The 57,671-nt window shown below is 37.3% G+C and carries 35 protein-coding genes and 1 pseudogene (2 of these 36 running past the window's edge); 35 read left to right on the top strand and 1 reads right to left on the bottom strand.

Going from position 1 to position 57,671, the window contains the following annotated elements; translation table 11 throughout:
* From BK581_RS15345 to BK581_RS15460, 24 genes are all read left to right on the top strand, one after another.
* On the top strand, positions 1-3,360 hold the 3' portion of the coding sequence (locus BK581_RS15345; RefSeq protein ID WP_078578983.1) for a peptidoglycan-binding protein. 42 nt of this gene lie to the left of the window's left edge; 3,360 of the gene's 3,402 nt are visible here — the last part of the coding sequence; its start codon lies beyond the left edge, outside the window; it ends in the stop codon at positions 3,358-3,360.
* 974 nt (positions 3,361-4,334) lie between these two features.
* On the top strand, positions 4,335-7,286 hold the full coding sequence (locus BK581_RS15350) for a peptidoglycan-binding protein (RefSeq protein ID WP_078578984.1): 2,952 nt from the start codon (positions 4,335-4,337) through the stop codon (positions 7,284-7,286).
* 644 nt (positions 7,287-7,930) lie between these two features.
* The gene (locus tag BK581_RS15355) at positions 7,931-9,058 is read left to right on the top strand and encodes a glycosyltransferase (protein WP_078578985.1); all 1,128 of its coding nucleotides are present in this window, start codon (positions 7,931-7,933) and stop codon (positions 9,056-9,058) included.
* 5 nt (positions 9,059-9,063) lie between these two features.
* On the top strand, positions 9,064-10,194 hold the full coding sequence (locus BK581_RS15360; RefSeq protein ID WP_245829081.1) for a glycosyltransferase: 1,131 nt from the start codon (positions 9,064-9,066) through the stop codon (positions 10,192-10,194).
* 22 nt (positions 10,195-10,216) lie between these two features.
* Positions 10,217-10,987 carry a glycosyltransferase family 2 protein gene (locus BK581_RS15365; protein ID WP_078578986.1) on the top strand — a complete coding sequence of 257 codons (771 nt, stop codon included), beginning with the start codon at positions 10,217-10,219 and terminating at the stop codon, positions 10,985-10,987.
* 42 nt (positions 10,988-11,029) lie between these two features.
* Positions 11,030-11,806, top strand: a complete 777-nt coding sequence (locus tag BK581_RS15370) for an ABC transporter permease (protein ID WP_078578987.1) — start codon at positions 11,030-11,032, stop codon at positions 11,804-11,806.
* Positions 11,807-11,821: 15 nt separating this feature from the next.
* Complete coding sequence (locus BK581_RS15375) at positions 11,822-13,324, top strand: ABC transporter ATP-binding protein (protein WP_078578988.1); 1,503 nt, start codon at positions 11,822-11,824, stop codon at positions 13,322-13,324.
* Positions 13,325-13,496: 172 nt separating this feature from the next.
* Positions 13,497-15,854, top strand: coding sequence for a glycosyltransferase (locus BK581_RS15380; RefSeq protein WP_245829084.1), 2,358 nt, complete (start codon positions 13,497-13,499; stop codon positions 15,852-15,854).
* Positions 15,855-15,858: 4 nt separating this feature from the next.
* Complete coding sequence (locus BK581_RS15385; RefSeq protein ID WP_169837742.1) at positions 15,859-18,516, top strand: glycosyltransferase; 2,658 nt, start codon at positions 15,859-15,861, stop codon at positions 18,514-18,516.
* Positions 18,506-19,942, top strand: a complete 1,437-nt coding sequence (locus tag BK581_RS15390) for an ATP-grasp fold amidoligase family protein (RefSeq protein WP_169837743.1) — start codon at positions 18,506-18,508, stop codon at positions 19,940-19,942. Before BK581_RS15385 ends, BK581_RS15390 begins: the two co-directional genes overlap by 11 nt.
* Positions 19,942-21,567 (top strand): acylphosphatase, encoded by a 1,626-nt coding sequence (locus BK581_RS15395; RefSeq protein ID WP_078578992.1) that lies wholly within the window; start codon positions 19,942-19,944, stop codon positions 21,565-21,567. The genes BK581_RS15390 and BK581_RS15395 overlap by 1 nt, the downstream gene beginning before the upstream one ends.
* A 20-nt stretch (positions 21,568-21,587) precedes the next feature.
* On the top strand, positions 21,588-23,222 hold the full coding sequence (locus tag BK581_RS15400; protein ID WP_078578993.1) for an acylphosphatase: 1,635 nt from the start codon (positions 21,588-21,590) through the stop codon (positions 23,220-23,222).
* A gap of 50 nt (positions 23,223-23,272) precedes the next feature.
* Complete coding sequence (locus BK581_RS15405) at positions 23,273-24,712, top strand: acylphosphatase (protein ID WP_078578994.1); 1,440 nt, start codon at positions 23,273-23,275, stop codon at positions 24,710-24,712.
* Positions 24,713-24,780: 68 nt separating this feature from the next.
* Positions 24,781-26,346 (top strand): acylphosphatase, encoded by a 1,566-nt coding sequence (locus BK581_RS15410; RefSeq protein WP_078578995.1) that lies wholly within the window; start codon positions 24,781-24,783, stop codon positions 26,344-26,346.
* A 40-nt stretch (positions 26,347-26,386) separates the two neighbouring features.
* Positions 26,387-27,202 carry a glutamate racemase gene (gene racE / locus BK581_RS15415; protein ID WP_078578996.1) on the top strand — a complete coding sequence of 272 codons (816 nt, stop codon included), beginning with the start codon at positions 26,387-26,389 and terminating at the stop codon, positions 27,200-27,202.
* Between the two features lie 692 nt (positions 27,203-27,894).
* On the top strand, positions 27,895-31,155 hold the full coding sequence (locus tag BK581_RS15420; protein WP_078578997.1) for a peptidoglycan-binding protein: 3,261 nt from the start codon (positions 27,895-27,897) through the stop codon (positions 31,153-31,155).
* 668 nt (positions 31,156-31,823) lie between these two features.
* Positions 31,824-33,239, top strand: a complete 1,416-nt coding sequence (locus tag BK581_RS15425) for a sugar transferase (RefSeq protein ID WP_078578998.1) — start codon at positions 31,824-31,826, stop codon at positions 33,237-33,239.
* A gap of 40 nt (positions 33,240-33,279) precedes the next feature.
* Positions 33,280-34,224: an SDR family NAD(P)-dependent oxidoreductase gene (locus BK581_RS15430; protein WP_078578999.1), complete on the top strand. Its 945-nt coding sequence runs from the start codon at positions 33,280-33,282 to the stop codon at positions 34,222-34,224.
* Positions 34,225-35,107: 883 nt separating this feature from the next.
* Positions 35,108-36,442 (top strand): ABC transporter substrate-binding protein, encoded by a 1,335-nt coding sequence (locus BK581_RS15435; RefSeq protein WP_078579000.1) that lies wholly within the window; start codon positions 35,108-35,110, stop codon positions 36,440-36,442.
* Positions 36,443-36,510: 68 nt separating this feature from the next.
* Positions 36,511-37,458: a carbohydrate ABC transporter permease gene (locus tag BK581_RS15440; protein ID WP_078579001.1), complete on the top strand. Its 948-nt coding sequence runs from the start codon at positions 36,511-36,513 to the stop codon at positions 37,456-37,458.
* Positions 37,458-38,303, top strand: a complete 846-nt coding sequence (locus tag BK581_RS15445) for a carbohydrate ABC transporter permease (RefSeq protein ID WP_078579002.1) — start codon at positions 37,458-37,460, stop codon at positions 38,301-38,303. Before BK581_RS15440 ends, BK581_RS15445 begins: the two co-directional genes overlap by 1 nt.
* Before the next feature lie 45 nt (positions 38,304-38,348).
* On the top strand, positions 38,349-38,984 hold the full coding sequence (locus BK581_RS15450; RefSeq protein WP_078579003.1) for a YesL family protein: 636 nt from the start codon (positions 38,349-38,351) through the stop codon (positions 38,982-38,984).
* A 165-nt stretch (positions 38,985-39,149) separates the two neighbouring features.
* Positions 39,150-40,271 (top strand): GntR family transcriptional regulator, encoded by a 1,122-nt coding sequence (locus BK581_RS15455; protein ID WP_078579004.1) that lies wholly within the window; start codon positions 39,150-39,152, stop codon positions 40,269-40,271.
* 581 nt (positions 40,272-40,852) lie between these two features.
* A complete protein-coding gene (locus tag BK581_RS15460; protein ID WP_078579005.1) occupies positions 40,853-41,917 on the top strand; it encodes an arabinan endo-1,5-alpha-L-arabinosidase in 1,065 nt (354 codons plus the stop codon).
* Between the two features lie 85 nt (positions 41,918-42,002).
* Here the strand turns inward: BK581_RS15460 and BK581_RS15465 are convergent, their stop codons facing one another.
* The gene (locus BK581_RS15465; protein ID WP_078579006.1) at positions 42,003-43,007 is read right to left on the bottom strand and encodes an LCP family glycopolymer transferase; all 1,005 of its coding nucleotides are present in this window, start codon (positions 43,005-43,007) and stop codon (positions 42,003-42,005) included.
* A 439-nt stretch (positions 43,008-43,446) separates the two neighbouring features.
* Here BK581_RS15465 and BK581_RS15470 point away from each other — a divergent pair, with 439 nt between their 5' ends.
* From BK581_RS15470 to esaA, 11 genes and pseudogenes are all read left to right on the top strand, one after another.
* Positions 43,447-44,760, top strand: coding sequence for an N-acetylmuramoyl-L-alanine amidase (locus BK581_RS15470; protein ID WP_078579007.1), 1,314 nt, complete (start codon positions 43,447-43,449; stop codon positions 44,758-44,760).
* A 390-nt stretch (positions 44,761-45,150) separates the two neighbouring features.
* On the top strand, positions 45,151-45,849 hold the full coding sequence (locus tag BK581_RS15475) for a hypothetical protein (RefSeq protein ID WP_169837747.1): 699 nt from the start codon (positions 45,151-45,153) through the stop codon (positions 45,847-45,849).
* The gene (locus BK581_RS15480; protein ID WP_078579009.1) at positions 45,850-46,386 is read left to right on the top strand and encodes a DUF6792 domain-containing protein; all 537 of its coding nucleotides are present in this window, start codon (positions 45,850-45,852) and stop codon (positions 46,384-46,386) included.
* A gap of 50 nt (positions 46,387-46,436) precedes the next feature.
* A pseudogene (locus BK581_RS20600) lies at positions 46,437-46,496 on the top strand (hypothetical protein); the annotation flags it as partial.
* Between the two features lie 180 nt (positions 46,497-46,676).
* Positions 46,677-47,735, top strand: a complete 1,059-nt coding sequence (locus BK581_RS15485; RefSeq protein WP_078579010.1) for a hypothetical protein — start codon at positions 46,677-46,679, stop codon at positions 47,733-47,735.
* Positions 47,719-48,066 carry a hypothetical protein gene (locus BK581_RS15490; protein ID WP_078579011.1) on the top strand — a complete coding sequence of 116 codons (348 nt, stop codon included), beginning with the start codon at positions 47,719-47,721 and terminating at the stop codon, positions 48,064-48,066. The genes BK581_RS15485 and BK581_RS15490 overlap by 17 nt, the downstream gene beginning before the upstream one ends.
* Positions 48,067-48,612: 546 nt before the next feature.
* The gene (locus BK581_RS15495) at positions 48,613-48,906 is read left to right on the top strand and encodes a WXG100 family type VII secretion target (protein WP_078579012.1); all 294 of its coding nucleotides are present in this window, start codon (positions 48,613-48,615) and stop codon (positions 48,904-48,906) included.
* A 95-nt stretch (positions 48,907-49,001) separates the two neighbouring features.
* Positions 49,002-49,241 (top strand): ESX secretion system protein YukD, encoded by a 240-nt coding sequence (locus tag BK581_RS15500; protein ID WP_078579013.1) that lies wholly within the window; start codon positions 49,002-49,004, stop codon positions 49,239-49,241.
* A 38-nt stretch (positions 49,242-49,279) separates the two neighbouring features.
* Positions 49,280-50,530, top strand: coding sequence for a type VII secretion protein EssB (essB, locus tag BK581_RS15505; RefSeq protein ID WP_078579014.1), 1,251 nt, complete (start codon positions 49,280-49,282; stop codon positions 50,528-50,530).
* Positions 50,531-50,622: 92 nt separating this feature from the next.
* On the top strand, positions 50,623-55,056 hold the full coding sequence (gene essC / locus BK581_RS15510; protein ID WP_078579015.1) for a type VII secretion protein EssC: 4,434 nt from the start codon (positions 50,623-50,625) through the stop codon (positions 55,054-55,056).
* Positions 55,053-57,671 carry the 5' portion of a type VII secretion protein EsaA gene (gene esaA, locus BK581_RS15515; protein WP_078579016.1) on the top strand. 237 nt of this gene lie beyond the right edge of the window, so 2,619 of the gene's 2,856 nt are visible here — the first part of the coding sequence; the start codon lies at positions 55,053-55,055; its stop codon lies off the right edge, out of view. The genes essC and esaA overlap by 4 nt, the downstream gene beginning before the upstream one ends.

Genomic DNA, 57,671 nt, shown 5'->3' on the forward strand with positions numbered 1-57,671 from the left:
ATTATTTTGAATTATTTGATTTATTTGATCCCATTAAATATATCTGATGTCAAAGCTGACTCGCCTCTAGAAAATGAATCTAGTAATGAGGAAATTGATATAAAAGAAGAGATGGTAGAGGTTGTAGAGGATAGTAACGCTAGTGAAAGTAACGAAGATAAAGTTATTGTAATATTTAATAATAGTATTAATGAAGGCTTGCTTATTGAGTCAGGTGGAGAAATTTTAGATGTGTATGATAATATCCCTGCTGTAGCCGCCTCAGTCCCAAAAGAGAAGATAGAAAACTTAGAAAAAAATCCAAATGTTTTGACAGTAGAAGAAAATGATCTGTATGACATGCAACAGACGATCGATTGGGGAGTTGAGCGCGTGGAAGCTCCGCAAGCTTGGGATAATGGTGTTACAGGTAATGGAATAAAAGTAGCTGTTATCGACAGTGGTGTAAACAGATCTCATCCTGATCTAAATATTGTAGGGTGTTACAGTGCAACAAATGCCCCTACATGTGAAGATGACGATGGCCATGGCACTCATGTAGCAGGAATTATTGGAGCGCAAAATAATGATATAGGGGTAGTTGGTGTGGCACCTGATGCGGAAATTTATGCAGCTAGAGTCAGTAACCTTGATAATAAAATTTGGACGGCGGATGTTATATCTGCAATAGACTGGGCTATCTCTCAAGAAGTAGATATTATAAATTTAAGCTTAGGTTCACGTCAGTATTCATCGGCTATGGAACAATCTATTAATAAAGCCTATGATGAAGAGATACTGGTTGTGGCTGCGGCTGGAAACGATGACCGTGATCCTGTGAGATATCCTGCAGCTTTACCAAATGTCATTGCCGTATCAGCAACAGATAGACATGATAATTTAGCTAATTATTCAAATATAGGTGATGAAATAGAAGTGACTGCGCCTGGTTCTTCAATTTATTCCACATATTTAAATCATTCATACGCTACTTTAAGTGGGACCAGTATGGCTTCTCCTCATGTGGCAGGTGTTTTGGCGTTGCTAAAAGAAGCCTATCCTGATATGTCTAGAGACGAGCTACGGACTGCTTTAACTGAGCAAACTGTGGATTTGGGTGGGAGTGGAAAAGATGCTCATTTTGGGTATGGATTAGTACAAGCACCCTCTATAGCAACGGTGGTGCCAGATATTCCGTCGAACCTAGGAATTAAGCATGTGACTAGCGAATCAATTAAACCTGCATGGGATGAACAAGACAATACCTCTCATTTTAAAATTAGCATTGACGGTATTGGTGAATATGATACCAATAATTCCGAGTATGAAATTGAAGGATTATCAGCAAACACCACTTATGAAATTAAAGTGAGGGCAGTCAATTCCAAAGGTTTAAGTGAGCCTACGAGTATATCTGCTTTAACACTTATTGGTAAAATTGATCTTTATAGTGAAAATATTAGTTATGATGAAGTGTCGCTCAGTTGGGAAGAAAATGATAATGCAACATCCTACGAATTATATCGTAATGATCAGCTTATCTACGAAGGTGGAGAAACATTATTTAAAGACAAGAATTTATTACCAGAAACAACTTATAACTACTATATTTATGCTAAAAATGGCGATAACTCTAGTGAGCGTTCAGACGAAGTAGTAGTGAAGACATTAGCTAAACCCTTAACAGAGGAAGAACAATTTATATACAATTTTCAAGAGGGATTAATAACCCTAGGATTTTTAGAAAAACAAGCAGATGGTGTTATGGATAATGAGACTGAAAGTGCCATTAGAGAATTTCAAACATATTATGGCGTGCAGGAAACAGGGGAGATAGATGAAACGACTTTAACAAAGCTCAAAAATATACTGCATACTTTTTTCATAAACGGAGGATATCACGAGAGTGTTGTTGAGCTTAAAAAGAATTTATCGAAATTAGGTTTTCATGTATCGGATAGCCCGAATACAGCGTACGGTCCAACGACAGAAAGAAGGGTCAAAGAATTTCAATCATACTATGGACTAGTAGCGAATGGAATAGGCGATGAGGTGACGTTGGCAAAGATAACAGAGCTTTTATCAAGTTCTTTCCAAAACGGAGGTAGTCATGAGGGTGTTATCACTCTTAAGGAGAACTTGTCTAAGTTAGGATTCCACGTGTCGAATAATCCTAACACCGCTTATGGTCCAACGACAGAACGTAGAGTAAGAGAGTTTCAAGCGTTCTATAACTTACGTGAAAATGGCATCGCAGATGAGGTGACGTTGGCAAAGATTGAGGCGTTAATGAATACACCGATGTCGCGAGGGGATTACCGACAAGATGTGGTAGATTTGAAGATTAAGCTAGCAGAGATAGGGTTTGTGGTTTCATCCAATCCCACTCCTCAATTCGGTCCATCGACAGAGCAAGTGGTAAAAGATTTTCAAAGTTACTATGGACTAGAAAGTCATGTGACAGTGGATAGCGCTACGTTATCGAAAATAGAAGAGGTATTAGGAAGTCCATTTAGGAATGGTCGGAACCATGAAGATACGATTACCTTAAAGGAGAATCTATCGAGAGTAGGTTTCCATGTATCAGATAACCCGAATACAGCGTATGGTCCAACGACAGAAAGAAAAGTCAAAGAATTTCAATCGTATTATGGGTTAGTGGCGAATGGAATAGGCGATGAGGTGACGTTGGCAAAGCTAGAAGAGCTTTTATCGAGTTCTTTCCAAAATGGAGAGAGTCATGAGGATGTTATCACTCTTAAGGAGAACTTATCTAAGTTAGGATTTCATGTATCAGACAATCCTAACACGGTATATGGTCCTCTAACAGAACGGCGAGTAAGAGAGTTTCAAGCATTCTACAACTTACGAGAAAATGGTATCGCAGATGAGGTGACATTGGCAAAGATTGAGGCGTTAATGAATACACCGATGTCGCGAGGGGATTACCGGCAAGATGTGGTAGATTTAAAGGTTAAGCTAGCAAAGATAGGGTTTGTGGTTTCACCCGATCCGACTCCCCGATTTGGTCCATCAACAGAACAGGCGGTAAAAGATTTTCAAAGTTACTATGGATTAAGTAGGAGTGGTATTGTAAATGATGCCACTCTAAATAAAATTGAAAAGATACTAAACTCACCATTTAGAAACGGACGGAACCATGAAGATACGATTACCTTAAAGGAAAATCTATCGAAACTAGGTTTCCATATATCTAACAATCCTAACACCGCTTATGGTCCAATGACAGAACGAAGAGTCAAAGAATTTCAATCATACTATGGGTTAGTGACGAATGGAATAGGTGATCAGGTGACATTGGTGAAGGTAACGGAACTTCTGTCGAAACTTTTTCAAAGTGGAGAAGAACAAGAGAATTAACCATAAAGTCTTCTCTATAATTAGCGAATAAGAATGGCTTAATTATCCATTTTTATTGCGGAACTGACGGCGGCGAGTAGTAATAGCTAGGGTTTCATTTGAACGAAATGTTGTTTAGAACTCAAATTATTATACACGGTTTAAAACATAAGCCCCATCAAATAACGAATATAAATACTAAGCATCTCCTGGTGCGTTGCAAATCAAATAAAGGAGGTGCTTTTCTTAATGCCACAACACCAAAAAAAGGAGCATACCCGTTACACTTCACTCAAATCTAGACAATCGACTTTCTCCAACACTTATCCCACAAAGCATTTGTACAATCAAAACGGCAAACGCTGAAATGGTTTTTCAACGGTATAGGTGAGTACACTCTCCAAGGCATCGAGTGAACTTAAACATCTATGAGGCGATTATACAGGCGTGAAGATTATCTACATCATTTAAACGGCCAAAAGTAACGATATCGATTACAACATTAAATAAAGATACTTTTGACGGATTTACCGAATAGGGATATCCATCGCCTGATATTTTAAATTAGTAAATGCCTTGGTCAAATGATTTAAGAAGCATCCAGTAAATAAATAAAGCCGTATAATCAAAAAAATGAAAAGTACGGCTATTTCCCACGCGTTTCGTAAGGAGCGCTCATTTTTTACAGTTCGGGTTTACTTTAAAATTTCTTTTATTTAGTGTTTGATATGGATTCAAAGAAGTGAAGGGTCTCGTTTTTGCTAGATTCGTAAATGACTTTATGTACCCAAACGAATTATTAGAAATAAGGCATAACCAGTTAGGTTATCTTGAATTTAATACATTTAAACACTACAAATATTAGAAAACACCTATTACTATAATTAAATTTCACCCCTTCTGGGCACTACAAAAATCCTATTGAAATTAAAGAGATAAAGCCCGATACTAGATAAAGTAGTGAAAATTTAAAACCAAAGGGAGGTGAAACTAAAGTGAAAGTCAGACATTTAATTTTTTTATTAGTCTTACTATTTTCTCTCGTCCACTTTAGTTCACAATATACGCTTGCTGAGGAAGAAAATGATGAGCAAGTAAGCCAAGAAAAAATAGAAGGTGAAGGAGAGAGTTCAGAAAAAGAAAATGATGACAATTTGTCATCAGAAGAAAGCGAGCATAGTCCTTCAGAAGAGAATAATAATGAAAATCCAGAAGTTGACTCTAATGAAAGTCTTATAGAAAATGAAGAAATAATCGAAGTAGAAGCAGAAGAGCCCATAGAAGTAAGCAGTATGGTTTCTGATGGGAATCTTTTCAAAAGAGGTGACAGTGACCCGAGAATCATTCAATTAAAAATCGATTTAGCTAAGCTAGGGTTCCCTGTTTCTAATAACCCCAATGAAAACTTTGGGCCATCTACGGAAGAGGCAGTAAAAGATTTTCAAAGTTACTTCGCTATCGAGGTACATGGAATGGCTGATGAAACCACGTTAAATAAGATAGATGAGATTCTATCAACACCTCTACAAAACGGAGGAAATCATGCGGATGCCATCACCTTGAAGGAGAACTTGTCTAAGTTAGGATTTCACGTGTCGAATAATCCTAACACGGCTTATGGTCCAACGACAGAACGTAGAGTAAGAGAGTTTCAAGCGTTCTATAACTTACGAGAAAATGGTATTGCAGATGAAGTGACGTTGGCAAAGATTGAAGAGTTAATCAACACCCCGATGTCGCGAGGGGATTACCGTCAAGATGTAGTGGATTTAAAGGTTAAACTAGCAGAGGTAGGTTTTGCAGTTTCAGCTAATCCCAACCCTCAATTTGGCCCATCGACAGAACGGATAGTAAAAGATTTTCAAAGTTACTATGGTCTAGAAAGTCATGGAAGGGCAGATAACGCTACGTTAGCCAAAATAGAAGAGGTGTTAGGGAGCCCCTTTAGAAGTGGTCGAAACCATGAAGATACGATAACCTTAAAGGAGAATCTATCGAGACTAGGTTTTCATGTATCCGATAATCCAAACACTGCTTATGGACCTTCTACGGAGGCGCGAGTCAAAGAATTTCAATCGTATTATGGGTTAGTGGCGAATGGAATAGGCGATGAGGTGACGTTGGCAAAGCTAGAAGAGCTTTTATCGAGTTCTTTCCAAAATGGAGAGAGTCATGAGGATGTTATCACTCTTAAGGAGAACTTATCTAAGTTAGGATTTCATGTATCAGACAATCCTAACACGGTATATGGTCCTATGACAGAACGGCGAGTCAGAGAGTTCCAAGCTTACTATGGGTTAGTGGTAAATGGGATGGCAGATGAAGCCACGTTAAACAAGATCGATGAGATTCTATCAACACCTCTACAAAACGGAGGAAATCATGCGGATGCCATCACCTTGAAGGAGCACTTGTCTAAGTTAGGATTCCACGTGTCGAATAATCCAAACACGGCTTATGGTCCAACGACAGAACGTAGAGTAAGAGAGTTTCAAGCGTTCTATAACTTACGAGAAAATGGTATCGCAGATGAAGTGACGTTGGCAAAGATTGAAGAGTTAATCAACACCCCGATGTCGCGAGGGGATTATCGGCAAGATGTGGTAGATTTAAAGATTAAGCTAGCAGAGATAGGATTTGCGATTTCACCCGATCCGACTCCCCAATTTGGTCCATCAACAGAACAGGCGGTAAAAGATTTTCAAAGTTACTATGGGTTAAGTAGTAGTGGTATTGTAAATGATGCCACTCTAAATAAAATTGAAGAGATACTAAACTCACCATTTAGAAACGGACGGAACCATGAAGATACGATTACCTTAAAAGAGAATTTGTCTAAGTTAGGTTTTCATGTATCTAACAATCCTAACACGGCTTATGGCCCATCGACAGAACGAAGAGTTAAGGAATTCCAAGAATATTATGGACTCCTAAAAAATGGGATAGTAGACGAACCTACTATGGACAAAATAAATAATTTACTTAACTGGCCGTTACGAAATGGTCAAAGTAGTCCTGAAGTAATGAAATTAAAAATGGATTTAGCTTTATTGGGATACCACATATCGAATAACCCTAATGAAAATTACGGGCCTGCTACCGAAAAAGCAGTGAGGGATTTCCAATCCGATAACAACTTGAGGGTAAATGGTATTTTTGATGATCCAACTAAAGATAAGCTTAACACATTAATTAGCGAATTAAGTTTAGCAAATTACGGTAAAGTTACGGCTTCTGCTTTAAATGTACGTAGTCAAGCAAGTACGAATGGCTCTATACTTACTCAAATAAGCCGGAATACAATTGTAGAGATCCTAGGAAGTGAAAGTAACGGATGGTACCGTGTTAAAGTAAATGGAATAACCGGTTATGTTTCTGGAACTTATATCGAATTAGTGACTCAACCATTATCAGGTCGAATAATCGTACTTGACGCAGGACACGGTGGTAGCGATCCAGGTGCAATTGCTGGTGGAATGCAAGAAAAAGAGCTAGTGCTAGATGTCTCACTTAGAGCACAAAAGCTACTTGAAGAAGCTGGTGCTACCGTTATTATGACTCGAACTACCGATGTTTATCCAACTTTAGCTCAGCGTGCTTCAATTGCAAACTCATCTAATGCAGATGTATTTCTTAGTGTTCATGCTAACGCTTTTAATGGCTCGGCAAACGGTACGGAAACATATTGGTACAATTCCTATCAATCTAATAACAGTCAACGCTTGGCAAATACTATTCAATCTGCAACACTCTCCAAATTAGGACTGAGAGATAGAGGAGTTAAATTAGGTAATTTTCATGTAATAAGGGAAACTCGAATTCCAAGTGCATTGTTAGAGTTAGGGTTTATGGACCACTCGGGTGATGCGGCAGTTCTTAGACAAAGCTCTTCACGAGATCGTGCTGCAGAAGCTATTCGTGATGGTATGATTAACTATTTCAATTAAATGTTAACTTTTTCTCAGGGGAAGAACACAACTGAGGATTATCACCAAAAAGGTTCCGGACATCGATTTTCAATGTTCGGAACCTTTTTGGCTAAATATAAAATCATTCTATCATAAGTTTACTAGGCGATAAAGGTAAGCACGAAGAAGTGTTCGATTCATGAGAATAGGAGGATCGTTTTTGGTTTGAGCTGCATACAAAAGTTCGAAAACAAAGTTGTTCACATGTAGGGGAACGCAACGTGTTCTTGGTTATCGAGGGCACTCGATACAAGGAGTCTCTATTGTGAAATAAACGGGTTGATCTGTACTTGAAAAAGAGTCGTTATCGTTGTAAGAGAAAGAATTGGAAAACCTACACCACAACGTTTGGCAGAAATCCACGATAAATACATATATCATACTTTAAAAGACTGTTTGCTAATATTCGTTGTCTGAATAGTTATTTACCGTTTCAAGTGATTTTAGAAATATGTTGGAGATAAAAAAGATTCTTGTCGTGAAGTAAGTGCCTAACTTGCACATGATGAAGATTTTTTTCAAATTAGTAAAATATTAATTAGCTTTGATAGTAAGTTTACATTCCTGCTTTTCACTATGATATAATATCCTATTGAGTGTATATGCGGAAGGAAGTTGGTTTGATGGAAAAAAAGAAAATTCTCTTCTTTATATATGAAATGGGAGCGGGCGGTGCAGCTAGAACTTTATTAAATATAATTAATAATTTAAATAGGGAGAGGTTTAAGCCTGTATTAGTCACGCTAAACTACAATGGAAGTTATGAAAGTGAATTAAACGATGATGTTACTTTTATTAAGTTAGATACTAAAAGATTGAGTAGGTCAATATTTAAACTAGCTTCTATCATTAGAAAAGAAAATATAGATTTAGTTTTCAGTACGATACCACGAGTTAATACGATCGCCACCCTTGCTACAGTTTGTTCTTTCACTAAGTGTAAAAACGTGGTACGAGAAGCTGACAATCTCGGTGGGACGTTTAAAGAGAATACCCAGTTACTGCTTTTTGGATTAGTCTATCGTATGTCTAGTCAAGTTGTCTCTTTGTCAGAAGGTGTTAAAGAGAATTTAGTGTCGAAATATAAATTATCTCGGAAGAGAATAAAAGTTATATATAACCCAGTGGACATAGAGAAAATATCTGTACTTAAATCAGAAGAATTAGATGGGTCCCACGACACCATTTTTCGACAAGGTGGGAAAACCATCCTAACGGCTGGACGATTGGTAGCTCAAAAGGATCAAGCTACTTTGATAGAGGCTTTTCGTATGCTTCAGAAAGAGGTCCAATCTTCTTTAATTATATTGGGTGAAGGCCCTTTAAAACATGAACTTGAACAGCAGATAAATTCTGCTGGACTGAGTGGGAAAGTCCATTTTCTTGGTTTTCAGAAAAACCCGTATAAATTCATATCACGCGCAGATTTATTTGTGCTTAGTTCACAGCATGAAGGTTTTAGCCATGTTATAGCCGAATCCATTGCTTCTGGAACGATGGTTGTGTCGACTGATTGTAAATCAGGACCTTCTGAAGTTCTGGAAGGCGGAAAATATGGTTTTTTGTGTGAGGTAGGAAATTCTCAGGAGATGAGTGGTAAGATGATAGAGGCCCTTACCCTACCGGAAGATGAAAAAGATATGTTGAGAAATGCAGGGATTAAAAGGGCAAGAGCATTTGATGCCAAAGTAATTGTTAAAGAGTATGAAGAAGTTTTTGACGAAGTGCTTTGTAAGAAAAAAAGAAGGTGACATAATTGACTAGCAACATTAACAACAAAGTTGTGCATATTTCAACAGTTCATCATCCCATGGACCCTCGGATTATGCTTAAAGAGTGTCAGTCGTTAGCTGCATCTGGCTATGATGTCACATTAATAGCGAAAAAAACAGAGAACCTTCCTACAAAACTAAATGGTGTTAATATTACCTTTATTAAAAAGTATAATAACAGGTTTATAGGGATGATTTTATCGCCTCTTGAAGCATATGTTAAAGCCAAAAAAATGAAAGCAGCTTACTATCATTTCCACGACCCTGAATTTTTACCGATGGCTAGAATGTTGAAAAAATCTACAAATACAGTCATTTATGATATTCATGAAGATTATGAAACGGGAATTGTCTCACGTAGTTACTTAACAAAGTCAATTAGAGTTTTTCTTAGTAAAGTGTATAAACAAGTGGAAAAGTTCACTATCGGCCCATTAGTTATTGTCTTAGCAGAAAAATATTATAAAGAAAAATATCCTAAAGGGACTTGTATTTTAAATTACCCTACTATTGGCGATAAAGATATTAAAAAGAGAGAGGGAAAGGACTTTTATAGGAATCATCGCTTGCTTTATACAGGAAATGTAACAGAAGACCGTGGTGCATTTGCTCATGCGTTACTTCCTGTTATTGATCATGACATATCAATTCATTTAATAGGTAAATGCTCCCGTCCTCTATACAATGCAATGAAAGATTTAGCGGGAGACTCCGCGGAAAGGCTGGAAGTGACAGGGGTAGGGAAGTTTGTAACTAAAGATGTCATTGATAAAGCATACGAGGAAAAGTGGTTAGCCGGTGTTGCGATATTTCCAGACTCAGATCATTATCGGAGGAAGGAATTAACGAAATTCTTTGAATATATGTTAGCAGGTTTGCCGATTATATGTTCGAATTTCCCTAAATGGAAAGACTTTATTGAAAAGTATGATTGTGGCTTGACGGTTGACCCAACAAATACAAAAGATATTCAATCAGCAATCACCTACCTTAAAAATAACCCAGATGAAGCTAAGAGGCTGGGTGAGAATGGACGACATGCAATTGAGAACGAATTAAACTGGGAAGTTGAGGCAACAAAACTCGAATCCTTATATAAAACGCAACAACCATAACTAACTTACTGGAGAGGAATTTATGGAACATAATCAAACGGATCAACCGCTTGTTTCAGTGATTACCCCGACGTATAACTCAGAAAAGTTTGTACATAAAACGATAGAATCGGTTATAAAACAAACTTATGGAAATTGGGAAATGATCATTGTGGATGATGCTTCAACTGATCATACTAAAGACATAATTAAGAAATACCTCTCTAGCGATACACGTATTACTTTGATAAGTCTCGAAGAAAATAAAGGGGCTGCATTTGCGAGAAACAAGGCTATAGATAATAGTTGCGGACGGTTTATCGCTTTTTTAGATAGCGATGACCAATGGCTGCCTGAGAAATTAGAGTGGCAAATAAAGAAAATGTTAGAGACTAATGTGGCTTTTTCGTATACTGGTTACGTAGTTGTTAATGAAAATGAGGAAATTATAGGCGAAGAGAACATTAAATCATCAATGTTATCTTACAAAGAGCTATTAAAGCATAATGACATAGGGTGTTTGACAGTGGTTCTTGATAAGAGGCAAATTGGTGACATTCAAATGCCAGATATAAGAGCGAGACAAGACTATGCTTTGTGGCTTGAGCTTACAAAAAGAGGGTTTCAGGCTCATGGGATTGATCTGAATTTAGCCAAATATCGCGAGCTTCAAAAGTCTTTATCAAGCAAGAAAATAGAAATGGCAAAGTTGAATTGGAAAGTTTATAGAGATATTGAGAAGCTTAACTTTTTTAAAAGTCTTTGGTATTTCATGCATTTTGCCATCAACAAGACAATGAAATATTTTAAATGATATATGTGTGTGAATTTAATATAGGCGGTGTCTAAACGCATTATGAATACTTATATTACTGAAATGATAAAAAGAAAAGACTTACTGTTTTATTTGGTAAAATCCGGGTTGAAAGCCGAGAATCGAAATAGTTATTTAGGATATTTTTGGTGGCTACTTGATCCGTTATTAAACGTCGTAGTGTATTATTTGCTTGTTCACTTTATTTTGGGGCGTGGAGGAGAAAATTTCGCGGTCTTTCTTGTTATAGGTCTTGTCGCATGGCGGTGGATAAGTACAACAGTTAACACCTCGTCTAAAGCTATTACAAAGTATGCATCCATCATTAATCAAGTATATATGCCGAAATCAATTTTTCCGTTGGCTTTTACTTTTACGCAATTATTTAACTTTGGATTTGGGATTATCGTGATTGCATTATTTCTCATTTTTTATGGGATTATGCCAGGGTGGCAAATTGTTTTTCTGCCTCTTATCATTATAGTTCAATTAATTTTCTTAATCGCAGTAGGCTTTATTTTAGCTTATGTGACAGTTTTTGTGAGAGATATGGACCATCTCTTATCACATGTTACTCGGGTGCTATTTTATTCATCGCCAATTATTTGGGAAGGTGGCCGTTTACCGGCAGAATACAGTTGGGTAGTTGACGTTAATCCTGTAGCTATTATCATTACCTCTTACCGTGATATTTTAATGTATCATAGTTTGCCGAATATTACAGGGTTAGTGTTTACAGGAATTATCTCCTTGATTGTGGCCGTGTTAGCACTTATTTTTTACAGTAAGAATGAGCATAAAATAATTAAAGCTTTATAAAAGAGGGTTTCAATAATGGGAAAACAGCAGAAAGTAATCATTAAGGCAGAAGGACTAGGGGTCTACTTTAATGAAGGTAAAACCGAAGATTATAAGTCCAGAATGCTTGATATGTTTTCGAAAGAGAAAGATAGTAGCCGAGAGAAAAAATTTTGGCCTATTAGAGATTTAAACCTTGAAGCGTACCAAGGAGAGATTCTTGGAATTATCGGTTCAAATGGCTCAGGTAAAACGACTTTGTGTAAAATTTTAACCGGGATTATTCGTCCTGATGAAGGGTCATTAACGATAAATGGCAAAGTGTCGTCTTTGTTTTCTTTAGGAATGGGTTTTAAAAAAGAACTCACAGGGCGGGAGAACGTTTATTTAAATGGAATGATGTTAGGGATCGAGAGAGATAAAATTACAGATTATATTGAAACTATAAAAGATTTTTCGGAGCTAAATGAGTTTTTTGAGCGCCCCATGAAGTATTACTCTAGTGGTATGAAAGCAAGGTTAGGTTTTAGTGTGGCTTCCCACTTAGACCCGGAAATTTTAATTTTGGACGAAGCATTAAATACTGGTGACAAGCAGTTTGGAAGAAAAGCAGCTGACAAAATGAAAGAACTAGTAAAAAAAGCTAAAATGGTTATTATTGTGACACATAGTTTAAGATATGCAAAAAGAAATTGTGATAGGCTTATTTGGCTTGAAAAGGGAGAAATTAAAGGGATCGGTACACCAAAAGAAATGATTAAAGCTTATAAGGAAACACTCCCTCCTAGAAGGCAAAGATCAACTAAAATTGAATTGCAAAAAATAACGACTACGGTTAAGAATGAAACCGTTATTAAAGCAGATAATATGGGAGTTTCGTTTAACATTAGTAAAGATGAATTTTGGGCTTTAAGAAATATCTCTTTGGAAGTTAAAGAAGGTCAAGTTGTAGGTATCATTGGCCATAATGGAGCAGGAAAAAGCACATTGTGTAAAGTGTTGACTAATATCCTGACCCCGAGCGAAGGCAGTATAGAGGTTCAAGGTGAAACCACATCTCTTCTAAGCTATGGAGCAGGATTTAACGAACAATTATCCGGAATAGATAACATTTATTTAAACGGTATGTTACTAGGCATCCCTAAGAAACGCATAGATGAAAAATATGATGAGATCGTCGAGTTCTCTGAATTAGGCAAACACATTCATAAAGCGGTGAAAAAATATTCGAGCGGTATGAGGGCAAGGTTAGGATTCAGCATTGCGGCTATGCTTAAACCGGATGTGTTTATCATTGATGAAGCTTTGTCAACTGGGGATATGGCTTTTAAGCAGAAAGCAAGTGAGAAAATACAAGAAATTATGGGACAGTCTAAGGCAGTTTTAATTGTGACACATAGCATGAGTGTTGCTACTAAAATGTGTAACAGGGTGATTTGGATGGAAAGAGGTCGCATTATATTTGATGGTGACCCGGAAGATGCTGTGCAGAAATACCAAGAAAGAATTGAAGCATTAAGGGCAGCCAAAAAGAACTAGGGTAGGTGATAAAATGCTCAGAAAAGTAAAGAGACTGTTGACAAAATTTATTGAGTGGGTCTTATATAAAAAGCTAAAGTCAAGCCAAAAAGAAAAGTTTTCTAAGCTTTTAACGAGTCGGCAAAAAGCCTTCTTGAAGAAATTTATAAAGACTGGGCAAAAGCAGGCGAGAATGAGGAAAATTGAGAAGCTTCGTCACCGGCTAACCACCCTTGGTTTTCAAGAAAAAGCGTTAGAGGAGTTATCGGACCTATTTGACCAGGGCGAAAACATTTTTTTAAAAAAGATGGCAGGCTACGAGCTAATGACTTGGTATGCCAATCAGCATAATAACGTCTGTGCAGAGCTTGTGATAGAAATAGGTACAGTTTTACTTGATTTAGAGAAAGATAAAGATCGATTGAGAAAACTAATAATTATGCTCTCTGAGAGTTATCAACTGCTTGGGAAGAAGCAGACTGGTAAGAAGATTATAACGAGATTACTTGAAAACGAGGTTCATCCAGATACTTTACTTGCAGCTGCTAATTTAGAAATAGAAGAGAATGCTAAGTTGTATTGGATCAATCAACTATATGATAAGCAGAAGTATCAGCAAATTGCTCTACAAAATAGTGAAGCTTTGCATAAGTATGATGTGTTATCCACTCATAATCCTGAAAAGCGTGCGAACCAAGCTGAGCAACAAAGCAAAGTCTCAATTATTGTGCCTGCTTATAACGCTGAAGATAAAATTAGTACAGCTATTTCATCGCTACTTAATCAAACATGGAGAAATATTGAAGTTCTTGTAGTCGATGATTGTAGTACCGATAATACAACAGACATTGTGAGAGGTCTTGCTGAAAAAGACTCAAGAGTGAAGCTTTTACAGACTAATGAGAATAGTGGTGCTTACGTAGCCCGCAATACGGCATTAAAGATAGCGAGTGGAGAATATGTGACAATTAATGATGCAGATGACTGGTCGCATCCTGATAAAATTGAATTACAAGCTCGTCATTTAGATAGACATTCTCATTTTATTGGTAATTTCAGCAATCAAGCGAGGGTATCGAATGACCTTAATTTTTACCGGAGGGGGAAATTTGGTGTCTATATATTTACGAATTTCTCCTCCTTTATGTTCCGAAGAGAAAAAGTAGTTGAAACGTTAGGCTATTGGGATTCTGTTAGATTTGCTGGTGATTCAGAGTACGTGAAACGGATTAAAAGGGTATTTGGAGAAAGATCATTAGCAGAGCTTGCAGGCCCCCCTATGTCGTTCCAACGGCAGACAGCAGATTCTTTAACCGGAAATTCTGCTTTTGGTTTTCCAGGTTATTTTATGGGAGCGAGACAGGAATACGCAGAATCTCATGATCACTACCATGAGAGTGGAGGGAGTTTAAAATACCCATTCCCACAAGAGGTAAGGCCATTTCCTATTCCAGCGCCAATGAAGCCGAAGCGAGTGGTGAATAAAGGTGAACGTCGGCACTTTGATGTGATTATTGCGTCAGAGTTTCGTTTGTTGGGCGGTACTAATATGTCGAATATAGAAGAGATCAAAGCCCAAAAGCAACACGGTTTGAAAACGGGGCTCGTGCAATTATCCCGATATGATTTAAATTCGGTGGAGCGAATTAATCCACAAGTACGAGAAACGATTGATGGTGATAGAGTGGAAATGATCGTTTACGGAGAAAAGGTCAGTTGTGACGTTCTGATAGTCCGTCATCCACCAGCGCTACAAGAATGGCAGAAGTATGTTCCGGATGTGAGGACAGGTCGTGTGGAAGTGATCGTGAATCAACCGCCGCAGAGGGATTATGGTGAAAAAGGGGAACGACTCTACTCGTTTAAAGAGTGTGTGAAGCACTTAAAGATGTATTTTGGACAAGAGGGCACGTGGTATCCAATTGGCCCCGAGATTAGGAAGACATTGGATAAGTATCACAAGGCAGAACTGGATGAGATTAATTTAGCTGAAGAAGACTGGGTAAACATCATTCATGTAGATGAGTGGTGGCGAGGGCGTTACACACGAGAGGAAGGCAGCCCGATCCGTATAGGGCGTCATTCGAGAGACCAGTATGTGAAATGGCCTGAAAGCCGAGAAAAAATGATGTTAATCTACCCAACAGAGGGGCCGTATGAAATTCACGTATTAGGAGGAGCGAAAAGCCCTAAAAAAGTGCTGGGGGAGTTGCCGAGTAATTGGAACGTGAAGGAATTTGGTGAAGAAAGTCCCCAGTCGTTTTTAAAGAGGTTAGATGTGTTTGTCTACTATACACACTCAGATTGGGTGGAAGCGTTTGGCCGCGTAATATTTGAAGCAATGGCGGCAGGGGTGCCTGTAGTGATTGAGCCGAAGTATAAAGACTTATTTGGAGAAGCGGCGATATACGCTGAGCCTGAAGAGGTGCTAAAGGCAATAGAGAAATTAATGAGTCAGCCAGAGCGGTATGAAGCCCAAGTAGAGAAAGCAAAACAATACGTGGACGAGCACTTCGGATATGCTAAACATATCACCAGAATTACGGGGTGAAAATATGGGAAATAAAAAATCAATGACCGGCTCTAGCCGGTCATTAATTGAAATTGACCCAATAGAAGAAAGAATAAAAAAAGAGCAGCTACGAAACGCAAAGTTACTTAAAGAAAATAAAGATTTGGAAATAAAATATAGAATATTTCAATCAAGTTTGATAGGGAAGACGATTTATGTTTATTTACGGATAAGGCGCACTTGGAGGCAATGTCTTAAGATTGTCCAAGGAAAAAAAAGTTATAGACAAGTATTTGATAAGAGATATAAAAAACAAAAAGCCGAGCAAAGAGTAACAAAATTCAAAAGAAAACTCGAGGAAGGGTTTGAAAAAAGAATCCTAAAAGAACTTGAAAAAGACATTCAACGAGTGGATAACCATTATCTTGTATCTCTTTCAGCTTGGGAGCTTGTGTTGTGGTATGCTAGAAAACAAACTTACTTTAACAAATTAAAAGCGTTAGATTGCATTAAAATTATGGGGAAAAGCGGTTATAAATCAAGTTTAAAACATAAAAAAACAATTATTGAAGCTGAGCTGCTTCATGCTTTAGGAATGAGTGAGAAAGCAATCTCGATACTAGAAAATTTTCCTGAGACTCATTATTCGTCAATAGACGAAAACTTTGCAAAAGCTAATATATGTGAAGATCCTCAGGAAAAAATAGGGTATATTAACAGGGTGTTTAATAAATACGATCAGTGTGTATTGAGTAAAGAAGGTCTTCAAGTCGAGGAAACGTTATTCAATCAACTAAGAATTGATTATGAATGCTGTGAAGAATCCATAGGAGGTAAGGATCTACCAAAAGTCTCCATTATTGTGCCAGTTTATAACGCTGAAAATTCAATCAAGACAGTGGTTAACAGCTTGATAAATCAAACATGGTCAAATATTGAAGTGATTATAGTTGATGATGGTAGTACGGACGAAACTCTTAATATAATACGTTATTTAGCTGAAAGAGATTCAAGAATAAGTTGCTACAGTACAGAGGAGTATTCTGGGAACTATAGCGCTAGAAATATAGGACTTAAGGTAGCGACAGGTGAATACGTCACAGTGAACGGTCCTGATGAGTGGGCACACCCTCAGAAAATCGCTTATCAAGCAAATCATCTAATGCACAACCCAGATGTGATTGCGAACACCTCATTGCAAGTTTGTGTAACCGAAGAGTTAAGTTTTATGAGAGTTGAAAATGAAGTAACCGAATATACCTTTTCAAACAAAAGTTCATTAATGTACTTGAGAGAAAAAGTAATAGAGAAACTGGGATTTTGGGATATGGTGAGTTTTGGAGGAAGTCAGGAATTTGTAAGTCGCCTTATAAGAATATTTGGCCAACATGCATTGGTAAATTTAACGAACGGTGTTTACTCTTTTAGAAAAGCTGATAGTACTTCTGTCGTATTAGATGGATGTCTTTATAAGGGGTGGCAGGTGAATGCGTATAAAGAATACGCAGAATCTCATGATCACTACCATGAGAGTGGAGGGAATTTAAAATACCCATTCCCACAAGAGGTAAGGCCATTTCCTATTCCAGCGCCAATGAAGCCGAAGCGAGTGGTGAATAAAGGTGAACGTCGGCACTTTGATGTGATTATTGCGTCAGAGTTTCGTTTGTTGGGCGGTACTAATATGTCGAATATAGAAGAGATCAAAGCCCAAAAGCAACACGGTTTGAAAACGGGGCTCGTGCAACTATCCCGATATGATTTAAATTCGGTGGAGCGAATTAATCCACAAGTACGAGAAACGATTGATGGTGATAGGGTGGAAATGATCGTTTACGGAGAAAAGGTCAGTTGTGACGTTCTGATAGTCCGTCATCCGCCAGCGCTACAAGAATGGCAGAAGTATGTTCCGGATGTGAAGGCAGGTCGTGTGGAAGTGATCGTGAATCAACCGCCGCAGAGGGATTATGGTGAAAAAGGGGAACGACTTTACTCGTTTAAAGAGTGTGTGAAGCACTTAAAGATGTATTTTGGACAAGAGGGCACGTGGTATCCAATTGGCCCCGAGATTAGGAAGACATTGGATAAGTATCACAAGGCAGAACTGGATGAGATTAATTTAGCTGAAGAAGACTGGGTAAACATCATTCATGTAGATGAGTGGTGGCGAGGGCGTTACACACGAGAGGAAGGCAGCCCGATCCGTATAGGGCGTCATTCGAGAGACCAGTATGTGAAATGGCCTGAAAGCCGAGAAAAAATGATGTTAATCTACCCAACAGAGGGGCCGTATGAAATTCACGTATTAGGAGGAGCGAAAAGCCCTAAAAAAGTGCTGGGGGAGTTGCCGAGTAATTGGAACGTGAAGGAATTTGGTGAAGAAAGTCCCCAGTCGTTTTTAAAGAGGTTAGATGTGTTTGTCTACTATACACACTCAGATTGGGTGGAGGCGTTTGGCCGCGTAATATTTGAAGCAATGGCAGCAGGGGTACCTGTAGTGATTGAGCCGAAGTATAAAGACTTATTTGGAGAAGCGGCGATATACGCTGAGCCTGAAGAGGTGCTAAAGGCAATAGAGAAATTAATGAGTCAGCCAGAGCGGTATGAAGCCCAAGTAGAGAAAGCAAAACAATACGTGGATGAGCACTTCGGGTATGTTAAACATATCACCAGAATTGCGAGGGACAGATATGGAAAGTAAGGAAAAACAAATAAGGGATAGAGTGAAGAAAGAAAACACATTAGCGCAATTGCAGGAAGAAAATAGCCAAATTAAGAAAAAAAACGACGTTATTAAAAGAAGTCCAGTTTGGAAGATTGGAAATAAATTTTTGGAACCATTTGTTCGCTTCAAGAAGCTGTACGGAAGGATCATGCCTCAAAATAGAAAATCGAAGTTAAAGGCTTTAGAACAATCAAATTATGATTTAGAGTGTCAGATAAATAAATTAATGTCTGAAATACGTGTTAAAGAAGCCCAGGTTATACTATTATCCAATGATCAGAGCACAGAAGACTTAAATAAAGCTATTAAGTTGTTGAGTAAAGAGCCGAACTCGTTAGAGATCATTGATACTATTGTGAACGGCTGTAAAATGAAATCTAAATCTGCCAAACGCACTTTAGACACTATAGTGAACAGATTCCATTTACTAAAAGATATTGAACAAAGAAATGTTGTGTTCAATAAATTAATTGATGCTTATGACATACGGGAAATACCCGAAAAGATAGTAAGGTATTCTGAAGAGGCAATTGCTAGTGAGATTAATTCAGTAGCCTCTTTTAAAACGAGCTTAGTATTACGATCAACGATTAGAAAAAAACAGCGGTTAACACATGATCATATTTTAGATGATAAGTCCTTAGCATATCAATTGATGGATGTATTGGATGTCAGGAGGCCTTTTAGAAGCACTGAAACGTTTACAACTAAAACATTCTCTCCAGAAAATGAGCGAGTATTAAAACCTGTAAATTCTGCTGGTTCAAGAGGCGTCTATATTATCTATGATGAAACAAATATACAAAGAGTTAAAGATACCTCTATTTTTCAAGGCTATGATGAATTAAAATTAAAAATGAAAGAAGATGTACAAAAGGGGTTTGTACAAAATGATGAATGGTTTTTAGAAGAATTTATCTATGATAGAGAGCGTCACAAACCTGCTAAAGATTTGAAATTTTATTGTTTTTATGGACGAGTGGGACTTGTACTTGAAATTGAAAGGTTTCCGAATATAAAATATTGCTGGTGGGATAGTTCAGGTTGTAAAGTTCATACAGGTAAATATGAAGATCAATTATTCGCAGGAGAGGGCTTTACAAAGGATGAGATTGAGTTAGTTAAAAAATTAAGTGCTGAGCTTCCTGTCCCATTTATGCGAATTGATTTTCTTAAAACTTCAACTGAATTTGTATTTGGAGAATTCACACCAAAACCTGGGAATTACAATGAGTTTAACGAAAAAACGGATCAGTTACTTGGAGAAATGTACCTTGAAGCCGAATATAAGTTAATTGATGATTTAATAAAAGGAAAAGAATTTTCACATTTTAAAGAAATATATCAAAAAGTGACGGCTTTTCAAGCTGACATAGAAAGTCATAGTAAGGAGGATATGTAATGGAAGATATCCCAGAAGAGAATTTCTTGCCACATTTAACAGAGGAAATAGTAGCCGATGCCAAGGGACCTGATTTAGATGCGTTTGCTATTGCTTTAGAAGGTTGGCGAAGGGGTCTAAAATTAACGTGGTATGCAAAAAATGCTGTAGATTTCCCGAAAATGAGGATGTGGAATGTCGAAAAACCAGGTAAACTATTTTCGCTTACATCAAGTCATAAGACGCATTATTTCTTTCGCACTCGAGGAGATAAAGTAACAAATGAAGCGGTTGACTTATGTATGGATAAGCAACTAACAAAAGAACGTTTGGATGAAAAAGGAGTGCCAATACCAGCAGGGAAGAGCTTTGATAAAAATACCTCTACAGAGGCCGTCCTTAAGTATGCTTCTTCCATTGGCTATCCTTTAGTTTTGAAGCCGATTGATGGGAGCTTTGGTCAGGGTGTTTATGTTAATATCAAAAGCTCAGAAGCACTACAAGACATTTTGGATAATAGTGATGCGAATCAAACTGATTTTATTGTAGAAAGATTCATCCCTGGAGATGAATATAGAGTCTATGTTGTAGAAGGTAAAGCTGTTGGAATGATTTTGCGTAACCCAGCTAATGTTAAAGGTGATGGCTTTTCATCTATACGACGTTTAATCGATCAGAAGAATGAACTTAGACAAGACAACCCACGACTTATTAGCTGCCCAATAAAAATAACGAATGAGATAAGAAATTATCTATATGAACACAATTATGACTTGGATGACATTATTCCAGAGAATAAAATTGTAAACTTAATAGAAAAAAGTAATATTTCACTCGGTGGAGATCCTATAAGTGTTGATATGGCTACTGCACCAAAAGTGGCAGAGGCAGCTATCGCTGCGTTAAACGTTGTTCCTGGACTTCCGCATGGTGCAGTGGATGTGATATGGGATAAAGTGAGTGGCGACGTCGCGGTTTTAGAAATTAATCCTTCTGCTCAAATAGGATCGTTGCTATTCCCGTTAGAGGGCCCAGCATTTGATGTACCTAGTGCTATTATCGATGCGTATTTCCCTGAAACTAAAAACGTAGATATTGAGAGAGAGAAGCTTTATTTTGATTTTACAGATGTGTTATTTCCCTTGAAATCAAAAACTGCGACAAAAACGACAGTGACACCGGCTATAACGGAGGGGATCATTGTTAAGAAGTATACAGTTTTTGGGGATGTGCAAGGTATTGATTTTCATAGGGGGCTCAGAAAACAAGCCTTTGAACGTTACCTTAACGGCTTTGTTATGAATTTAAGTAATGGCGAAATAGAAGTTATCGTTGCTGGAACAGATGAAAATAAAATATATGATTTTGAAAAGGCTATATGGGAAGATCCAGAAAGGTCATCTGTGGAAAAAGTCGAGGTCTCATCTTATAACCTTCCTGTAAAGATCGGTTTTGAAATTAAAGCTGACTTAAAAACCCAATTAGAAGAACTGAACTTATTAAAAAAGGAAATTGAACAGACCGAAAAAAAGTATAGGAAGCTTAAAAAAAGGAACCAACAATTAAAAGGAAGTTTATCTTGGAAAGTGTCTGCCCCAATAAGGCTTTTGGGGGATGCTGCAAAATTAATTAAGTTAAAAAGGTAAGAAATTATTGGAGGACAAGCATGAGTAATCAAGCCATTACATTACCACAATTAACAAATGATATCGTTGTAAGTGCCCGTAAAACTAGATTATGTGCATATTCTGTGGCTCTTGAAGGTTGGCGACGTGGATTGACGTTAAAGTGGTATACAAAAGATTCTGAGCATTTTCAAGATATGGTCGTCTTTGGTGTCAATCCACCCGGACGTTTATTTTCATTAACTTCAAAGGAAAGAACGCATTATTTTTTCCGCACACGAGGAGATAAAGTCACCAATGAAGCAGTAGAAATTGGGTCAGAAAAGGACTTGACTAAGAAGTGGTTGGAAAAATCACATGTCCCAGTTCCAAAAGGGTTTGGTTTTGGCGAAAATGATAGTGATGAGAATATTATCGAAACTGCTACATCACTGCCATATCCTCTTGTTTTGAAACCGACAAATGGAAGCTTAGGAAATGGTGTCGTAACAAATATTAAGTCTGAACAGGCTTTAAGAAAAGCCATTAAGTATGTGCGTCATACACTTGGCTATAAAGAAGTTGTACTGGAACAGCATGTGAGTGGATCAGAGTACCGTATATATGTTATTGAAGATAAAGTTATAGCTGCTTATAATAGGTTACCTGCAAATATTATTGGAGATGGCCTGCATACAATTGAAGAATTAATTGCATTGAAAAACTTAGAGAGAAAGAAAAATGCAAGACTTCATAGCTGTTTAATTGAAGCGGACATCGAAATTACTGAATTCCTTGAAAGTGCAGGATATACTTATGAGAGTATCCCGCCGAAAGGAGAAAAAATTTATTTAAGGGAAAAAACGAATGTCTCTTCAGGTGGGGACCCAATTGATGTGACAGATAGCATTGGTGATTACTATAAAGAAATAGCTATTAATGCTGTCAAGGCTATTCCTGGCTTGTATCATGGGGGAGTAGATATTATCGTTGATGACACAAAACCTGAAAAGGAATCGGCTGTAGTTATCGAACTTAACCCAACAGCACAAATTGGGGGTATTCTTTTCCCGTTAAGAGGGAAAGCAAGAGATATACCTAAAGCAATCATTGATTATTATTTTCCAGAAACTAAAGGAGTCGATACGTCAAAATCAAATTTTTATTTTGACTTTTTAGCTGCGATGGAACCTTTAGAAAATAGATCCACAATCGAAGTGGAGGTCAGCCCGGCTCCTAAAAATGAGTTAGTTGCTAAAAAATATATACTAAGTGGAGAAGTGAATCGTCAAAGCTTTCATAATGCGATTAGTTTATATGCTCAAAGCCATGGCATACATGGTGAAATTAATAAAAATTTCACAGGAGAAATTGAACTAATCGTTGGTAGTGAGACAAAAGAGGCCTTGGCGGGGTTGAAGAGTTTCTTAAAAAGACAAAAGAAAATAGCGAAAGTAGAAGCGATTCAAGAGGAGGTTTGGAAAGAGCCTATTAAAATTGGCTTCGATGTTAACGAAAACTTTAATACTAATCGAAAAGAAAGTGTACACAATATATTAAAGCGTATTAGAAGAGAATATAAGAATTTAAATAAAGAGGTTTATAAATTGGAAAAGGACAATGTTAATATTTTAAATAGTCGCTCATGGAAGTTCGGCCGTCTAATAAGTTCAGTAAAAAATCTAAGGCAAAAATAATAAATTTAACCTAAAGTTCTCTCAATAAATACTAAATAGGATGTGTTAAAATGAATTCTATCTATCCATCTTGGCTGTCAAAGCAAATGCTTTCAGGTATTAGGGGCTTTAATGTTTGTGCTTATCTTGTTGCGCTCGAAGGTTGGCGAAGAGGGCTAGAATTAAAGTGGTATTACAACCCTAATTTGTTATCTGATATTAAAGGAGTTGGTTATAATCCAACAGGTAAATTCTTCTCGTTGAGTAATGGTAAGAAGACTCACTTTTTCTTCCGCTCTAGAGGTGATAAAGTTTCAAATGAGGCAATTAACATAGCTTCAGATAAAGAGCTAACAAAAAAATACTTGATAAAAGCAAATGTTCCAGTGAGTGAAGGGACGTTTTTCGATGTTAATGATGATGTTCAATCAATTCTTGACAAAGCAAGAGATGTAACTTATCCATTAGTGATTAAGCCAGCATTAGGGAGTTTGGGAAAAGGGGTAATAACTAATATTCGGACAGAAGAAGAGCTGAAACATAGTATTACTTACGTTAATTCTGAATTCCCTTATGATAAATATATTATAGAACGTTTTATTACTGGTGATGACTATCGTATTTATGTCATGGGAGACAAAGTTTTGGGTGCTTTTAAGAGAATTGCAGCTAACGTTGTGGGGGATGGGAAGCGGACAATAAGTGAATTAATTAAACAAAAAAATGAAGAGAGAAACTTGAATCCTTACTTATCGGCTAAACCTATTAAAATTAATAGGAATTTATTGGAGTATATAGGAAGAGAGGGTAAAAGCCTTGAAGATATACCCGACGAAAATGAAGTTGTATTCTTACAAGGTTTGAGTAATATTACTTCAGGTGGTGATTCGATTGATGTCACAAAAAAACTACCGGATAACATTAAAAAAGTTGCTATAAACACTATTAAAGCTATTCCAAGCTTAATACATGCCGGTATTGATGTCATTATAAACGAAGAGGAAATAACAATAATTGAAGTTAATGCAACGGCAGGAATTACTTCACATCATTTTCCTATGTTTGGGGATCCGCAAAATATACCAGCAGGTATTATTGATTATTATTTCCCTGATACAAAAGGAGTAGAAAAAGCTGATGATAATATTTATTATGACCAAAAAAAAGTTTTAGATTTATTAGAAGGTAAGATTGTTGAGAATATAGAAATTCCAAAAGCTCCCCTAGGGGACTTATTTGCTAAAAGGTATGTTGTGGTTGGTAACGTCCAAGGGGTTAATTTTAGAAAGTGGATAAGAAAAAAAGCTTTAGACAATAATTTAAACGGCTATACTCGAAATTTAACTAATGGAAATGTAGTCGTAGTAGTAGCTGGAATTGACAAAGAAAAGGTCGAGGCTTTTAAAGAAATATGTATGGAAGGACCTAGTAGAGCGCAAGTTCGCTTAGTCAAAGAGTTTGTATGGGATAAACAAATTAAAGCTGGTTTTGAGATACGAAAAAGTAAATAAGTTTCTCTAAACTTAATATTTTATGTCCAAATTATAAGTAGCAATTACTGAGGAGGATTTTTGGGAATATGGAAAATAATTATGAATGGCTGCCTCATTTAGATAATTCAATACCTATTTCAGCGTATGGGTACAAATTATGTATTTATACCATCGCTTTAGAAGGCTGGAGAAGGGGTTTAAAAGTAAAGTTTTTTAATGTGTATAGAAAAGAAAAAGGAGAGACTAAGCTCACTGTAAGATTTTCTTTAACCTCAAAGAATACAGAACACACATTCGCTGTCTCGAGAGGAGATCTAGTAAATAAGCAAGCAATCAGTGTATGTGTAGATAAAGATTTGACTAAAAAATACCTTTCTACAGCTGGTGTTGATGTACCGCTAGGGAAAAGTTTTACTCATACTGACTCTGATGAAGTCATTATTAAGTATTTTAAATCACTTAACTTTCCTGTAGTTCTCAAACCAACAGATGCAGGTGGAGGAAAAGGAGTAATTACTAATATAAATAGTGTTGAAGACCTTAAACAAGCGTTGCTACATGTTAGAACAGATTTGAATTATAAAAATGTGATACTTGAGAGGTATATAGCCGGAGAAGATCATCGAGTATATGTTATTGGGAATAGAGTGATTGGGGTATATAAGCGGATACCTGCCAATGTAATAGGTGATGGCAAAAGAACTATAAGTGAACTTATAGATGTTAAAAACAACTTAAGAAAAAAAAATCCTTACTTAGCAGGCCGGCTAATTAAAAAAGATAAAGAAATGGAAAATTTCATGAATTTAAAAGGTCTGTCTCTTAAAGATATCCCTAAAGTAAATGAGAGAGTTTTTGTACGGGAGAAAGGAAGTCTGTCAGCAGGTGGTGAACCTATAGATGTTACTGATCAGATCCCTCAAAAGGCTAAAGATACTGCAATTGCAGCAGCTAAAGCCATACCAAACTTACCACAATGCGCTGTAGATATGATTATAGAAAAAGATACTGGGATTGGCTTTGTAAATGAGGTTAATTCTAAACCGCAAATAAGTAATCATCTTTATCCTGTGGAAGGAAAGGCAAGAGACATTCCAAAGGCTATTATAGATTATTATTTCCCAGAAACCATAGAAGAGGGGTTTAGGAATGACTTAATATATTTTGATTTCGATAGTATACTACCACCTTTAAGAAATGGACAAGTTCAAGAAATTACCTACCCTTCACTCGAAAAGGAAGACTTCATAATTAAAAAAATTGAAATGACGGGGTCTTTTAAAAAGATTAAATATAAAAAATTGCTTAAGAAACAAGCTCTAAATTTAAAACTGCATGGATTTATTAAAGGAAATGCAAATAATATTTCAATTGTTATTTCTGGAAAAAAAGATAATATTAAGAGATTTATTACTGAACTTCGTAAATACTTCTCAAGTGATGTAACTTTTAAAGAATTAGAATGGAGAAAGCCAGTTAAGGCAGGATTTGAGGTTGTGCAAGATAAAGTGGTCTCTGCTAAAAGGAATAATAAAGAGATAGAAGCTATTAAAAGAAAATATGAGTCAATAGAAAATAGTACATTTTGGAAAATGACAAAACCGGTTAGAGTAATAGCAGATTCTTTTAAAAGTTCTGGAAAGAAAAAATAATATAATACATTTATTTTGTATCATGGAAGGTAGAGGTAGGATGGAAAATGCAATAGGAGTCATTGATTCAGGAGTAGGTGGCTTAACTGTAGCTCATGAATTGATGAGACAATTACCGAAAGAAAGACTTATTTACCTAGGGGATACTTTAAGGTGTCCCTATGGATCAAGATCTGAAGATGAAGTAAGGCAATTCACTTGGGAAATGGTTGATTTTTTACTACAGAAAGAGATCAAACTCTTAGTTATTGCCTGTAATACTGCTACTGCCTTTACGTTAGAAGAGCTTCAAAAGGAATTAAAAATACCAGTTATTGGAGTTATACAACCAGGAGCAAGAGCTGCAATTAATTACACTCATAATAATAATGTAGCTGTAATAGGTACAGAGGGTACTATTAGAAGTAACGCTTATGAAGAGACTCTGAAAGCTATAAATTCGGAAATAAACGTTTTTTCATTAGCTTGTCCTCTGTTTGTACCTTTAGTTGAGAATAGGTCAGCATATGAGTATAAATTCAAAGAAATTATTCAGAAATCTTTAGCGCCGTTAAAAATGGAGCAAAATATGGATACATTAATTTTAGGGTGTACGCACTATCCGATTATAAAAGATGCGATACAAGAGGCGATAGGGGATAAAGTGTCGATAGTATCTTCTAGTGAAGAAACTGCAAGAGAAACGAGTGTTGTACTTGACTTTCATCAAATATTAAATCATAAACCGTACAAATCTAATCATCAGTTTTTTACGACGGGTAAAATTGAGACATTCACTTCTATTACAAAAGCGATTTTTAAGAGTTCAATTAAAAATCTTAAAACAGTCACAATTGAAAAGGCGATAATAAGATAGAAGGGGTAAAAGACATAACCAACTATGGTATTAATGTTGTCAAGTCATAAAAACTTTATTTTCTTCGATCTTTAATTGAAAAGGTAGTTAATTGTCAACACCTCCTATTAAGATAAACTTATCATAGGAGGTTTCTTTATGTTGGGAACGTCGGTGAGATTATACTTCTTGTTGGTAGCCTAAAAAGGAAATGACGGCCAAAGTGTAGGAGTGAAAGTTGTTTATAGTTAATTAAAGGTATGAAATTATAATTATGAAGCGCAACTGACATAGAGAGTTAGTAATTGAGGTTTTAATAGAGCATTTCATTTTCAATAGATTACATAATATAGATAATTTTAGATTCGGAGTTTCTCAGAACAGTCCAGCTGAGACTCCACAGAGCAATTTTTTCGAGGGTGCTTGGGGCGCGAACTAGTAATACACATCGAGCCGATGTAACAGTGAAACTCCCCTGGGTGAAAGCGAGCATCCTGAAGGGAGAATTAACAACTAGTTGATATATTCGTGTTTTTGAATGGATAACGACGACATTCTGAGTGCACTTACTCTTTAAACAGGCCGAATAGAAATTGATTGTTTAGTAATATTTCTTAATTTAAGACTATAATAATCCTATTGAAATTAAAGAGATAAAGCCCGATACTAGATAAAGTAGTGAAAATTTAAAACCAAAGGGAGGTGAAACTAAAGTGAAAGTCAGACATTTAATTTTTTTATTAGTCTTACTATTTTCTCTCGTCCACTTTAGTTCACAATATACGCTTGCTGAGGAAGAAAATGATGAGCAAGTAAGCCAAGAAAAAATAGAAGGTGAAGGAGAGAGTTCAGAAAAAGAAAATGATGACAATTTGTCATCAGAAGAAAGCGAGCATAGTCCTTCAGAAGAGAATAATAATGAAAATCCAGAAGTTGACTCTAATGAAAGTCTTATAGAAAATGAAGAAATAATCGAAGTAGAAGCAGAAGAGCCCATAGAAGTAAGCAGTATGGTTTCTGATGGGAATCTTTTCAAAAGAGGTGACAGTGACCCGAGAATCATTCAATTAAAAATCGATTTAGCTAAGCTAGGGTTCCCTGTTTCTAATAACCCCAATGAAAACTTTGGGCCATCTACGGAAGAGGCAGTAAAAGATTTTCAAAGTTACTTCGCTATCGAGGTACATGGAATGGCTGATGAAACCACGTTAAATAAGATAGATGAGATTCTATCAACACCTCTACAAAACGGAGGAAATCATGCGGATGCCATCACCTTGAAGGAGAACTTGTCTAAGTTAGGATTTCACGTGTCGAATAATCCTAACACGGCTTATGGTCCAACGACAGAACGTAGAGTAAGAGAGTTTCAAGCGTTCTATAACTTACGAGAAAATGGTATTGCAGATGAAGTGACGTTGGCAAAGATTGAAGAGTTAATCAACACCCCGATGTCGCGAGGGGATTACCGTCAAGATGTAGTGGATTTAAAGGTTAAACTAGCAGAGGTAGGTTTTGCAGTTTCAGCTAATCCCAACCCTCAATTTGGCCCATCGACAGAACGGATAGTAAAAGATTTTCAAAGTTACTATGGTCTAGAAAGTCATGGAAGGGCAGATAACGCTACGTTAGCCAAAATAGAAGAGGTGTTAGGGAGCCCCTTTAGAAGTGGTCGAAACCATGAAGATACGATAACCTTAAAGGAGAATCTATCGAGACTAGGTTTTCATGTATCCGATAATCCAAACACTGCTTATGGACCTTCTACGGAGGCGCGAGTCAAAGAATTTCAATCGTATTATGGGTTAGTGGCGAATGGAATAGGCGATGAGGTGACGTTGGCAAAGCTAGAAGAGCTTTTATCGAGTTCTTTCCAAAATGGAGAGAGTCATGAGGATGTTATCACTCTTAAGGAGAACTTATCTAAGTTAGGATTTCATGTATCAGACAATCCTAACACGGTATATGGTCCTATGACAGAACGGCGAGTCAGAGAGTTCCAAGCTTACTATGGGTTAGTGGTAAATGGGATGGCAGATGAAGCCACGTTAAACAAGATCGATGAGATTCTATCAACACCTCTACAAAACGGAGGAAATCATGCGGATGCCATCACCTTGAAGGAGCACTTGTCTAAGTTAGGATTCCACGTGTCGAATAATCCAAACACGGCTTATGGTCCAACGACAGAACGTAGAGTAAGAGAGTTTCAAGCGTTCTATAACTTACGAGAAAATGGTATCGCAGATGAAGTGACGTTGGCAAAGATTGAAGAGTTAATCAACACCCCGATGTCGCGAGGGGATTATCGGCAAGATGTGGTAGATTTAAAGATTAAGCTAGCAGAGATAGGATTTGCGATTTCACCCGATCCGACTCCCCAATTTGGTCCATCAACAGAACAGGCGGTAAAAGATTTTCAAAGTTACTATGGGTTAAGTAGTAGTGGTATTGTAAATGATGCCACTCTAAATAAAATTGAAGAGATACTAAACTCACCATTTAGAAACGGACGGAACCATGAAGATACGATTACCTTAAAAGAGAATTTGTCTAAGTTAGGTTTTCATGTATCTAACAATCCTAACACGGCTTATGGCCCATCGACAGAATTGAGAGTGATAGAGTTCCAACAGTACTATGGACTTGTCGTAAATGGTATAGCAGACCAACCGACGTTAAATAGAATACAAGAAATTCTTAATTGGTATCTCCGTAATGGTCAAAGTCATGAGGATGTTATCCAGTTAAAAGAGGATTTAGCGAGACTAGGTTATCATATATCAAATAATCCAAATGAAAATTATGGACCAGCTACTGAAAGGGAAGTAAGGAATTTTCAATCTGATAATGGGTTGAGAGTTAGTGGGATTGCTGATCAAGTAACACTTGATGCCATACAATCATTATTAAAAAATGAACCTGTTATAAGATATACTCAATACAACTATACTATAGATGATATGGTGAGGACTCAATTGCAAGTTAGTCCAAGGACAGACTTGTACAGGACAAAAATTGCCTATGTATCGAGTGATCATGTAAATAGGCAAGGTAGTACAGGAACGGTTACCGCTTCTGTATTGAATGTTAGGTTTGAGCCTAATACAAGGTTAAATAGCATTGGTACCATTAATTCAGGTGCAAAAGTTACAATTATAGGGACGGAAAAAGATACAAGTCCTAGCTCTAATAGAACTTGGTATGCAATTGAGTACCCACATGGACAAAATTGGCAGTTTGCTAGAATGGCTGATGTAAAGAGAATGGTAAATCCTAATAGTTTTTCTTTGAATGTTAATAATCAAGATATGTATCAATTTTTAGTTTTATCTGAAACATCGGGCGTTTCGGCGACATACTTGAATAATCAATTAATAGGCAAAGGAATTTTAGAAGGTAGAGGAACTACATTTAAAAATGCAGCTGAGAAATATAGCATTAATGAATTTTATTTACTTTCACATGCTATCTTAGAAACTGGTAACGGTAATTCTCCTCTTGCAAACGGAAGTATTGAAGTGGGGCAGATTTCTGCTAATAGATGGGTAGTTTATACACCTAATAGTACTCACATTGCTGAAAGGTCAGGGAGTACTTGGAACGTTCAACAAGTGAGTAGTTATAGCAGAAGTCAAGCTACCAATATTCGTAAAACATATAATATGTTTGGGATAGGTGCTGTTGACATTGACACCTATGTAAGAGGGGCGATTAGAGCGTATGAAGAAGCGTGGTTTACACCTGCAGCAGCAATAGATGGTGGGACAAAATTTATAGCCGAGTCTTATGTCCACCATCCAACTTTTGCACAAGATACTTTATATAAAATGAGGTGGAACCCTCAGATACGGGGCACACACCAATACGCTACAGACATTGGGTGGGCTCAAAAGCAAACAGCCAATATATTTAAACACTACCAAGCACAGAGTAATCTTCGAAGAACATTTGACATTCCAAGGTATAAATAATTCTAAATACAACTTATATAATTAACCGAGTGATGGACACAATAAGTGCAGTCATTCGGTTTTTTATTTCTTTTGTTCGCTTTTATTATTCCCATAATTAAGGTTGGCTAAACGCCGTTAATAATATTATAATGAAAGTCGAGAATTGTTTTATTTTATCACAGATAGCCGTCCGTAAAACTCTTGGGTCAAAATAGAGAGGAAAGCTAACTCTATTTAGCCGTGCGATAAGGATGCTAAGTCTCTATTCATAACTCGAATTAGTGGGATAAGAATAATACTCCCCCTGATTGAAGCTTCGTAGCGACGATTTTGTATATTATTTTTTATCTATAAAGAACTACAGTTTATGTTTTACTGTTCAAAGGGGTTTTAAAGTGTCAGTTTAGTGTTAAGCTGGATTCAAAGTACGGTAAAGGTATTTTATTTTACGGTTTAATGCTGTTGAAATATGAGATGAATTCATGATAGATGAATTAAATTAATTTATACTTAATGGGCGTTTTAGTTAAATGATATGTAACAAGAAGAAAAGCAAAAGAATGAGGTTATGAAGTCTTCCTTCTGCGTATAAAAAGTCATACAAATATAATCAGGTAGTCTGATTCTCCTCATAAGCAGGTTATAGTGTGGATTTAAGGTTTAGTTAAAGGAAAGAGGTTTTAAATATGACGAATATTGGCGAATCAAGAAGCCATAGGTTTTTTCTAATAGCTGGAGATTTGTTTTGTATTCTTGCGGCCTATATTAGTGCGTTTTATATACGTTATTTAGATTTCCCAGATCGCAACTGGGAAGCATTTATCTCTTTACTTCCATGGATTTTGCTTATCGGATTATTTTTTATCTCAGTGTACGAATTATATGCATTAGATAGGAAGAATACGATCAGTGATATTGTGAGAAAAATTCTCGTGGCATCTTCTTTAATGACTTTTTTAACGATGGCAGCTTCTTATTTATTCAGAGAGTTTGCAATGCCGCGGTCAGTTGTGTTAATTGCAGCGGTATTTATGGTTATTTTAATGGTGATTTTTAAGGTCATTTATTTAAAACTTACGAGAGGATCCGTCATTGGGAAAGTCTTGCTTATTGGGAATGAATCGAATACCGATAAACTTATTAATAAAATTAAGCATCCTATGTTGAAAGGAACGAAGGTTCAGCATATTTCTGGTGACAGTTCTATAGAGCATATAGGCTATTGTTTGGAAGATTGTGATTATGTTGTTTTGTGTACCGATATATCAAAAGAATCAAAATCTCAAGTGATTTATCATGCGATGGAGCGTAATAAAGTCGTCTATGTGATTCCAACACTTTATGAGTTGCTGTTACAACGTGCATCTATTACGCCATTAGAAGACACACTTGTTATGGGTGTACAGCCATTCGGACTTACGTGGGATAAAGTCTTTGTAAAGCGAGTATTTGATTTTGTAGCATCGTTATTATTATTAGTACTTATCTCCCCACTCATGTTATTTGTAGCTATAATTGTTAAATTAGATGATCCGAAGGGGAAGGTTATCTATTCACAAGAACGACTGGGAAAACATGATAAACCATTTACGATTTATAAATTTCGTTCAATGATTACGGGAGCTGAAAATAAGACAGGCCCTGTTTTAGCAACATCTGATGATGATAGGATTACGAAGGTTGGCAAATTCATTCGCTCGACACGTCTTGATGAGCTTCCTCAATTGTTTAATGTGCTAAAAGGAGATATGTCCTTAGTAGGTCCACGACCTGAGAGAGAATTCTTTATTAAGCAATTGTCGGAGGAATATTATCATTATGGGTATCGTAACAGAGTTCAACCTGGTATAACGGGTTACGCACAAGTTATGGGAAAATACAGCACAGGGGTAGAGGATAAGCTACGATTCGACCTTTATTATATTAGAAATTACAGCCTTTGGCTTGATATAATCATTTTATTAAAAACGTTTCTCGTCATTTTTGACCGTTCAAAATCTGAAGGGACTGGTGACGCATCTGAAGATAAGGATAAGAGTGACGGGGATAGGCAAGAAGTGCCTAAAACAACGACTAAATCACGATCAACACTGAATTTATAGGATGCTGTAGAATAGTGACTCTAAGGACAGGAGATGACGTATGGAGACTGTATTAATAACAGGGGGCGCTGGATTTATTGGCTCTCATGTTACTGACGCTCTTGTAGAGAATGGGCAGGAGATTGTTGTACTTGATAATCTATCAACAGGTAGTACAGAGAATATCAATTCATCTTCTTCTGTCACATTTATTGAGGGTGATGTGAGGGATGAAGCCCTTGTAGAAAATATCTTTCGAAAAAACCCTGATATATCGGGTGTTATTCATTTAGCTGCCCAAAGTAAGGTGGCGCCTTCACTTGATGACCCACTAGAGGATTTAATGATTAACGTGAAAGGGACTGTCACAGTCTTGGAAGCTTCAAGAAGACATGGGGTCAAAACGTTCGTTTATGCTTCTTCTGCAGCTGTATACGGCCACGTGGAGAGTTTACCTATTTCTGAGGAGGACCGTGTTAAACCGCTATCCCCATATGGAGCCTCCAAACTTGCTGCGGAGCAATATGTTCAAACTTTTGGTACTCTTTATGATATGAATGTAAGTGCTCTCAGGTTTGCGAATGTTTATGGTCCAAGACAAAGTGCTGATACAGAAGCAGGAGTCATCACAATTTTTATTGAAAAATTATTGTCAGGACGTACGCCATACATTCAAGGGGATGGTGAGCAGACCCGTGATTTCGTCTATGTAGACGATGTTGTTAATGCGGTAATCACGCCATTTTTAAATAGCAAGGAAATGAAGGTTAATGGGGTATTTAACGTTAGTTCTCAGTCTCAAACGCCAATTAATCAGTTGTTAGAAGTGCTCTGTAAAGAAGTGGGGAACACATTTAACCCTGATTACGGTCCGGTAAGGGCGGGGGATATTAAGCATAGTTATTTAAGTCATGATAAATTAACTAAAGTATCTAATTGGAGGCCTCAAACCCCTCTAAACGAGGGATTAAAACGTACTGTTCAATATTATCGATCGTTATATTAACAATCTTTACAAGTATCTTTATTTAAGTTAAATGTTTAATAGTTATAGCCCTCACCTAGAGCGCGTAGCTTAGGTGGGGATTTTTAAACAGATGGCGTCGAGGCTCCATCTGTTTTCTCAATTCTTTAGCTTGTTGAAACGAGTACACTCTCTATTATTAATTCAGATAGCCCTCTTTTTAAGGTTCAAACTAAAATTTTCATCTAAGTTAGGTTTATTGTTATATTTGTAAATAAATCTTATCTCAATATATTCCTCTAAAAAGCGACTACTGTGATGGACGCTTGCTCCTCATGGGCTTTCTTTCAACTGAATAATAATCATTATTTGCTCTGGCGTTTTAAAAACGTGCATTTTAAATAGAATACCTTTCGTGTTGGTAAACCATCATGACATTCGTCTACTAAAATAAAATGTCCTGATTAACTCAGCTACTAATCAGTGGGAGGAAAACGAAAACCCTCCTGATTGAAGGCTCATTTTATGAGAGTAAGATAAAATACATAAAATCACTTGCGTATGTTTTTGAGCTGATTTATAATTATGTATATCTCATACGTACAAGTAATGATAAAATGAAAGCGCTTATTTGATGGATTTGTGTTGTTTATAAACAAATTTATACTAGTATTATAATAGTTTTTAGGTGAATCTACTATTTTTTATATTTTCTAATAATAACTTGTACGCATGTTTGGTTGTGTTGGAAGCTATATCATAGTTTTTCGAAAGTTTAACCGTTCTATGTTTGATGTGGATGGCATGAGGTTTGACCATGAAGGGGTTTTACATGATGTTTGATAGGTATTTAATTGTTTAGATTATTATCTCAATCATCAAAGTCAGTCATTTTTACTTCTACAAAATAAAAGGAGGGTTTAAAATGAGAAAAATGGTTTTAGCGGCACTATCAAGTGTTTTTCTACTGTCAGCATGTGGGGGAAACAATGCAAATGACGCCAGTGGAGACTTAGAGGAACAAACCGTTGTTGGGGACGACATTGAAGGGGCTACAGAGCTTACATTTTGGAATTTCCAAGAACTTCATACGCAATTTTTTGAAGACGCTGTCATTAGGTGGAATGAAGAAAATCCAGATCGTCCTATTCAGTTAATCGCGGAAACATACCCGTATGATCAAATGCATAATAATCTATTACTAGCACTTCAATCTGGCAGTGGCGCCCCAGATATAGCAGATATAGAGATTAGTCAATTTGCGAATTATTTACAAGGTGAGGTCCAGCTCGAAGCTTTGAATGATGTTGTTGAGCCTGAATTAGATGATTTAATTACTTCTAGATTTGATATTTATGCGAAAGACGGTAATTATTATGGAATTGACTATCATGTCGGGGCGACGGTGATGTTTTATAATGAAGAAATTATGAATGAAGCGGGTGTAGATATTGATTCTATAGAAACTTGGGATGATTATGTGGAAGCAGGCGAACAAGTCGTAGCTAATACAGATGCTGTTATGACGACAGTAGAATCAGACGATCACTTTACTTTTTGGTGCTTAATCAGTCAAAGAGGCTCTGATTATTTTGACGAAAATGGTGACGTTATTCTTGATAATGAAACAAATGTTGACACACTGCAATTTATCTATGACCTTGTTTATGAGCATGAAATTGCAGAAATAGCTCCTGGAGGATACCATCATGCGGAAGAATATTATGGTTTTATGAATGATGGTGGCGCTGCCTCGTTGATGATGCCGATGTGGTATATGGGACGATTTCTTGACTATATGGAAGATTTAGATGGAAAGATGCAGATTCGTCCTTTACCAATGTGGGAAGAAGGCGGTAATCGTTCTGCTGGTATGGGTGGTACAGGGACAGTCGTAACGAATCAAACTGAGAACTCTGAATTGGCGAAAGATTTTTTAGCTTTTGCGAAATTGTCTGAAGAAGGCAATGTGAAACTTTGGGAAATACTTGGGTTTGACCCTCCAAGACACGATGTGTGGGATTCCCCTGCCATGGCAGAAGACAATCGTTTCTATCAATATTTCCATGATGACATTTTTGAGATTCTTCATGATATTCGAGACGAAATTAATAACTTGAATATTACTGAACAGACAACAAATGCCCAACAGGAAATTAACTCCAATGTGATGCACTCTGTTTTACGTGATCAAAGTAGAACTTCACAAGAAGCATTAGAAGATGCAGCAGATGCTATCAGAAGTCGGATGATAGAGTAAAAAATAGCGGATCTGCCCAGGAGACTTTGTAAGTTTCCTGGGCAATCAATTAAAAAGGAGGCCATGGCATGGGAACGACAATTTCTACTGAAAAAGGAAAGCCCTTAGGTACACCGAACAGTCCGAGGAAGCGATCTAGCTTTCTGTACTCTAAAAAAGCCGCGCCTTATATTTTCGTATCACCTTTTATTCTTTCATTTTTATTTTTATTCCTCTATCCATTTATTAGCGCCATAAACATGAGTTTTCAAAGAGTGCTTCCTGGACAAGTAGAATATATCGGATTAAGGAACTATGAGAGAGTTTTAAATCCAACATTTTATACCGCACTACAAAATACAACGGTGTATGTTATTTTAACAGTCATTCTCTTGACCGTATTACCACTCATTTTTGCACTCTTTTTAAATAACCGTCTCATGAAAATGACGAACTTTTTCCGGGCGGCTATTTTTATTCCTGCTCTCACATCGGTCATAGTAGCCGGAACGATTTTTAGAATGATATTTGGGGATTCTGATATGGCGATTGCAAACCAATTCCTCAGTTTCTTTGGATTTTCTCCAATTGAATGGCGATATGGAGCAGCCTCAGGTATGTTCCTGATGGTAGTTTTAGCCTCATGGCGCTGGATGGGAGTAAATATCCTTTATTTCCTTGCGGGATTGCAAAATGTAAATCATGACCTTTACGAAGCGGCAGATATTGACGGGGCGAACGTATGGCAGAAATTCAAACACGTCACCTTCCCTGCAATCAAACCAATTGTCATCTTCTTAACTACGATTACAACCATTAATGGGTTTAGAATGTTTGAAGAAAGTTTTGTTTTTTGGGAGACAAGTTCCCCTGGGAATATAGGTTTAACGGTTGTGGGCTATATTTATCAAGAAGGGATCCAACGTAATGATATGGGTTTTGGAGCAGCAGTGGGAATCGTTCTGCTCTTAGTCATCTTTGTCGTTAGTGTTATACAATTATATTTAACAGGCGCATTTAAAAAGGGTGATTCATAATGGAAAAAACGCTGAAAGAAAAAATGATAACATGTCTGCTTGTAGGCTTATTTATATTAGTGGCATTTGTGGCGTTATTTCCGGTTATTTCACTGGTTGTGGCGTCGTTAAGCCCAGCATCCGATTTAATGAGATATGGGTTATCAGGAGAATTATTCTTTTCATCCTTTGATTTTCAAAATTTCCAGGCCATTTTTGGAACGGAAGGAAGTAGCTACTGGCAATGGTATTTGAATAGTATCATCATTTCCGCAGTTCTTATTGTTTTATCTTTGTTTTTCTCATCACTGGTAGGGTATGCTCTTGCCGTATATGAATTTAAAGGTAAACGTTTTGTGTTTATTCTTGTTTTGCTAATTTTAATGATTCCTTTTGAAATTCTAATGTTACCTCTTTTTCGAATGATGACAGCTTTTAGTTTAGTCGATTCTTATTTTGCAGTTATGCTGCCTTTAATTGTAGCGCCTATAGCGGTGTTCTTTTTTAGACAATATTCCGTTGGACTTCCAAAAGAATTAATGGAAGCTGCGAGAATTGATGGTTGTACGGAATATGGCATTTTCTTTAGAATTATGGCCCCCCTTATGTTACCTTCTTTTGCGGCAATGGCTATTTTACAAGGCTTAACAAGCTGGAATAATTTCTTATGGCCGTTACTTGTGTTAAGGTCAAACGACATGTTTACGTTACCTATTGGATTGGCCACATTGTTAACGCCTTATGGGAATAACTATCAAATTTTATTCGCAGGTTCAGTATTAAGCATTATTCCAATTATTATCTTGTTCCTCTTTTTCCAAAGGTTCTTTATTGCTGGATTAACGTCAGGTGGGGTGAAAGGATAAAAAGGAACTCAATTCCCATGAAATGATGGAAGGGTGATACGCCTAGTGATAGAGAATATGAATCGCTTTTTTCGATTAGTAACACGGTTTGCCATGCTAAATGCATTATGGATTGGATTTACCGTGTTAGGTTTGGGAGTATTCGGATTATTCCCGGCGACTGTGTCATTATTTTCCATTTCCAGAAAGTGGATTCAAGGGAACGAGGAGTTGCCGCTTTTTAAGTCTTTTGTAGCTTATTTCAAGAGTGTTTTTGTAAAAGCGAATCTTGTTGGTTGGCTGGCTGGTGGTATTGGGGCTGTGCTTTATTTAAATTATCGTTTAATTAGACAGGCTGGGGCGGATGTTCCACTTCTCGTTACAGTGTCATTTATTATCATCGTTATTTTCTTCATGTTAATGGGAGTCTCAGCCTTCCCTGTTTCAGTTCACTTTACTGGGGGATTGATTGAGCTATTTAAAAAGACTGCTATGTTTGTATTTGGCCGGTTCCACATCGCGTGTCTTTTTGTCATGATCGTTTGGGGGGCTATTCATTTCTCATTAGCATTTCCTCCAATTATTTTGTTTTTTTCTGGAAGTGTTGTTTCCTATCTTATCATGTGGTTTTTTATACGAACTTTACACAAGTTAGAAAAAAGCTATGAGGAGCAGACTGTCTCCCGTGTGATTAAAGAATGAGCATAACGTGTTAGTGTTCCTAAGATTGTGATTTTTCACCTTAAAGTTGCCTGACATATATGGGACTGTTGTTCATTGCTAAAGGGAATTTAAGGATTCAAGTGTGATTACCTTAAGAACGTGATACAATAGTCGTACGTATATGTCAGACGAGCGAGGTGGATGATGGAAACAAAATATAACTTTGTAAAAAATAAAATTAAATCACAGATACTTCAAGGATTTATTCAACCTCATCAAAAGGTAGGATCGGAAACAGAATTGATGAAGGAATATGAAGTGAGTCGCCACACGGTGAGAAAAGCGATTGATGAACTAGTCAATGACGGCTGGATTTATAAAAAGCAAGGTGCAGGAACATTTTGCGCTGATCGTTCAGCTTTAAAAAGTGGCACTGCGAGCCAACAAACGAAAAATATAGCGGTTATAACAACGTATTTTTCGGATTACATTTTTCCGTCAATAATTCGTGGCATCGAAGGATATTTAAGTAAAAATGGGTATCAAGTGACATTGTTTAGTACGAACAATAATATTGAGCAAGAGCGTCGATGTCTTGAAGCGGTTTTACAACAAGGATTTGACGGTCTCATTGTGGAGCCAACGAAAAGTGCGCTTCCCAATCCGAATATTAACTATTATCTGAATTTAGAACGAACAGGTATCCCATACGTCATGATAAATGCCTATTATGAAGAATTAGAGCCTACTCATCTGATTATGAATGATGTTGAAGGTGGAAGAATACAGACACGTCATGTATTGGATCTTGGTCACCAATACGTTCTAGGCTTCTTTAAAAATGATGATATTCAAGGGACGAAGCGTATGAAAGGTTTTATTAAAGCTCATCGTGAAAGTGGCATTCCTTTAAGTCCTAAAAATATTATCACTTATACAACAGAAACAAAAGAAACTGTGCCGGTAGAAGAGCTGAGACAGCATTTGACAAACACGTCAGAGTTACCTACTGCTATTGTATGTTACAATGACCAGCTTGCATTAATGCTTTTGGACGTAATAAGAGACATGAAGTTGTCTGTCCCTGAAGATATCTCTGTAGTTGGCTACGATGATTCATTTCTATCGGTGGCTTCAGAAGTTAAACTGACAACAGTGAAACATCCAAAAGAAGAAATGGGAAAAGAAGCAGGACGAAGAATATACAACTTTATTGAGCAAAAGCTGGCGCCTTCTCGTCATTTTGAAATGACCCCTGTTGTTTATGAACCAAAAATAATGATTAGAAATTCAACACAAGGGCTAGGTGTAAAAGAAATAAATTAAATAAGTCTACGACTAGGTATAAAAACGAACGCTCTCTCCATCTATGCGTTCGTTTTTTTAATCACAGATAAGCGTCCGTAAACCTCCCGGCTCAAAATAGAGAGGAAAAGTAACTTTATCTATATAGGTGGGAGATAACGGACGCTAATGTCCTGATTCACTCAATTTTCAATCAATAGGAACGGTGTGAAAACGTCCACTGATTGAAGCTTCGTTTTATATGTATCCCATTGATTGAACTAAAACACACACGTTTAAATTGGGCACTTCGCACTTTTACGTTTTTCTAGCAAATGGTGCAAATAAAAAAACGATCTTAAAAACACATCATCAAATTTCTTCACATTAATACGTCAACTATCACCTCGCTGCTCCATCATAAAGAATGAAAGTGTAAGAAATTTCATAACTGTGGAAGGTTATTTAATCCGTAAATAGTGAAGAAGAACAAAATCTGTATCGCACTATATAATTCATTAGTACTAATTAAAGTTTTGAAATAAAAATAGTCAAATCATACGTACAATTAATGTATAATATATTATGAAAGCCTTTACAAAAATATGAAGGGAGAGAGAGTTATGAAGATTACGAACGGTTATTTGTGGCTTGCGTGTATCGCAATTGTCGTAACAGGTGTCCTTCTATTTAATGGAGCATCATTCGCTGATAGAAATGCGAGCGAACAGCAGAATAAACAAGTGAATCCCCCAACTGGTAAGCTTGATATGATCGGTGATATTGGGGACTATATCCCTGGTGAAGTTGATGACCCTGTACACGACCCTGCTTTACTTCGCACGGATGACGCTTATTATGTGTTCTCCACAGGTATCCTGAGAAATGTCAATGACCCAGGAGGTATTTATGTACGGAAATCAGAAGGGACACTTGAAGGACCGTGGGAAGCAATCGGAGAAATTCCGGTTCCTGATTGGATAACAGGGTATAACTCTGAACATCTCTGGGCACCTCAAGTCATTGAATATGATAACACGTATTACTTATATTATGCCGTTTCCTCTTTCGGTTCAAATCGATCGGCGATAGGTGTATTAAGTTCTCAAACCCCCCATGACCTTAATAGTTGGGTGGACCACGGCCCCATTGTGACATCAGAACCAGGGGTAACGGATTACAATGCAATTGATCCTCATGTGTTTGAAGCTGACGGCTCTCTTTGGATTGTATATGGCTCGCATTTTAGTGGAATAAAGCTTCAAGAAATGGATAATCCCACTGCTGTGGCAGGTGAGGTTGTAACGTTACAAAACAGACCGTCTGTTCAACACAACCCTGTTGAAGCACCTACAATAATAGAAAAAGAGGGCTATTACTATTTATTTACCTCATGGGACCAATGTTGTGCAGGGACGGATAGTACGTACAAAATAGCTGTAGGGCGTTCAGAGTCGGTAACAGGACCATACGTAGATCAACAAGGGCAGCCTCTTACTCATGGTGGAGGTACAGTCATTTTAGAGTCAGAAGGGAATCAAATTGGTCCAGGAGGCCAAGATATTTTACAAGTGTATGGGCACGACTATTTAATTCATCATTACTACGATGGGGATGCAGATGGCGTCATCCGTATGCAAATTAGAACCCTTAACTGGGAAGACCATTGGCCAACCGTTGATAGATGACGCCTTCAATGCGATATTGATATAAAGGGTAATCAAAAAGCCTGACAGAGAAAAAGAACTTCCCCTCTGTCAGGCTTTTACTATATTAATGACCGATCGTAGCTTGAGTGTCTAGATGTGAAATCTCAAGATGCTGTTGTAGCGTTTGAGAAACTTCTTGTACAGAATCTTCATGAAGACTGAAATAATAAATGCCCTCTAACATCATATTATCGCCGTCTAAGCTTAGTTGGTCAATGTTATCTAATTCACTGGCATAAGAATGCATACTAACTAAATTACCAAAGCCAAGGTTGGTACGTAAATTGTTCCCAAGGCTCTCCATAAGAGAATTGAAGTTAGTGATTGTTTTAAAGTTAGCCGATTGTTTTATAACGGCTTCAATAATATCTTTTTGCCGATCCCCTCGACCTAAATCCCCTCGAGGATCATCTTTGCGCATTCTTGCATAAGCAAGAGCTTCTTCACCATTTAATGTTTGTAAACCTTCATCAATTTCAATCGTGCCGTAAGTAGCGTTATCCGTATCACTAATCGGCATTGGCACATCAACTTCGACACCACCTATTGTATCGACAATTTCCATGAAGGCTGTGAAATTTAAAGAGACGACGTAATCGACAGGAACATTTAATAAATGTTCGACCGTGTCGACAGTCATATCAACCCCACCAAAAGCGTGGGCATGATTAATTTTATCCATCGGTTCTCGACCGATTATGTTCACATAAGAGTCACGAGGAATGTTAACCATCTTGATCGTTTTGTCATCTGGATTAAAAGTAGCTAATATCATGGCATCGGTTAAACCTGATAAATCGGCCTCTCTCGTATCTAAACCGAGAAACAGGATAGATATAGGGTCTTCTACTGGATCAACAACAGAGTCTCTAAAGGCAGATTTTTCACCACGATTTAACTCTTCTTGGGCATCATTGGTCACACTAGAAACTTGAAAAATCATGTACCCAAGCACACTGCCGCCTGCTATAACTAAAAATACCATTGTAAGTAAAACATATCTCATCAATCTGCGAAAGGGGCTTCTTCTTTTTTGACTAGGACGTCTGGAACGTTGTAATTCTGACATTGTCTTGTCACTCCTTAATAATCTTTATGATTGTATAGCAGGTGTTATGATATCTTTGAATACTAGTCTTTTATTGAAAATCTATCATTTAATGACCTATTTTTAAAATATGAAGTTTATATAAATCGCACCTCGGGAAGCGAATACTATTCTTCATAGTGAATGGTAGGTTGAAAAGACACCATTCTCTATTATATCATGACTATTGACCCAAAATGCGACATTATTATAGTCGGTAAAAGCAAATAAAAGTTACAACGAAATTCTCATTTTTCGAGAAAATACGACAAATGAGTCAATAGACTATGTACACATAAAATAAACTACTATAGAGTGAAATGTATTGATAATTTATATATTAATGAGATTAATAGAGATCAATGGATGAAATGTGTGGTCATGACAAGCAAGCATATAAGACTAGCTACGAGGAGGTTAAATGGTGCAAAAAATAAGTCTGATAGTTTTATCTTTACTCATTTTAGTGGGACTATATAGTCAACTAAGTAATAACGTTGGCTATGCAGATGCAGCGGAGGCAATGATGGAAGGTGAGGTGGCGGTTTCTTCGTTGATTATTCGAGAGGAGCCCTCAGAGGGTGCTGAATCACTTGGCGGTTACCATCAAGGTGACAAGGTTACCATCTATGGCACTTCAGGAGACTGGTATCAAGTGAAACATAGTAGTGGATGGGGGTATGTTCACAGTGCATACATAAATGTTATTAATGGGAGTGCCTCAGCTGAGACTAAAATTGGGAAAGTCTCAGTTGACAATTTACATGTGAGAGACTCTGCCTCTATAGAAGGACAAATTATTAGTCATTTAAGTAGAGGGACGTTGATTGAATTAGGGACTTTCTCAAATGGCTGGTATCAAGTGAGTATCGGTACAACGAGAGGATACATTGACGGCTCTTATATTGAGCTTCAAGATGACTCTTCTAATAAAGGAGGAAGTGTCCCTGATTCCACTTCAAACGAGGCTGAACCGCTCGGGAGCGGAAAAGTGACAGCAACAAGTTTAAATGTTAGATCGTCAGCATCCACGGAGGCCGACATTATTGATAGTCTATCTAGAGGGACGACGATTGAGTTGCTTAGTGAATCAAACGGTTGGTATGAGGTTGAAACCGAAAAAGGGAACGGATACATCCATGGCTCTTATGTGAGTACAACGTCTTTAAGCAGCAGTGGAAACACGGCTGATGGTCAGTTAGAGGGTAAAACGATCTTCGTGGATGCGGGGCATGGAGGAAGTGATCCAGGTGCAATCGTCGATGATATTAGTGAGAAAGATATTGCTCTTGATGTGAGTTTGAAACTACAAAATGCATTGGAAAATGAGGGAGCTACTGTTGTCATGAGCAGGACGGAGGATTCTTATATAGAGGTTGGCGAACGAGCAGACATGGCCAACACGTCTGGAGCTGATTTATTTATTAGTGTTCACGCCAATGCTTTTACATCCTCTTCAGTTAATGGTTCTGAAGTCTTTTACAGTAGCCAGACACATGCTGATAATAGTCGTCAATTTGCTCAAGCTATCCAATCTCAACTTGTTAATGGATTAAATAGAGCAGATCGTGGCGTCGTTGATCGCAACCTCACAGTCATAACCGAATTAGATATGCCTGGCATTTTAATTGAACCAGGTTTTATGTCAAATGACTCTGATTTAGACATGCTATTGAATCAACAAGATGAGTTGGTAGCACATATTGTTAAAGGATTTAAAGATTATTCTAATTAATATATGAAACAATGAAACTGTCAGGCGGATGCTTGACAGTTTTTTGTGCATGTCTTACTTATTGTAGGTGGCCAAGAGTTCAAGCCAATGTAAATATTTGAAGAAGAAAATGGAGGTTATCCATTATATGTGCCGTTGGGCATGTGACACCATATGAGTAACGTCTACATATTTTTTCTAAAGTGGAGGAGAGTTATTTATTATGTCTGTAACAATGTTGAAAAGGCTCGAACTGGGTACTTTTATCCCTCTTAATATCTTGTAACTTGTGAAAAAAGCCTTAATTTCTTTCACGAGCCTATTAATATATACGTTTTATCTCGTTCGCTTCGTTATACTATAAACTGCTAAAGCAGGAAATGATGACATAAAAAGAGGTGAGAAGGCCAATTGAAGAAACAACTATTTTTTATTATGACAGCGACAGCAATGCTGATAGTAGGAGGGTGTGCAATGGGATCACATAATGAAAATGCTAAGCCAGGCGAAGTAGATGCCAGTAAGTGGCCAGAGATAGAAGCTTTTGAAGATGATTTCACCCGTTCTTTTATCCAATCTATTGAGGAAACGTCACCGGGGTATTATCCATTTTTATCAGGAACTGGTAAGTATCAAATGGATTTCCCTGGAGATGCGATAATATTTGGAGATAAAGACAATAAAATTACAAGTGACCATACTTATATTTTACAAAAGGATGAATATGAGTATTTAAGATTTTATAAAGAAGCGCAGGAATATGATGTTTCTGTTATTGTACGTTATTATTCTTTTTTAGGAAATGAAGGAATTGATCTAACTCTTGAGAGAGTTGCTAAGAGGGTTGAGAAAGATCTTACGTTTGAAGAATTCCCTAGTGAGTCGCAATCTTTGTATATAGCTCCATTTAATTATGGTGATGGGAATGATGGGTATTTGGGAGTAATACAAAATCTTGAGGAAGCTGGTAACATTCAAGTATATTACGATATTCAATGTAAACCTGGAATTAAAAGTTGTGAAGAACTTTTAGTGGATCAGAAAGAAGAAGTTTACAAATGGTTGGAAACTATTGAATTTATAAAAGAATCGGTAGGAAGTGAGAATTAAATGACAGAAGCGGAAGATATATTAAGTACAGATGAAATTCGTGCTCGAGTTACAGATTTGGAATACAAAAATTTAAGTGAAGAAGAATTTATAAAAGAAATTGAACGTATTTATATCGAAGAAAAGGGAGAGGCACTTCCTGCAAAAGTTGAATATTTCCATTCATCTGACGTAGAAAGTTTAAAGGATGATACATCAGGCTATGATGGGACAGCATTATATTTCCATTCAGAAGAAAATCAAATTGATGTGCTTTATACTATATCTCAAGGTAGTCAAGACACTTTAGACTGGGAATACAACGCTATAGGCCTTTTTGGAGGTACTACTATTAAGCAAGCTGAGGCAACTGCGCACTTTGAATCGGAAGCGAGAAGAAGGTTCGGTATTGAAAACGATCAAGATGTTCTGAGTATAGGGCTTTCTCATTCTCTAGCCAACAATAATAATTCAATAGCACATCTTACTTTTGGCACCTTTGACGTAGTCCATAGTTTTAATGGCGCGCAAGTAAGTGCCTATCAAATGTACTTTTAGAGGATCTTGCATTCTCTAAAGCATTAGAAACTGAGTACTATTCATTAAGGAGAGACCCCAATACTATCTATGATATTGATCCTAATGAACTAAAAAAATTCACTGAAGATTATTACGCAGAGAAAGGGGCGAATATTCATCAGCATACGTCAATTAATGATGTCCTCTATGCAGCGAGATCGGCAAGGGGGTTTGCAGAAATCGGGGAAATTAATTATTATCATACAAATCCAGATTTCCCTGGTTTACGAGAGTCGTTTGAAAAAATTCCTGATGAAGTGATTAAAAACTTGCAACAATTTGTGATAGATTATGCTGTGTTATCAAAAGACAACGACGATCTGACTCATATCGTTAAAGAAATGAGCGGAATAGATTTAGACATTTCAACATATCTCACCGATGGAAGTGGATTGGAAAAAGCGATAATTTATTTTTCAACTTATTTGGATCCAATGATTAAAGATATGAATGAAAAGCTTCCTGACTTTATGAGTCATATTCAGTCAATCACACAAAATAGTGACTTAATTTTCGGGGAGCTAGAAAATAAAGGATATATCAATTTAAAGCAAAAAGAAGAATTAGTGACGACATTTAATAGTCTTAATGGCCATCTTGAGGACATTGAAAGATTATTACAAAGAGAAGAGAAAAATAGAGATTCGATCTTTAGAAATCATCTCTTGGTGTGGTCTGGGAATGATTTAAGAAAAAATTTAGATGGTTTAATCGCCGCCATTGAAGCAGATTTGGCTACGTTAACGAAAGATGAATATATGGATATTCTCCATGACCTTTTTGAAAGTCACGGTATTTCAGAGCTTTTACCTGCACTTGCACAGGACAATAAAGGGAAAACCTATATTGGTCAGGATATGGTGTATGTTTCATCAAAAAGCGGCAAGGCTGTGCTTGTAAATATATCAGCTGCCATGCGGTTGTATGCAGATGGGAAGATACTTATAGAGGATAAACAAGCTGAAATGCATCGCTTTCAAGCCTCTATTGACGAACATATCTATCATACGTATGAAACAAATCAACGTTTTATTAGTTGGAAAATAAACGACATGGAGCAAAACCCGTTTAACTACCGCCTAGCTTTCTTGTTTTATTACAATCCAAATTTAGAAAAGTTAACGAGAGTATCGATCCATGAATCTCTTCCCGCTTTAAAAGGTGTTGATTTTACCCCTCAATTAGAAGCGTTGTCTGAGTCTGTTGAGCAGGGTAATAGCTATATTGAGAGCTATCGCAAAGCGGTTGAAGATATGTTTGATGAAGAAGAAGGAATCTCAACCCGCTTTGATTTGATTGGAGGTTTGTCACTTGCCACGTCTGACTGATGATAGAACGATAACAATTTCACATCGCTTGTTACCAAAGGCAGATTTAATATCTAAGCGAGACCCGCTAAAAAAACATATGGACACGATTGAAAGCATTGACCAATCATTAATGACACTAGCCAATAATATTATCGTAGGGGAAAATCAACAGGGTGAAATAGCTGAAACGATGCTAAAAGAAACGTCCCTTTATCAAACAAACTGTGCTAACCTTCTAGAGCAAATACGTCATGAAATTACAAGGGCAGCGTTGTCTTTGGATACGCAGGTCGATAATATGAAGACCCAGCCGATAACTTTAACATTTAAAAGTAAGGCAATCGACTAGGAAAAAGGTACTTTATAGTAATCCTACTTTCTATAAAAAGGAATTAAATTCAAAAAAATAGAAATAAACTAATAAAAAGTAGAAAGAAATAGTGTATTTTTCCACCGGTGAACGACAATATACGGATGAATCTATGACTATTTGCTAGGAATAAAGACTCAACGAAACGTACTTGCCTGATGATTTATCCCGTATTTTTAAGGGAAATAGTTTTAAAGTCTTGGTGAATAGGACTACATTTTGCTGATTGAAATCATTTTTTCTAGTTCGATATACTTGTTTTTGTAAAACTGGTTACTATTTATGTACATTTCCATAAATTATCTATTATAATCACATATGAGCAACAAAATAGCTGATCCGATTGTGTTAAAACGACATATTAGTGTTTGTCAGTGCGACACATATTTACATGACACCTTAGATAGCGCACTTAATAAGTGTTACACTCCCTAATAATAGATCTAGCGTAATACTTATTTTAAACAAACCTATGACGTTTAAACCACGGTAAGCCAATAAAACAATATTTTGGAGGTTTTAATTATGGCAGGACAAATTCGCGTAACACCAGAAGAACTAGAAGCTATTGCACAACGTTACTCCGCTGAAAGTGGAAATGTTAATGGAATCGTTAATAATCTTGATGGTCTTATTGGCCAGTTGACAGATATTTGGGAAGGTGCTTCAAGTAAAGCATTCGCCGCTCAATACGACGAACTTAAGCCGTCATTTATTCAAATGGTTGAGCTTTTAGAGAAGATTAGTGCTCAATTAGTTTCTACATCTAATGCTTTACAAGAAGCTGATGCGGACATTGCGTCACAAATCAGACGATAATCAAGCTCGAAAAGTCAAGTCTAAGAATAGTGCCGCGGTTTTCAACTTGGCGGCACTATTTTTGGTGAAAGAGTATCTATAGGGGCGGATGACGTGTGTACATACAAATAACCGTAGATTTAAAACACTATAATGAAAAATCGATTGAACTGAGGCTATCAGATCAACATCTCGTGAAAAATCTAGTGGCGATGACATGGCAAACAGCGAGGATATCAAGGGCACCTAGAGAAGGCTTTTGGGTTCGCGTTAAAAATAAAGACCGTGTGTGGACTGGGACAAGTACATTGGAAGAATGTGGTATTACGACAGGTGATTGCATTGAGATCTTATAGCTAATTAATGTTGTCGTGTGAGAGGGGAGGCTGACTTTATGACGGAGAAGAATATGACATATTTAGAAGAACAAATAGAAGCAGTAATGAAAGAAGAGGAAGGTCACATCACGTTGACGTTTCAGCGGGCAAAGTTAAAGCTTAATGATGAAGAAGAGGTTCATCTGTTGCGGGCAATGAACCCTGAATTCAATCACACATTTGAGTTAACAGACGATCAGCTGACAATCACTATTACGAGACCAGAAAATTATATGTCCTTTTCTGACATTCAAAAAAAGAGTAATCAGGCTAAGTGGCAATTTGCCTTTAATATGATTCAAGCTATAAGACATCATGCCGTTGATAGATTAAAGTTAATCGTAAGTCCGGAAAATGTGTTATTTGACCATGGGCTTAATCCACATTTTTTGCATTACGGGGTGAAAGAGAGTCTGCCACCTTATGAAGATGATGTGAATAAGCAGTGGCTTGAAACGAGAGCGACTGTGGCGACGATTATCGATGATAAATATGATTTTAATAATTACTTGTCACATTATGAAACGCTTCAATTGAATGAAGAAGCTAAAAAAATTATGAATGCAAAAAGCTACGATGAACTTTTTCAGATTATTGGAGAGAATTTAAAAAAAGATGAAGCATATGAAAAGACTGTGTTACATGTACCAAGGAAAAAATGGAAATTGCAGCGTTATATTCAAATTGCTTTAGCTATTATACTTGTTCCTGCTATCATATATACCATTTTTGCTGCCTTTTTCAAAATTCCACAAACAGAAGCATATGTTGCAAGTAGTCGCTCCTTTCTAGAGCATGAGTATAGTGAGGTCATAAATAAACTGTCGAACTACGATCATGAAGGGATGCCATATGTTGTGCAATATCAGCTGGCTTCTGCTTATGTCGTCAACGAATCGCTGACAGAAGTACAGCGACAAAATATTCAAAACACGTTAACGTTACAGTCAGATAGAAACTATTTTAATTACTGGATTGATATTGGGCGGGGAAATTATCAAGAAGCCATTGATACAGCTAGAAGATTAGAAGATCGGGATTTGATTATCTATGGTCTTTTGAAACAGCGTGAGGAAGTAAAATCTGATCAAAGCTTAAGCGGCGAAGAGAGGGAAGAAGAATTACGTAATATTCAGTCGGAAATTGATGAATATCAAGAAGAAATGGAGCAGGAAGCTTTAGAACAAGAAGCTGATGAAGAAGTTGAAGGTGAAACTAATGACGAAAATTCAGAAGCTGAAGAGGATTTAGACGAAGACGATGAATAGACAGCGTAAAAACACAGTAAGTGGACACGAGAAAAACACTTGTCGGCGAACATGTGATAAGAAAGATGCCGTCAGTTAGAGGAGGTGACCCGGTGAATCGATTATTTATCTTTTACGGGAACGTATTTCAGTTTATAGAACTTAAAGATGAAGAGTCTATGACTATTGGAAACAATTTTCAGCACGATGTTACAATTCAAGCCTTTACAGTGGACGTGCCTATTACGATTAAACATAAAGCAACGAATCAATTAGAAGTGTGGCATGGAGAGATCTGTGCTGGAAATCTGAATTCTGATGAGACGGATATGACGCTAGTATTTGGCCATGACGAGCTACGTATCGTTTACGTGGATATAATGTACGACAAGCAAGCCTACTTTATTGGTGATCAACTAGAAATCCCCCTTCCAAGCGTAGCGGAACCAGCATGTCAATTAGTGAGGAATGGGGAAGACTGGTCTGTTATTCCTTTGAACCAAAAAACTATCTATTGTAATGGCGAAAAGGTATTAGAAAAGCAACTGCTATCTAAAGGAGATAGCTTGTTTTTTAACAATACAATTTTCACTCTATCGGACATAGATGTATTGGAAATGGAAAGTCCAGAACCACGAATGGAACATTTAATTAATATGAAAAAACCAGATACCGTGTTGAAACAAAAATACCCAAATTATCGGCGAACACCGAGGATGATTTATGAGCAACCAGATGATAAAGTGACGTTTTCTTTTCCAAGCGAAGAGCATGATGATAATGGGAAAAGTTTATGGATGGTTGTAATGCCGCCGGTCATTATGCTATTGGTTATGGGAGTAGTTGCCTTAGTTCGCCCAAGAGGGATCTTTATTCTTATCTCACTTGCGATGTTCGGTACGACACTTGTCACATCAACGGTTCAATACTTTAAAGAAAAGCGTAATCAAAAAAGAAGGAAGGAAAAACGTCGACGTTTATATACACGCTATTTAGAAAACAAACGTAAAGACTTGCAAGAACTAGCAGATAAACAACGTCAGGTTCTTTATTACCACTTTCCATCATTTGAACGCATGAAATATTTAACTGGAGAAATTAGTGAACGTATATGGGAACGGACGAGACTCAGTAGTGACTTCTTACATTTTAGAGCAGGGAGAGCAACGATCCCTTCCAGTTATGAAGTGACGGAGCAACGGGCGGATATGACGAACCAAGAGATTGATGATCTTGTAGAGAAATCACAAGAGCTTGTGGCTCATTATAAATATGTACGTGATGTTCCTCTCGTTATAGATATCTCTCGTGGTGCCATGGGTATGATCGGTAAACGAGATGTTGTAAACAAAGAAATTCAACAAATTGTGGGGCAATTGAGTTTCTCGCAAAGTTATCATGATATTCGAATGGTGGCTATTTTTGATGAGGAAAACTACTCAGAGTGGGAGTGGATGAAGTGGCTTCCTCATTTTCAGCTGCCGAACTCTTTTGCCCGTGGTCTAATCTATAACGAACAGACAAGGGATCAGCTTTTATCCTCTATTTATGAGATGTTGAAAGAGCGAGACTTGACAGAGGACAAAGAGAAAAAATTGTTTGCACCACATTTTATATTCATTGTAACAAACCGGCAGTTGATTTCTGAACATGCAATTTTAGAGTATTTAGAAAGCGATCACCCAGCCCTTGGCTTCTCAGTGATTTTTGCTGAGGACACGAAGGAAAGCTTATCCGAGCATATTCATACGCTCATACGCTACATTGATGAAGCAGAAGGGGATATCCTTATTCAGCAACATAAAGCAGAGCATTTACCGTTCAAGCTAGATAAGCATCATCCAGAAGGAAATGAAAACTTTTCTAGGACATTGCGGTCGCTTAACCATCAGCTAGGAATGTCAAATTCAATCCCTGAGAAGGTAACATTTTTAGATTTATTCAATACAGAAAAGGCAGAAGAACTGAGCATCCAGCAAAAATGGCTGGAAAACCAGTCGTCTAAATCATTAGCTGTACCAGTAGGTCTAAAAAGTAAAGATGATCATGTTTATTTAAATTTACATGAACGGGCACATGGCCCTCATGGGTTGTTAGCTGGTACGACGGGGTCAGGTAAAAGTGAATTTTTACAAGCCTATATTCTGTCTTTAGCCGTTCATTTTCATCCTCATGAAGTGGCGTTTTTACTCATTGATTATAAGGGTGGAGGGATGGCACAACCATTCAGAAAGATCCCTCATCTTCTTGGGACGATTACAAATATTGAAGGCAGTAAAAATTTTAGTAACCGAGCCTTAGCGTCGATAAAAAGTGAGTTGAAGCGACGCCAACGATTGTTTGACCAATATAGCGTCAATCATATTAATAATTATACGGACCTATATAAAGAAGGGGAAGCGGCAGAGCCGATGCCTCATTTATTTCTGATATCAGATGAGTTTGCAGAGCTGAAGAGTGAAGAGCCGGAATTTATTAAAGAACTGGTAAGTGCTGCCAGGATCGGTCGAAGCCTTGGCGTCCATCTCATATTAGCAACGCAGAAGCCTGGCGGAATTATAGATGATCAAATTTGGAGTAACTCACGATTTAAAGTGGCATTGAAAGTGCAGGATGAAAGTGATAGTAAAGAGATCTTAAAAAATAGCGATGCAGCTAATATTACTGTCACCGGCCGAGGTTATTTACAAGTTGGTAACAATGAAGTGTACGAACTTTTCCAATCTGCCTGGAGCGGTGCGCCGTATGTAAAGGATGCTTTTGGCACGGAAGAAGATATAGCGTTAGTAACAGATTTAGGACTTATCCCGCTGTCTGAGGTGGCGCCTGAAGAAAAAACAACGAAAGAACGTGTCACAGAAATTGATGCGGTGACAGAAGAAATAGCTGCAGTACAAGAACGTATGGGAATTAAAAAATTAGCTAGTCCATGGCTCCCGCCTTTACCTGAAAGAGCACAACCTTCAACTGAAGATAGGTTAGAGCTTGGGGCATATCCTATAGGGATAGTGGACGAACCTGAACGTCAAAGTCAAAGTCCATACGCTTACCAAACTGTAGATGATGGCAATATCGGTATTTTTGGTTCATCTGGTTATGGTAAATCAACGACTGTACAAACATTGCTGCTGTCAATGGCAACTAATAACTCACCGGAACAGGTGCAGTATTATATCTTTGATTTTGGGAATGGGGCCTTACTGCCATTCCAACAGTTACCGCACACAGGGGATTATTTCAGATCTGATGATAAACGGAAAATTGAGAAGTTTCTCAGCTTTATAGCAGAGGAAGTGGATAAGCGTAAGCAGCTATTTACAGTAGCTGAAGTGAGCAATATTACCATGTATAACACCATTTCTGACGTTAAATTACCGTTGATCTTTATTACTATTGATAATTATGATCTCGTTAAAGAAGAGATGTTAGATTATGAGAATAATTTTATCTCACTTGTGAGAGACGGACAATCATTAGGGATTTATATGGTACTTACAGCGACACGTTCCAACTCTGTTAAGCATGCGTTAATGAGTAACTTGAAAACAAAAATCGTCCATTACATGATGGATGAAAGTGAGAAATATACCCTTATTGGACGAACTACCTATGAAACAGAAGCTGTCCCAGGACGCGCCTACATTAAAAAAGAAACAGCTTATTTGACACAAATGTATTTGCCTGTTGAAGGTGACGATGATATGACGGTTATGGAGAATTTGAAAGGGACTATTCAAGACCTGAGAGTTAAATATGAAGGTTCTCGTAAACCTAAAGCGATCCCGATGTTGCCGCGTGAATTAAGGTGGCGTTCATTTCATGAGCAATACGGCGTGATAGAACAGCCTCATCAGTTAGCTATTGGACTTGATGAAGCCACTGTTGAGCCAGTTTATATGGATATGAAGATTAATAGACATTGTCTTATCATGGGGGATGCCCAAAAAGGAAAAACCAATATTCTTAAAATGATGATTCATCGGATAAACGAAAGTGGCAACGGTGGTCATATTGCTTTATTCGATTCAGTTAACCGCTCTTTATCTGACTACGCTGGTGAAGATAATATCACCTATATTGAGACGAAAGAGCAAATAGCTGATTGGGTAACGACGATAGAAGAGGTATTTTCTGAGAGAGAGCTTACGTATCGTGCTTCGTTAAAAGATAAAGAAGCGGCTAAACCTGAGATGACACCATATATTTTGATGGTTGATGGAAACGGCAATTTCCAACAAACAATCGATGCAGGCCTCCAGATGAAACTTGGCAACTTAATAAAGAGTTATAGCCATTTAGGCTTCTCTGTTGTGATCGCAGGTGGCGCCACTGAGTTTTCTAAAGGCTTTGACCAATTTACTAACGAATTAAAGCAAATTAAACAAGCGATTCTTCTTATGAAGCAGTCTGAACAAACCGTTTTCACACTGCCGTATAAACGAAACGAGCCAGAAATTAAACCTGGTTTTGGTTACTACTTATTAAACGGACAAGTGAAGAAAATACAAATTCCATATTATGATTTAGAAAGGGTGGCAAACAAATGAATGAAGGATTGATGACTTCCCTGAAACTAGGGGCGAAAGTCCTTGTGGTACTTTTACTGCCACTCCTACTTTTCCGCTATGTTGACAGCCAACCAGCTGTTATAGTGTCAGAGGATGATGATGAAGGGACGAGAAGTATTGCGGTTGTAAATGAAGACCGTGGATGGTCCCCTGAGTCTTCTGAAGTAGAGACGATTGAATTAGGGCAGCAAATCTCCTCTTTATTGAATTCGGAAGGCACGGATTACACATGGACTGTCGTCAATAGAAGTGCAGCTGAACAAGGATTTAGTAATGAAAGATATGATGCGATTATTTACGTACCGTCTAGATTCTCGGAAAATATTATGACGTTTCGGGAAGATATACCAAGTACGGCCTCAATAAATTATGTTATCCAGCCGAATCTTGTGGCGAAAGAACGTCAGAGAGTTCACAGAGAAATGGCGAACGCACAAAATAAAATTAATAAAGAAATGTCGATGATTTACTGGAGCTATGTCTCTCAAGAAGTCGATAATATTCGTGATCAATTTGACTTAATCCTTGAAAAAGAAATAGAATTCCAAGATGCTATGTATTCTTTTTATAGTCCGTCTTCTGCGAGCTTGGCGAGTGAAATCGAACAGCATAAAAGTGGGCTAGAGAATATATTGAATCAGACAGGTCGAATGGATGAAGTCTCAAGTAACAGTGCAGATGCAGCTTCAGAAGCAGAGGGGAAAATATCTACTTTTACAGAAGCGCTTGAGATGTATAAAGAGTCTCAGTTTGAACAGCAATTGCTACTGCAAGAAACGCAAGCTGAAAGTAAAGTGGCTATTCAAGATGGTGTGACCACCTATGATAATACATTAATTAAAGGGCAGAACTTAATTAATGAACAATTAACAAAGTTTAGTTCACCTGAATTTGCGAACGATACCGATGCTTTATTACAAAGTTTAGGTGCTATGGAAAAGATGATGGAAGATGGCGATGCGGTATTAGAAAGCTGGTCCGATTCTATGCGAAGGCAGCGCCGCCAAGTAGAAAGGCTAAATGAAGAGTTACTATCACTTTATCAAGGTGAGGTAGTATCAGACGCTCGCCGTGATGTGAGAGCCACAGCTAATAAGTTGAAAGATGCTCCTGCTACTGGAGATGAGACACCAGATCTACCCTCCCCACCAGAAGAAGGAGAATCAGTAGACTTAGGTAACCTAAAAGCAGATGTAACAGCCCTTGAGCAAGAGATTAACAATTTAAAGAATAGTAGTGAAGAAGAACCACCAGCAGAATCAGAAGAAAATGAGGCAGAGTCCAATGAAACGGATTGGAGCGGTGTAGACAATCGTTTGGCAGATTTAAAAACGTCTGTTGATGATTTGGAGAGCTCTATAAACACACAAGAAGCACTACTAGATAGTTGGAAAGATCATGTGGACGCGATTGAAGATGCTTACCGTGAGTTGGCAGAATTGAAGAATGATGTGTCGTCAGTTCTTACAGATGAAGTTTTGACTTTACAAGGTGACTTATCATTGGAGCATGTAAGGGAGTCTGACATTAGAAACAAAGAGCTAAGCTATGTGTTGGATTATCTAGAAGCACTTTATGTATATAGGGCAACGATTAACCAGCAGCAAGACGATGAACTCATACAAGAAGTGCTTGCTCATGAAGACATAACTCGGCGAATTGATAACTTATTCGAAGCTAATACAGCCCATTCCGACGAGTTACAAAAGGCGTTTGACAAATTGCTCAAAGGTTCTGATAAAACAGACAGTGCTGTGAAAAAAGTAGAGAAGAATTTCTATGATTATGCTGCTGAAGCGGAAGCGTTTATTGATGAATATAATGCTCTCGTTGATGCTGAACATGAAAAGATACAAAATGAACTTGGTGATGTGATTGCAAACTCACGAGACATATCAACTCGAATTCAAGAATTAAATGCTGAGACATTTGATTGGGAAGAATCACCGTCCCTGCAATATCTAGACGGACAGATGGTCTTCTCTATCCAGCAAACTGCTTCAGCAGACTTAAATCATATGGCAGAATTAGTATCTTCATTAGACGAAAGCCAAGCCTCTATTTTTGGTTCAACGGATGAATTGCAAACGCGAGTGAGCGAAGTCCAGCAGCAATCTGATGAATTGAATGATAGGTGGGCAGTAAACGTGGACTCCACTGAATTAATCCGAGACGATGTTCACGATGTCCTTGGTAATACTGTTGTAGACGGGCAAGAAAACCCATTTATTTATAGTTATTTATCTAGTCCTGTTGAAGTAGAAGGGCATGTAGATGGTCAGGTATTATCAGAAACAGAAGACCGTATGCCGCCTGTTATCATGTTTGTGATTATTTTACTTAGTGGGTTATTAATAGGATTTTTGAGTCATTACTACTCTCATAATTCCTATCTCGTACAATCTGGTCTATTTATATTACTAAACTTAGCAGTAGGTCTGATTATTAGTATATATGGACTTAACATTTATACATTGGATAACACGCAAAGTATCCAATGGTCGATCTTTACAATACTATTGTTATTCGCTTGTTCTAATATTGTTCGTGGGGGCTTGTTCATCGGGCCATTCGCAGGCTGGCTGGCAAGTATT

This window comes from Salipaludibacillus agaradhaerens (assembly GCF_002019735.1).
GTDB classification, from domain to species: domain Bacteria; phylum Bacillota; class Bacilli; order Bacillales; family Salisediminibacteriaceae; genus Salipaludibacillus; species Salipaludibacillus agaradhaerens.

What these genes read in the sequence shown, in the direction of transcription:
- BK581_RS15355 (WP_078578985.1), top strand. Translation starts at nt 7,931, where the DNA reads ATGGAAAAAAAGAAAATTCTCTTCTTTATATATGAAATGGGAGCGGGC.
- BK581_RS15365 (WP_078578986.1), top strand. Translation starts at nt 10,217, where the DNA reads ATGGAACATAATCAAACGGATCAACCGCTTGTTTCAGTGATTACCCCG.
- BK581_RS15370 (WP_078578987.1), top strand. Translation starts at nt 11,030, where the DNA reads ATGAATACTTATATTACTGAAATGATAAAAAGAAAAGACTTACTGTTT.
- BK581_RS15375 (WP_078578988.1), top strand. Translation starts at nt 11,822, where the DNA reads ATGGGAAAACAGCAGAAAGTAATCATTAAGGCAGAAGGACTAGGGGTC.
- BK581_RS15380 (WP_245829084.1), top strand. Translation starts at nt 13,497, where the DNA reads ATGAGGAAAATTGAGAAGCTTCGTCACCGGCTAACCACCCTTGGTTTT.
- BK581_RS15385 (WP_169837742.1), top strand. Translation starts at nt 15,859, where the DNA reads ATGGGAAATAAAAAATCAATGACCGGCTCTAGCCGGTCATTAATTGAA.
- BK581_RS15390 (WP_169837743.1), top strand. Translation starts at nt 18,506, where the DNA reads ATGGAAAGTAAGGAAAAACAAATAAGGGATAGAGTGAAGAAAGAAAAC.
- BK581_RS15395 (WP_078578992.1), top strand. Translation starts at nt 19,942, where the DNA reads ATGGAAGATATCCCAGAAGAGAATTTCTTGCCACATTTAACAGAGGAA.
- BK581_RS15400 (WP_078578993.1), top strand. Translation starts at nt 21,588, where the DNA reads ATGAGTAATCAAGCCATTACATTACCACAATTAACAAATGATATCGTT.
- BK581_RS15405 (WP_078578994.1), top strand. Translation starts at nt 23,273, where the DNA reads ATGAATTCTATCTATCCATCTTGGCTGTCAAAGCAAATGCTTTCAGGT.
- BK581_RS15410 (WP_078578995.1), top strand. Translation starts at nt 24,781, where the DNA reads ATGGAAAATAATTATGAATGGCTGCCTCATTTAGATAATTCAATACCT.
- racE (WP_078578996.1), top strand. Translation starts at nt 26,387, where the DNA reads ATGGAAAATGCAATAGGAGTCATTGATTCAGGAGTAGGTGGCTTAACT.
- BK581_RS15425 (WP_078578998.1), top strand. Translation starts at nt 31,824, where the DNA reads ATGACGAATATTGGCGAATCAAGAAGCCATAGGTTTTTTCTAATAGCT.
- BK581_RS15430 (WP_078578999.1), top strand. Translation starts at nt 33,280, where the DNA reads ATGGAGACTGTATTAATAACAGGGGGCGCTGGATTTATTGGCTCTCAT.
- BK581_RS15435 (WP_078579000.1), top strand. Translation starts at nt 35,108, where the DNA reads ATGAGAAAAATGGTTTTAGCGGCACTATCAAGTGTTTTTCTACTGTCA.
- BK581_RS15440 (WP_078579001.1), top strand. Translation starts at nt 36,511, where the DNA reads ATGGGAACGACAATTTCTACTGAAAAAGGAAAGCCCTTAGGTACACCG.
- BK581_RS15445 (WP_078579002.1), top strand. Translation starts at nt 37,458, where the DNA reads ATGGAAAAAACGCTGAAAGAAAAAATGATAACATGTCTGCTTGTAGGC.
- BK581_RS15455 (WP_078579004.1), top strand. Translation starts at nt 39,150, where the DNA reads ATGGAAACAAAATATAACTTTGTAAAAAATAAAATTAAATCACAGATA.
- BK581_RS15460 (WP_078579005.1), top strand. Translation starts at nt 40,853, where the DNA reads ATGAAGATTACGAACGGTTATTTGTGGCTTGCGTGTATCGCAATTGTC.
- BK581_RS15465 (WP_078579006.1), bottom strand. Translation starts at nt 43,007, where the DNA reads ATGTCAGAATTACAACGTTCCAGACGTCCTAGTCAAAAAAGAAGAAGC.
- BK581_RS15470 (WP_078579007.1), top strand. Translation starts at nt 43,447, where the DNA reads ATGGTGCAAAAAATAAGTCTGATAGTTTTATCTTTACTCATTTTAGTG.
- BK581_RS15480 (WP_078579009.1), top strand. Translation starts at nt 45,850, where the DNA reads ATGACAGAAGCGGAAGATATATTAAGTACAGATGAAATTCGTGCTCGA.
- BK581_RS15495 (WP_078579012.1), top strand. Translation starts at nt 48,613, where the DNA reads ATGGCAGGACAAATTCGCGTAACACCAGAAGAACTAGAAGCTATTGCA.
- essB (WP_078579014.1), top strand. Translation starts at nt 49,280, where the DNA reads ATGACGGAGAAGAATATGACATATTTAGAAGAACAAATAGAAGCAGTA.